General features: G+C 61.7%; 47 protein-coding genes, 2 tRNA genes and 3 rRNA genes (1 of these 52 running past the window's edge). 25 read left to right on the plus strand and 27 right to left on the minus strand.

From position 1 onward, the window contains the following. Positions 1-53, plus strand: partial view of a ribonucleotide-diphosphate reductase subunit beta gene (locus LOY26_RS20615; protein ID WP_033699886.1) — the end only. 1,198 nt of this gene lie to the left of the window's left edge; only the last 53 of its 1,251 coding nucleotides appear in the window; the start codon falls outside the window, past its left edge; the stop codon is at positions 51-53. Between the two features lie 206 nt (positions 54-259). On the opposite strand, the gene LOY26_RS20620 is transcribed toward LOY26_RS20615, so the two are convergent. Then, entirely contained in the window at positions 260-721 is a 462-nt protein-coding gene (locus tag LOY26_RS20620; RefSeq protein ID WP_033699887.1) for a GNAT family N-acetyltransferase, read from the minus strand. A gap of 101 nt (positions 722-822) precedes the next feature. On the opposite strand from LOY26_RS20620, the gene LOY26_RS20625 reads away from it, so the two are divergent. From LOY26_RS20625 to LOY26_RS20665, 9 genes are all read left to right on the plus strand, one after another. Beyond that, positions 823-2,301, plus strand: a complete 1,479-nt coding sequence (locus LOY26_RS20625) for a PLP-dependent aminotransferase family protein (protein WP_258714047.1) — start codon at positions 823-825, stop codon at positions 2,299-2,301. A gap of 395 nt (positions 2,302-2,696) precedes the next feature. After that, complete coding sequence (locus LOY26_RS20630) at positions 2,697-3,935, plus strand: OprD family porin (RefSeq protein WP_258714048.1); 1,239 nt, start codon at positions 2,697-2,699, stop codon at positions 3,933-3,935. Positions 3,936-4,191: 256 nt separating this feature from the next. Continuing rightward, positions 4,192-4,998, plus strand: a complete 807-nt coding sequence (locus LOY26_RS20635; protein WP_033699892.1) for an NAD(P)-dependent oxidoreductase — start codon at positions 4,192-4,194, stop codon at positions 4,996-4,998. A 25-nt stretch (positions 4,999-5,023) separates the two neighbouring features. Continuing rightward, positions 5,024-5,902, plus strand: coding sequence for a glucurono-1,5-lactonase (locus LOY26_RS20640; RefSeq protein WP_258714049.1), 879 nt, complete (start codon positions 5,024-5,026; stop codon positions 5,900-5,902). Positions 5,903-5,967: 65 nt separating this feature from the next. Further along, positions 5,968-6,939 (plus strand): TRAP transporter substrate-binding protein, encoded by a 972-nt coding sequence (locus tag LOY26_RS20645; protein ID WP_033699894.1) that lies wholly within the window; start codon positions 5,968-5,970, stop codon positions 6,937-6,939. A gap of 65 nt (positions 6,940-7,004) precedes the next feature. Beyond that, a complete protein-coding gene (locus LOY26_RS20650) occupies positions 7,005-7,532 on the plus strand; it encodes a TRAP transporter small permease (protein ID WP_186665689.1) in 528 nt (175 codons plus the stop codon). Beyond that, entirely contained in the window at positions 7,533-8,813 is a 1,281-nt protein-coding gene (locus LOY26_RS20655) for a TRAP transporter large permease (RefSeq protein WP_186658253.1), read from the plus strand. Positions 8,814-8,864: 51 nt separating this feature from the next. Further along, a complete protein-coding gene (locus LOY26_RS20660; RefSeq protein WP_186665687.1) occupies positions 8,865-9,788 on the plus strand; it encodes a DMT family transporter in 924 nt (307 codons plus the stop codon). A gap of 25 nt (positions 9,789-9,813) precedes the next feature. Beyond that, on the plus strand, positions 9,814-10,683 hold the full coding sequence (locus LOY26_RS20665; protein WP_258714050.1) for an aldose 1-epimerase: 870 nt from the start codon (positions 9,814-9,816) through the stop codon (positions 10,681-10,683). A 135-nt stretch (positions 10,684-10,818) separates the two neighbouring features. Here LOY26_RS20665 and LOY26_RS20670 read toward each other — a convergent pair whose 3' ends face one another. The 10 genes from LOY26_RS20670 to LOY26_RS20715 form a co-directional block, all read right to left on the minus strand. Next, positions 10,819-11,715 carry a LysR family transcriptional regulator gene (locus LOY26_RS20670; protein ID WP_033699904.1) on the minus strand — a complete coding sequence of 299 codons (897 nt, stop codon included), beginning with the start codon at positions 11,713-11,715 and terminating at the stop codon, positions 10,819-10,821. Between the two features lie 82 nt (positions 11,716-11,797). Further along, on the minus strand, positions 11,798-13,828 hold the full coding sequence (locus LOY26_RS20675) for a pyridoxamine 5'-phosphate oxidase family protein (protein ID WP_258714051.1): 2,031 nt from the start codon (positions 13,826-13,828) through the stop codon (positions 11,798-11,800). A 27-nt stretch (positions 13,829-13,855) separates the two neighbouring features. After that, entirely contained in the window at positions 13,856-14,485 is a 630-nt protein-coding gene (locus LOY26_RS20680) for a glutathione S-transferase family protein (RefSeq protein WP_186658231.1), read from the minus strand. 161 nt (positions 14,486-14,646) lie between these two features. Beyond that, entirely contained in the window at positions 14,647-15,189 is a 543-nt protein-coding gene (locus tag LOY26_RS20685) for a UPF0149 family protein (RefSeq protein ID WP_186658228.1), read from the minus strand. A gap of 178 nt (positions 15,190-15,367) precedes the next feature. Continuing rightward, positions 15,368-17,011: an acetolactate synthase large subunit gene (locus tag LOY26_RS20690; RefSeq protein ID WP_033699916.1), complete on the minus strand. Its 1,644-nt coding sequence runs from the start codon at positions 17,009-17,011 to the stop codon at positions 15,368-15,370. A 289-nt stretch (positions 17,012-17,300) separates the two neighbouring features. Then, positions 17,301-17,416: ribosomal RNA gene (gene rrf, locus LOY26_RS20695) — 5S ribosomal RNA — on the minus strand. Positions 17,417-17,549: 133 nt separating this feature from the next. After that, positions 17,550-20,441: ribosomal RNA gene (locus LOY26_RS20700) — 23S ribosomal RNA — on the minus strand. Positions 20,442-20,677: 236 nt separating this feature from the next. Further along, positions 20,678-20,753, minus strand: a tRNA-Ala gene (locus tag LOY26_RS20705). A 6-nt stretch (positions 20,754-20,759) separates the two neighbouring features. Further along, positions 20,760-20,836 (minus strand) — tRNA-Ile (locus tag LOY26_RS20710). 77 nt (positions 20,837-20,913) lie between these two features. After that, positions 20,914-22,450, minus strand: a 16S ribosomal RNA gene (locus LOY26_RS20715). The 16S, 23S and 5S rRNA genes sit together here with 2 tRNA genes alongside, the layout of an rRNA operon. Positions 22,451-22,905: 455 nt before the next feature. Between LOY26_RS20715 and LOY26_RS20720 the strand changes: the two genes are divergently transcribed. Then, the gene (locus LOY26_RS20720; protein ID WP_186656884.1) at positions 22,906-23,802 is read left to right on the plus strand and encodes a formate/nitrite transporter family protein; all 897 of its coding nucleotides are present in this window, start codon (positions 22,906-22,908) and stop codon (positions 23,800-23,802) included. 3 nt (positions 23,803-23,805) lie between these two features. Here LOY26_RS20720 and LOY26_RS20725 read toward each other — a convergent pair whose 3' ends face one another. Then, the gene (locus LOY26_RS20725) at positions 23,806-24,900 is read right to left on the minus strand and encodes an MBL fold metallo-hydrolase (protein WP_186663461.1); all 1,095 of its coding nucleotides are present in this window, start codon (positions 24,898-24,900) and stop codon (positions 23,806-23,808) included. Positions 24,901-25,030: 130 nt separating this feature from the next. On the opposite strand from LOY26_RS20725, the gene LOY26_RS20730 reads away from it, so the two are divergent. Both LOY26_RS20730 and LOY26_RS20735 read left to right on the plus strand, forming a co-directional pair. Beyond that, positions 25,031-26,104, plus strand: a complete 1,074-nt coding sequence (locus LOY26_RS20730) for a diguanylate cyclase (RefSeq protein WP_186663464.1) — start codon at positions 25,031-25,033, stop codon at positions 26,102-26,104. A 56-nt stretch (positions 26,105-26,160) separates the two neighbouring features. Then, on the plus strand, positions 26,161-28,749 hold the full coding sequence (locus tag LOY26_RS20735) for an EAL domain-containing protein (protein WP_258714052.1): 2,589 nt from the start codon (positions 26,161-26,163) through the stop codon (positions 28,747-28,749). A 44-nt stretch (positions 28,750-28,793) separates the two neighbouring features. On the opposite strand, the gene LOY26_RS20740 is transcribed toward LOY26_RS20735, so the two are convergent. Continuing rightward, positions 28,794-29,114, minus strand: a complete 321-nt coding sequence (locus LOY26_RS20740) for a DUF2025 family protein (protein ID WP_033702613.1) — start codon at positions 29,112-29,114, stop codon at positions 28,794-28,796. 183 nt (positions 29,115-29,297) lie between these two features. On the opposite strand from LOY26_RS20740, the gene LOY26_RS20745 reads away from it, so the two are divergent. Continuing rightward, positions 29,298-30,512 (plus strand): GAF domain-containing sensor histidine kinase, encoded by a 1,215-nt coding sequence (locus LOY26_RS20745; protein WP_033702614.1) that lies wholly within the window; start codon positions 29,298-29,300, stop codon positions 30,510-30,512. Between the two features lie 34 nt (positions 30,513-30,546). On the opposite strand, the gene LOY26_RS20750 is transcribed toward LOY26_RS20745, so the two are convergent. The 7 genes from LOY26_RS20750 to LOY26_RS20775 form a co-directional block, all read right to left on the minus strand. Further along, complete coding sequence (locus tag LOY26_RS20750; protein WP_186656876.1) at positions 30,547-31,416, minus strand: HlyD family secretion protein; 870 nt, start codon at positions 31,414-31,416, stop codon at positions 30,547-30,549. A 35-nt stretch (positions 31,417-31,451) separates the two neighbouring features. After that, entirely contained in the window at positions 31,452-31,658 is a 207-nt protein-coding gene (locus LOY26_RS20755; RefSeq protein WP_047583681.1) for a DUF1656 domain-containing protein, read from the minus strand. Next, positions 31,645-33,633: an FUSC family protein gene (locus tag LOY26_RS20760; RefSeq protein WP_258714053.1), complete on the minus strand. Its 1,989-nt coding sequence runs from the start codon at positions 33,631-33,633 to the stop codon at positions 31,645-31,647. Before LOY26_RS20760 ends, LOY26_RS20755 begins: the two co-directional genes overlap by 14 nt. Before the next feature lie 181 nt (positions 33,634-33,814). Next, the gene (gene ccoM, locus LOY26_RS26925; RefSeq protein WP_003254862.1) at positions 33,815-33,931 is read right to left on the minus strand and encodes a cytochrome c oxidase subunit CcoM; all 117 of its coding nucleotides are present in this window, start codon (positions 33,929-33,931) and stop codon (positions 33,815-33,817) included. Positions 33,932-34,066: 135 nt separating this feature from the next. Next, positions 34,067-34,228: a hypothetical protein gene (locus LOY26_RS20765; protein WP_077068735.1), complete on the minus strand. Its 162-nt coding sequence runs from the start codon at positions 34,226-34,228 to the stop codon at positions 34,067-34,069. A gap of 67 nt (positions 34,229-34,295) precedes the next feature. Further along, a complete protein-coding gene (locus LOY26_RS20770) occupies positions 34,296-34,625 on the minus strand; it encodes a hypothetical protein (RefSeq protein ID WP_033702619.1) in 330 nt (109 codons plus the stop codon). Between the two features lie 61 nt (positions 34,626-34,686). Further along, positions 34,687-35,382, minus strand: coding sequence for a M949_RS01915 family surface polysaccharide biosynthesis protein (locus tag LOY26_RS20775; RefSeq protein WP_033702620.1), 696 nt, complete (start codon positions 35,380-35,382; stop codon positions 34,687-34,689). Between the two features lie 151 nt (positions 35,383-35,533). Here LOY26_RS20775 and rapA point away from each other — a divergent pair, with 151 nt between their 5' ends. Together rapA and LOY26_RS20785 are read left to right on the plus strand one after the other, a co-directional pair. Beyond that, a complete protein-coding gene (gene rapA / locus LOY26_RS20780) occupies positions 35,534-38,380 on the plus strand; it encodes an RNA polymerase-associated protein RapA (protein WP_258714054.1) in 2,847 nt (948 codons plus the stop codon). A gap of 224 nt (positions 38,381-38,604) precedes the next feature. Next, entirely contained in the window at positions 38,605-40,869 is a 2,265-nt protein-coding gene (locus LOY26_RS20785) for a bifunctional diguanylate cyclase/phosphodiesterase (RefSeq protein WP_258714055.1), read from the plus strand. On the opposite strand, the gene LOY26_RS20790 is transcribed toward LOY26_RS20785, so the two are convergent. Together LOY26_RS20790 and LOY26_RS20795 are read right to left on the minus strand one after the other, a co-directional pair. Beyond that, a complete protein-coding gene (locus LOY26_RS20790; protein ID WP_077068736.1) occupies positions 40,769-41,656 on the minus strand; it encodes an NAD(P)-dependent oxidoreductase in 888 nt (295 codons plus the stop codon). The two genes, LOY26_RS20785 and LOY26_RS20790, sit on opposite strands and share 101 nt — an antisense overlap. A gap of 169 nt (positions 41,657-41,825) precedes the next feature. Continuing rightward, the gene (locus tag LOY26_RS20795; protein WP_033702624.1) at positions 41,826-42,131 is read right to left on the minus strand and encodes a DUF2288 domain-containing protein; all 306 of its coding nucleotides are present in this window, start codon (positions 42,129-42,131) and stop codon (positions 41,826-41,828) included. A 360-nt stretch (positions 42,132-42,491) separates the two neighbouring features. Here LOY26_RS20795 and LOY26_RS20800 point away from each other — a divergent pair, with 360 nt between their 5' ends. The 8 genes from LOY26_RS20800 to nhaA all read left to right on the plus strand — a co-directional run bounded on the left by LOY26_RS20800 (position 42,492) and on the right by nhaA (position 51,381). After that, positions 42,492-43,607 (plus strand): branched-chain amino acid ABC transporter substrate-binding protein, encoded by a 1,116-nt coding sequence (locus LOY26_RS20800; RefSeq protein WP_012313074.1) that lies wholly within the window; start codon positions 42,492-42,494, stop codon positions 43,605-43,607. A 185-nt stretch (positions 43,608-43,792) separates the two neighbouring features. Beyond that, positions 43,793-44,716, plus strand: coding sequence for a high-affinity branched-chain amino acid ABC transporter permease LivH (gene livH, locus LOY26_RS20805; protein WP_008097482.1), 924 nt, complete (start codon positions 43,793-43,795; stop codon positions 44,714-44,716). Then, positions 44,713-45,969 (plus strand): high-affinity branched-chain amino acid ABC transporter permease LivM, encoded by a 1,257-nt coding sequence (locus tag LOY26_RS20810; RefSeq protein WP_033702627.1) that lies wholly within the window; start codon positions 44,713-44,715, stop codon positions 45,967-45,969. Before livH ends, LOY26_RS20810 begins: the two co-directional genes overlap by 4 nt. Then, a complete protein-coding gene (gene livG, locus LOY26_RS20815; protein ID WP_033702628.1) occupies positions 45,966-46,733 on the plus strand; it encodes a high-affinity branched-chain amino acid ABC transporter ATP-binding protein LivG in 768 nt (255 codons plus the stop codon). The genes LOY26_RS20810 and livG overlap by 4 nt, the downstream gene beginning before the upstream one ends. Further along, a complete protein-coding gene (locus tag LOY26_RS20820) occupies positions 46,734-47,435 on the plus strand; it encodes an ABC transporter ATP-binding protein (RefSeq protein ID WP_033702629.1) in 702 nt (233 codons plus the stop codon). A gap of 136 nt (positions 47,436-47,571) precedes the next feature. Further along, positions 47,572-48,246, plus strand: a complete 675-nt coding sequence (locus LOY26_RS20825; protein WP_186663455.1) for a COG3650 family protein — start codon at positions 47,572-47,574, stop codon at positions 48,244-48,246. A gap of 103 nt (positions 48,247-48,349) precedes the next feature. Further along, positions 48,350-49,957 (plus strand): NAD(P)/FAD-dependent oxidoreductase, encoded by a 1,608-nt coding sequence (locus tag LOY26_RS20830; RefSeq protein WP_033702631.1) that lies wholly within the window; start codon positions 48,350-48,352, stop codon positions 49,955-49,957. Positions 49,958-50,205: 248 nt separating this feature from the next. Further along, a complete protein-coding gene (gene nhaA / locus LOY26_RS20835) occupies positions 50,206-51,381 on the plus strand; it encodes a Na+/H+ antiporter NhaA (RefSeq protein WP_186656864.1) in 1,176 nt (391 codons plus the stop codon). Positions 51,382-51,461: 80 nt separating this feature from the next. Here the strand turns inward: nhaA and LOY26_RS20840 are convergent, their stop codons facing one another. Continuing rightward, positions 51,462-51,926 carry a glycine zipper 2TM domain-containing protein gene (locus tag LOY26_RS20840; protein WP_033702633.1) on the minus strand — a complete coding sequence of 155 codons (465 nt, stop codon included), beginning with the start codon at positions 51,924-51,926 and terminating at the stop codon, positions 51,462-51,464. 150 nt (positions 51,927-52,076) lie between these two features. Here LOY26_RS20840 and LOY26_RS20845 point away from each other — a divergent pair, with 150 nt between their 5' ends. Next, positions 52,077-52,310 carry a hypothetical protein gene (locus LOY26_RS20845; protein WP_033702634.1) on the plus strand — a complete coding sequence of 78 codons (234 nt, stop codon included), beginning with the start codon at positions 52,077-52,079 and terminating at the stop codon, positions 52,308-52,310. A 38-nt stretch (positions 52,311-52,348) separates the two neighbouring features. Here LOY26_RS20845 and pdxH read toward each other — a convergent pair whose 3' ends face one another. The 4 genes from pdxH to LOY26_RS20865 form a co-directional block, all read right to left on the minus strand. Beyond that, positions 52,349-52,996 carry a pyridoxamine 5'-phosphate oxidase gene (gene pdxH, locus LOY26_RS20850; RefSeq protein ID WP_033702635.1) on the minus strand — a complete coding sequence of 216 codons (648 nt, stop codon included), beginning with the start codon at positions 52,994-52,996 and terminating at the stop codon, positions 52,349-52,351. Positions 52,997-53,015: 19 nt separating this feature from the next. Next, positions 53,016-54,005 carry an OmpA family protein gene (locus tag LOY26_RS20855; RefSeq protein WP_258714056.1) on the minus strand — a complete coding sequence of 330 codons (990 nt, stop codon included), beginning with the start codon at positions 54,003-54,005 and terminating at the stop codon, positions 53,016-53,018. Positions 54,006-54,103: 98 nt separating this feature from the next. Beyond that, positions 54,104-55,249, minus strand: coding sequence for a serine hydrolase domain-containing protein (locus LOY26_RS20860; RefSeq protein ID WP_186656859.1), 1,146 nt, complete (start codon positions 55,247-55,249; stop codon positions 54,104-54,106). A 120-nt stretch (positions 55,250-55,369) separates the two neighbouring features. Then, positions 55,370-57,607 (minus strand): beta-galactosidase, encoded by a 2,238-nt coding sequence (locus tag LOY26_RS20865; RefSeq protein ID WP_186656856.1) that lies wholly within the window; start codon positions 57,605-57,607, stop codon positions 55,370-55,372. Positions 57,608-57,671 lie beyond the last annotated feature (64 nt).

Raw genomic sequence — 57,671 nt, forward strand, 5'->3', positions numbered from 1 at the left:
TTGAGACGCGTGTGATCGAGTATCAGACTGGCGGGGCTTTGAGCTGGGATTGATTGTCCGGGCTGAGAAACAAGAAGGCTGCCAATTGGCAGCCTTTTTTTTGGGCTGTACGTTAGTGATCAATCAATCCCGTGCCTTGGTAACAGTACTGTGTGCTGCCGCCTTGGCGGGTAAATCATGTCTTCGGTGTGTACCCAGGGCATGCCCACTCCCACAGGATATGCGCCGGGCTGAACAAACCAGGTGGGTCAGCTCGCATTCAAGCCAGCGCCATCCGGTATTCGATCACCCCCGGCTTTTCAGCGATCCAGTCGTACAGCCGCTGTGCGGTCTGGTTGGTTTCCTGGGTATGCCAGTAGAGCCGGTCACAGCCCTTCTCCTGCGCCTGGCCCTGCACAAACTCGATCAACTGCTTGCCCACCTTCTTGCCCCGTGTGCTCGGGCAAACGAACAGGTCTTCCAGGTAGCAGAAGTCATTACGCCCCCAGGTCGAGCGATGGAACACATAATGGACGAAGCCGAGCACCCGCTCACCGTCCGTGGCCACGGCGCAGTGCACGGGCTCGGCCGGGTCGAAGAAACGGGCCCAGGTCAGTTCGGTCGTGGCCTTGCTCAGCTCTACTTTGTAGAACGCCTGATACTGCTCCCAATACGCGCTCCATTGCTGCAAATCGCTCTGCTTCAACTCGCGAACCGAAACCAATGTTTGTGCAACTGTCATGGTGAACCCCTCTCAATGTGGGAATGGTCGGAAAACAGGTGCATTTATAGCGATAGAATGGCCTGAATAGCCCCGCCACTTTTCGCAAGTGAAGCAGACCAATGTTCAAACATGCACAGTTGCAATCGGTGAAAGCCTGGATGAGTGACCCCGCCCATGGGGCGTTGTCGCTACACGTACGGATCCAGAGGGCGATTCGCCAATTGATCCTTGAGGGCGCATTGCCGGTCGGCAAGTCGCTGCCGGCTTCACGCCCGCTGGCGCTTTCCCTGGGCGTCTCGCGGGATACCGTCGAGGCGGCATACAGCCAGTTGCATGCAGAGGGCTTCATCGAGCGCCGGGTGGGCAGCGGAAGCTTCGTGTCACAACGCGCGCGGCACCTGCCGCGGCGCAAGCGCCAACGCGAGGTGCTCTGCGATGAGCCAGCTCACCTGAGCCGCAGAGCAATGGCCGTGCTGCACAGCGGGGGCGTGAACAACTTCCAGGGGCCGCGCCCGTTCGCACCGGGGGTTGCCGAGACCCGGCAGTTTCCCCTCACAACCTGGGAGAAGCTGGAGCGCCAGGTTTACAAGGAATATGGCACCCAGGCGCTGGAGCACAGTGCGCCACAAGGCATGCCTGCGCTGCGCAGCGCGATCGCTGACTACCTCAACCTCGAACGGGGGGCTCAGGCGACTGCCGATCGGGTGCTGATCCTCACCAGCTCGCAGCAGGCACTTGGCCTGTGCGCCCAAGTGCTCATGGATGCCGGCGATCAGGTGCTGGTCGAAGACCCGCTCTACCAAGGCACCCGCAAAGCCATCGCCGCCGCAGGCCTGGCAGGCGTGCCCGTGCCGGTGGATGAAAACGGCATGCGGGTAGAGGACATGGCGCGGCTGGCCGTCAATGCCAGGGCGGTTTTTCTTACGCCCTCCCACCAATACCCCACCGGCGCGACCTTGTCGCTGGACAGGCGCCTGCAGGCGATCGAATGGGCCCGGCAGCAGCGAGCCTGGATCATCGAAGACGACTACGACAGCGAGTTCCACTACGAAGGCCGGCCGACTGCCTGTGTGCAGGGCCTGGACGCGCATGACCGCACGCTCTACATCGGTACCTTCACCAAGTCGCTGTTTGCCGGCCTGCGTATCGGCTACCTGCTGTTGCCCCCCTCGCTCGTCGCCCCGATGACCAGCGCACGTACGCTGCAGGACGGGCATAACGCGTCCATTGCGCAACTGACCTTGGCAAGGTTCATGGAGGGCGGGCATTACACGGCTCACGTGCGGGCCATGCGGGCGTTGTATGCCGAGAGACGGGACGTGCTGGCTGAACTCGTGCACAAGCATCTGGGGGCGTTTCTAGCGCCGTGCATCCCGGCCGGCGGGCTGCAGATGCCCTGCCATTTCGTGCAGGGTTTGCCTGAAGAGGCGGTGGTCAAGGCGGCGCGCGCGGTAGGGATTGATCTGCTGGGGCTCGGCAGTTTGTATGCGACGCCGCGCAATGATACCGGCCTGTTGATGGGGTTCGCGGCGCAGACGCCAGCCGAGATGCGGGTAGCGGTGGAGGCGCTGGCGAAGGTGTTTGCGCGGGTGGAATAGGGGCTGGCTGCCGCCACCTTCGGGTGCCGTTTTGGGGGTTCACAGGCGCTGCAACACTCACAGGCATACACCCGCCAGCCTATTCGCGATCCCCGTCGAGAACCTGCACCATAACCAAAGTCATAGTACCTCCACAAAGCCATCGCACCACAAAGCGTTGACATCCCCCTCCCCACTTGCTAAAAATCGCCCAAGTTGTACGACAACGCATAACAAAAACAACAATCAGTGGAAAATCCCATGTCGACACACCTCGCGCACTACCCTCGCCGCTCGCCTGTCCCGTTTTCACCCCCTAGGCCCTGACCGGTCCGTTACCCACCCGCCCTCGCCGCAGGCCGCTTGCGCGTGCCCGGTGGACGGGCTGCCACACCCTTTTGTGGAGCACAACAATAATGAAAATCTGCCAAATCCTCCCCTTTGCCCTGCTGGGCGCCGGCATGCTCGGGAGCCTGCCGGGCACCAGCGTGGCGGCGGGCTTCATCGAAGACTCCAAGGCCACGCTCGGCCTGCGCAACTTCTACATCAACCGCAACTTCACCAACCCCAGCAACCCGCAAAGCAAGGCCGAGGAATGGACGCAGAGCTTCATCCTCGATGCCCGCTCGGGGTTCACCGAGGGGCCGGTGGGGTTCGGTGTGGATGTGCTGGGGCTGTGGTCGGTCAAGCTCGATGGCGGTGGCGGCACCTACGGCACCGCGCTGCTGCCGCGCCACGACGATGGGCAGCCGGCCGATGATTACGGGCGGCTGGCGGTGGCAGGCAAGGCGCGCATCTCAAAGACCGAGCTGAAGATCGGGGAATGGATGCCGGTGCTGCCGATTCTGCGTTCCGACGATGGCCGTTCGCTGCCGCAGACGTTCCGCGGGGGGCAGGTCACCTCCAACGAGATCGCCGGGCTGACGCTGTATGGCGGGCAGTTCCGTGGCAACAGCCCGCGCAACGACGCGAGCATGGAGGACATGAGCTACGGCGGTGGGCTTTCGGACCGCTTCAACTTCGTCGGCGGCGAATACAAGTTCAACCAGGACCGCACGCTGGTCGGGCTATGGAATGCAGTGCTCAAGGACGTCTACCAGCAGCAGTACCTGCAGTTGAGCCACAGCCAGCCAGTGGGTGACTGGACCCTGGGTGCCAACCTGGGCTACTTCCATGGCGATGAAGACGGCTCCGAACGTGCCGGGCAGCTGGACAACAAGACCTATTCGGGGATGTTCTCGGCCAAGTACGGCGGCAACACCTTCTGGGTCGGCCTGCAGAAGGTCGATGGCGATACCTGGATGCGGGTCAACGGCACCAGCGGCGGGACGCTGGCCAACGACAGCTACAACTCAAGCTTCGATAACGCCAACGAGCGGTCGTGGCAGGTGCGGCACGACTTCAACTTCGTCACCGTCGGGGTGCCTGGGCTGACATTGATGAACCGCTACATCAGCGGGCAGGATGTGCACACAGGGGCGGTTACCGATGGCAAGGAATGGGTGCGCGAGACGGAGCTGGCCTATGTGATCCAGAGCGGGGCGTTCAAGGACTTGAGTGTGAAGTGGCGTAACTCGAGTATTCGCCGGGATTACAGCAACAACGAGTTCGATGAGAACCGGTTGATCTTCAACTACCCCCTGTCGCTGTTGTAACCCAGGCGTCCCTGTAGCAACGGCCTTGTGTAGGAGCGGCCTTGCGTCGCGAAAGGCCCGCAAAGCGGGCCCAGCAATGGCGGGGCCGGTAGAGTTCCGGGGCCGCTGCGCAGCCCTTTCGCGACGCAAGGCCGCTCCTACAGTTGACCACCTAGCCAGGCGAAAGCCGCACACGCCTCATTGACAACAGCCAACGCCACTGCCAATAATCAACGAAGTCATACGACAACCTACAACAACTAACAATGAGCCGGCCATGACCACTACCCCCCTCAATCGCCTGCTGCTCACCGGAGCCGCAGGCGGCCTGGGCAAGGTCCTTCGCGAACGCCTGCAAGGTTACGCCGAGGTCCTGCGCCTTTCCGATATCAGCCCGATGGCGCCCGCCGCGGGCCCGCATGAAGAAGTCGTGACCTGCGACCTCGCCGACAAAGCCGCTGTGCATGCACTGGTCGAAGGCGTAGACGCCATCATCCACTTCGGCGGCGTGTCCACCGAGCATTCGTTCGAAGACATCCTAGGCCCCAACATCTGCGGCGTGTTCCACGTCTACGAGGCGGCGCGCAAGCATGGGGTCAAGCGCATCATCTTCGCCAGCTCCAACCACACTATCGGCTTCTACCGCCAGGACGAGCGCATCGACGCCCACGCCCCGCGCCGCCCCGACAGTTACTACGGGCTGTCCAAGTGCTATGGCGAGGATGTCGCCAGCTTCTACTTCGACCGCTATGGCATCGAGACCGTGAGCATCCGCATCGGCTCGTCGTTCCCGCAACCGCAGAACCCGCGCATGTTGTGCACCTGGCTCAGCTACGACGACCTGGTGCAACTGATCGAACGCGGGCTGTTCACGCCCGACGTCGGCCACACCGTCGTCTATGGCGCCTCCGACAACCGCACCGTGTGGTGGGACAACCGCCATGCCGCGCACCTGGGCTATGAGCCCAAAGACACCTCCGAGGTGTTCCGCGAAGCGGTTGAAGCGCAACCGGCGCCTGCCGCCGATGACCCGAGCATGGTCTATCAGGGCGGCGCCTTCGCCGTGGCCGGACCGTTCAACTGACCCCAGCGCGCCAGGAGACACGGCCATGAATTGCGAACTGATCGTCGACGCCCGCAACGGTACCGGCGAGAGCCCTGTGTGGCACCCCACCGAACAAGCCCTGTACTGGGTCGATATCCCCGCCCGCCAGCTACATCGCTGGCAGCCCGACGGTGCCCACCACACCTGGCAAGGTGACGAAATGCTGGCCTGCATCGCACGCACCGAACAGGGCTGGGTTGCAGGAATGGAAAGCGGCATCTTCGCGCTCGAAACCCAGGCCGATGGCAGCCTCGACAGCCGTTTGCTCAGTCGCGTCGAACATGCCATGGGCGGCATGCGCTTCAACGATGGCCGCTGCGACCGCCAAGGCCGTTTCTGGGCCGGCACCATGCTGATGGACATGCCCCAGGGCGCCCCGGTCGGGGCGCTGTACCGGCATGACGGCGAAGGGCAGTTGCACCTGCAGCAGGACGGCATGATCGTGCCCAATGGCCTGGCCTTCAGCCCCGATGGCACGCGCATGTACCTCTCGGACTCGCACCCCAACGTGCAGAAGATCTGGGTCTTCGACTACGACATCGACAGCGGCACGCCCCACAACAAACGCCTGTTCGTCGACATGCAGGCCTTCCCCGGCCGCCCAGACGGCGCCGCCATCGACCAGGATGGCTGCTACTGGATCTGCGGCAACGACGCCGGCCAGATCCACCGCTTCACCCCCGATGGCCGCCTCGACCGCTCACTGAACCTACCGGTGAAGAAACCCGCGATGTGCGCCTTTGGCGGCGCCAACCTGGACACCCTGTTCGTCACCTCGATCCGCCCTGCGGGCATCGACCTCTCCGACCAGCCGCTGGCCGGTGGGGTATTTGCCTTCGAACTCGGCGTCAAAGGCCTGGAGGAGCCCGCCTACCGAGGCTGAACAACCGCACTGCCAACAACGCTCGCACAAACGAAACCGGATAATAAAAACCACGGAGTTTCATCATGACCTTCAAACGCAAGCTGCTCCTTGCCGTACTCCCCTTCGCCTTCAGCCTGTCGATGCCGGCCTCCGCGCTGGACATCAAGTTCGCCGAAATCCACCCGGCCGGCTACCCGACCGTGGTCGCTGAACAGAACATGGGCAAGAAGCTCGAAGCCGCCAGCAATGGCGAAATCACCTTCAAGATGTTCGCCGGCGGGGTACTCGGCTCCGAGAAGGAAGTGATCGAGCAGGCGCAGATCGGTGCCGTGCAGATGACTCGGGTCAGCCTGGGTATCGTCGGCCCGGTGGTGCCGGATGTGAACGTGTTCAACATGCCGTTCGTGTTCCGCGACCATGAGCACATGCGCAAGATCATCGACGGCGACATCGGCCAAGAGATCCTCGACAAGATCACCAACTCCGAATTCAACCTGGTAGCCCTGGCCTGGATGGATGGCGGCTCGCGCAGCATCTACACGAAAAAACCGGTACGCAGCCTGGAAGACCTCAAGGGCATGAAGATCCGCGTGCAGGGCAACCCGTTGTTCATCGACATGATGAACGCCATGGGTGGCAACGGCATCGCCATGGACACCGGCGAGATCTTCAGCGCCCTGCAGACGGGCGTGATCGACGGCGCCGAAAACAACCCGCCGACCCTGCTCGAACACAACCACTTCCAGAGCGCCAAGTACTACACCCTTACCGGCCACCTGATTTTGCCGGAGCCGGTGGTGATGTCCAAGACCACCTGGAACAAACTCACCGCCGAACAGCAAACACTGGTGAAGAAGGTCGCGCGTGAGGCGCAGATGGAAGAACGTGCGCTGTGGGACGCCAAGTCCTCCGCCAGCGAAGAGAAGCTCAAGGCTGCAGGTGTCGAGTTCATCACCGTCGACAAGAAACCGTTCTTCGAGGCCACTGCTTCGGTGCGCGAGAAGTACGGCGCGCCGTACGCCGACCTGATGAAGCGTATCGACGCCGTCCAGTAATACCGCCCCTTCCAAGACGACCTCGGCAGTGCGGCGGCCGCCGCACTGCCGCTTTGGTGATGCCTATGAAATCGCTTTTCCTGAGCGTGAACGACACGCTGTACCGCAGTTGCATCTGGATCGCGGGCCTGTCGATCCTGGCCATGACGCTGATCATTCCGTGGGGCATCTTCGCCCGCTACGTGCTGGGCACCGGCTCCAGCTGGCCAGAGCCAGTCTCGATCCTGCTGATGGTGGTGTTCACTTTCGTCGGTGCCGCCGCCAGCTACCGCGCCGGGGCGCATATGGCGGTGGGGATGATCACCGACCGTTTGCCACCGCTGCAGCGCCAGCTGGTCGCGCTGCTGGTGCAACTGCTGATGATCGTGGTGTGCGTGTTCATGACCTACTACGGCACCAGGCTGTGCATCACCACCTGGAACCAGTCGCTGGCCTCGCTGCCCGGTGTGCGGGTGGGCATGACCTACGCGCCGATCCCGATCGGTGGCGTGCTGACGCTGGTGTTCGTGCTGGAAAAACTCCTGCTGGGCGATCAAAGCAACCGCAAGGTGGTGCGCTTTGACCTGGTCGAAGAAAACGAAGGAGCTGCGTAAATGGATGCGTTCATTCTGTTGGGCAGTTTCATCGCGCTGATCCTGATCGGCATGCCGGTGGCCTATGCGCTGGGCCTATCGGCATTGATCGGCGCCTGGTGGATCGACATCCCGCTGCAGGCGATGATGATCCAGGTCGCCAGTGGGGTTAACAAGTTTTCGCTGCTGGCGATTCCGTTCTTCGTGCTGGCCGGCGCGATCATGGCCGAAGGCGGCATGTCACGCCGGCTGGTGGCGTTCGCCGGGGTGCTGGTAGGCTTCGTGCGCGGCGGGCTGTCGCTGGTCAACATCATGGCCTCGACGTTCTTTGGCGCAATCTCTGGCTCTTCCGTAGCCGACACCGCGTCGGTAGGTTCGGTGCTGATCCCGGAAATGGAGCGCAAGGGCTACCCGCGTGAGTTCTCTACCGCAGTGACCGTCAGTGGCTCGGTGCAGGCGCTGCTGACCCCGCCCAGCCACAACTCGGTGCTGTACTCGCTGGCCGCCGGCGGCACGGTGTCGATCGCCTCGCTGTTCATGGCCGGGGTCATGCCCGGGCTGTTGCTGAGCGCAGTGATGATGGGGCTGTGCCTGATCTTCGCGAAGAAACGCAACTACCCCAAAGGCGAAGTGATCCCGCTTCGCCAGGCATTGAAGATCGCCGGTGAGGCGCTGTGGGGGTTGATGGCGATGGTCATCATCCTCGGCGGTATTCTGTCGGGCGTGTTCACCGCGACAGAGTCGGCAGCCGTGGCGGTGGTCTGGTCGTTCTTCGTGACCATGTTCATCTACCGCGACTACAAGTGGCGTGACCTGCCCAAGCTGATGCACCGCACGGTACGCACCATCTCGATCGTGATGATCTTGATCGGCTTTGCCGCAAGCTTTGGCTACGTGATGACGCTGATGCAGATCCCCTCGAAGATCACCACAGCGTTCCTGACCCTGTCGGACAACCGCTATGTGATCCTCATGTGCATCAACTTCATGCTGTTGCTGCTGGGCACGGTGATGGACATGGCGCCGCTGATCCTGATCCTCACCCCAATCCTGCTGCCGGTGATTACCGGCATCGGCGTGGACCCGGTGCACTTCGGCATGATCATGCTGGTGAACCTCGGCATCGGGCTGATCACACCACCGGTGGGTGCGGTGCTGTTCGTGGGGGCGGCCATCGGCAAGGTGAGCATCGAGGCCACGATAAAGGCGCTGCTGCCGTTCTACCTGGCGCTGTTCATGGTGTTGATGGCCGTGACCTACATCCCGGCCATCTCGCTGTGGCTGCCGAGCGTCGTGCTGTAAATGCCAATGGGGCTGCGCTGCAGCCCCGTTCTCTGCAAATGGATCCTGCACATGGCTGTTCCCTCTTCTGTCGCAACCCTCTTTCCGCGCAAGCTGGCAATTGCACTGCTGGCGCTGCTGGCGTGCGCGTTCGCCGCCAACCACATCGCCGCGCGCATCGCGTTCGATGACGGCACCGGCGTGCTGCTGGCGATCCTCTGCCGCTCAGGCATTACCTTCCTGGTCCTGGCTGGCCTGCTGTTGTGGCAGCGCCAGGCACTCGGCATGCCGGCGGGCACACGGCGCTGGCAATTGCTGCTCGGCCTGCTGATTGCCACGCAGAGCCTGTGCCTGTATTCGGCGGTGGCGCGCATTCCGGTGGCACTGGCGCTGCTGGTGGGCAATACCTTCCCGATGTTGCTGGCACTGCTCAGCTGGGCGCTGGGCGGTGCGCGCCCGACCGGCCGTACCGTGCTGTTCATGGGCCTGATCCTTTGTGGCCTGGTGCTGGCGCTGGATGTGCCGGCACGGCTGGCCGACAGTGGCGATGCCAACCCGCACTGGGCCCTGGGTGTCAGCCTGGCATTCTGCGCTGCATGTGTCTTCGCCTGCGCCTTGTGGATCACCGATCACAAACTGGCAGCCGTGCGCGGCCCGGTACGCAGCCTGCTGACCTTGCTGATCGTGTTCTCCAGCATGCTGGTCGCCGGCGTCAGCGGGGTGATGCCTTCGGGGTTGTCGATGCCTGCCAGCGCCAGCGGCTGGGCGGCCTTGGCCAGCCTGGTGGTGCTGTATGGCGTGGCCTTTACCCTGCTGTTTGTCTGTGTGCCACGGCTGAACATGGCGCAGAACGCGCCGGTGATGAATATCGAGCCGATCGCCACCTTGCTGCTGGGCTGGGCGTTGCTCGATCAACGCCTGAGCACCCTGCAGTTGATCGGCGGGGCCGTGGTGGTGTGCGGCATCGTGCTGCTGACCTACCGCCGGGCGAGCTGACCACACACTTTCGAAGGAGCCACTGATGGCTGTGACCGAACTGCACCTGCAAGACCACCTGACCCGATTGTGCCTAACGCCCGACCTGGGCGCCAGCCTGATCAACTGGCAGGTGAAGGCGACCGGGCAGGCGCTACTGCGCCACTCCGACCCCGCCGCGCTGGCCAGCGGTACGCCGCGGCAGCTGGCCTGCTACCCGTTGGCGCCGTGGTCCAACCGGATTGCCGAAGGGGGCTTCGCACGGCCCGAGGGCTGGCTGGCCTTGCCGCCCAACACCGCCCACGACCCTTACCCGATTCATGGCAGCGCCTGGCAGCAGGCCTGGCATGTGGACCACCACAGCGAGCGCCGCGCCCGGCTGTCGCTCGACAGTACGCTGCCATTTGCCTACCGGGCGACGCTGGATGTACACCTGCATGAGGGTTGCCTGAACCTTGACTTGCATGTGACCCACCTGGACGAAGCTGCCACCTGGTACGGACTGGGGCTGCACCCTTACTTCCCCCGCTACCCCGACACCCGGCTACAGGCAGCGGCGCAGCATGTGTGGCTGGCGGAAGACGGCCGGCTGCCGTCACACCTGGCAGAGGTGCCTGCAGACTGGTGCTTCGAGGCGCCGGGCGCGTTGCCAGCGACGGGTGTCGATCATGCGTTTGGGGGTTGGCCTGGCAGTTGCGTGATCGAACAGCCCAGCGCGGGCTATTCGCTGGCCTGCACGGCCAGTGGCTGTGAGCACTTTTTGTTGTTCTGCCCACCGGGCAAGGCGTTCTTCTGCTTTGAACCGGTCAGCCACCCGATCAATGCGCACCACCTGCCCGGGCGACCAGGCTTGCGCTTGCTGCAACAGGGTGAAGAAATGAGCCTGGGCTTCAGGATGCAATACCAGGCCTTGTAACCGGTTTGCCTGCAGCGGGCTGTAACCAATCTGCGTCACCAGGATGCCGAACACCAAGGTGAACACCATGCTCTGCTAGCCCGTGGCCAAGGCAGCACCGGCACTTCCGGCAGAGAAATGGCTAGTTGTACGACCTCAATCCAATCCTTGAGCCCGCAGTTCATGGGCCAGCATGTCGATGAATGCCCTCACCTTGGCCGATCCGTATTTGCTCTCACGGTGCAACACATGAATCGGCCAGGGCGCCTCCTCGTACTCGGCAAGAATCACCTGCAATTGCCCACTCGCCACCTCGTCCGCCACCTGGTAAGACAACAACCGTGCAATCCCCAACCCACCGCTGGCTGCGGCAATCGCCCCGTCATTGCTGGTCACCGTCAGCCGGGGCTTCATGCGCACCAAGGTCGGTTCATCGGTGACGCCGAAGCGCCAACCCGCCCGGGGTGAAAGGTTGGTGGTGCCGATTACCGCATGGTCCGGCAAATCCGAGGGGTGCTGCGGTACGCCGTGGCGCGCCAGGTAGTCGGGCGAGGCGCAGAGCATGCGCCGCACCCTGCCCACCCGCAGTGCCTTCAGCCCCGAGTCTGGTAGCGGGCCGATGCGCACGGCCACGTCCATGCCCTCCTCGACCATGTTGACGATGCGGTCGAGAAAGTAGGCAGATACATCCACTTCGGGGTACTGCTGCAAGTACCGTACGATGCACGGCATGACGAACTTCTTGCCGAACAGGATCGGCGCGGTGACGGCCAGGTCGCCCTTGGGCGTGGCGTTGATGCCAGCGGCCGCCTCGTTGGCTTCGAGGATGCTGGCAAGTATGTGGCGGGTGTCTTCCAAGTAGCGGCCTCCCGCCTCGGTCAGGCGCACGCTGCGTGTGGTGCGCAGCAGCAGCTTGACACCCAACTGCTCTTCCAGTGCACTGACGGCACGCGTCACCGCCGCAGGCGAGATGTCCAGCCGGCGGGCGGCGGCGGCGAAGCTTTCCAGCTCGCCGACCGCGACGAATACCTTCATCAGGTGGATGTGGTCCATGCCAGCTCCTGGGCGTCGGGGGTTGGGGGATTATCGGGTATCAGCAGGTTTTGTGCTGCTGCAAGAGCCCTTGCAGACCGCATCAAAGTTCCAGCACCAGGGCCTGCCCGCCCTCCCCCACGTTGGCAGGTACTGCACAGCAGATCAACACTGTGCCCTCATCAGGCATTTCCGCTGGTGGGTTGGTGTAATGCACCTGGCCGCTCACTACCCGGGTCTTGCAGGTGCCACACGAACCGCCCCGGCAACTGAAGTCCGGCGACAGCCCGCGCGCTTCGGCAAGTTCGAGCAAGGTCCCGCTGCCCGGTGCCCAGCGCGCCTCCTTGGCCGAGCTGGCAAAGTACACCGGCACGGGTGCGCTGGCAGCCGGCGGCTGATGCAGCACAGGCTGGTCGTCATCGGTGTGCCGCCTGAGCGTCGAGGGCCCGAAGGCTTCGGCATGGATGCGGGCGTCGGGCACGTTCACGGTACGCAGCCCTTCGTACAGGTCCTGGGTAAAACGGGCGGGGCCGCACAGGTAGAAGTCATAGTCATCCAGCGTCAGCGTGGCCTTCACCTGCTCGATGCCCAACCGGCCAGCATGTTCGTAGTCGCGGCCCAGCACAGCCTCTGCTTCAGGCTGGCTGAGGCAGCGGTACAGGCCCAACAGCGCGCCAGCCTGCCGCTGCAGGCTGGCCAGCTCTTGCTGGAACGGTAAATCCGCCAGGCTGCGGGCACCGTGAAACAGGTGAATACGCCGTGCCTGACGCTTGGCCAATTGCTCGCGCAACATGGCGATGAGTGGGGTGATGCCCACGCCCGCGCCGATCAGTACGATCGGCCGCTCGCTTTGCTCATTCAGGGTAAAACTGCCCATGGGCAGCCGCACGTCAAGCAGATCCCCCACGGCGATGCGTTCATGCAGATAGCGCGAGGCCGGGCCCTGAGCCTTGACGCTGATGCGCAGGTAGCCGTCCGACGGCGCGCTGGAGACGCTGTAAGTGCGAACCAGCGGGGCGTCACTGCCCAGCGCGATACGCACAGGGATATGCTGCCCCGGCGCAAACTGCACGGGTGCATCTGCCGCCAGGTAGAAGGAGCGTATATCTCGGCTCTCCTGCTCCAGGCGCACCACGCGCCACGCCAGCCACTGGCGCTGGCGCTCGCGCTGCTGCAGGCGCGCGTCGGCCTCTGCCCAGGTACCGGTCATCAGACTGGTCGGCGCGTATTCCTGGAACGCCCAGCGCAACGACACCGCTGCCGGGCGCCACACCACCTGCTCGACCTCCAGGGTCCACAGCCGCTCGGCCCCCTCGAAGGCGGTGATGGCAGGGCTGTCCAGTATCACCTCGGCACGCCCGGACAACTGCAGTACATTGCCCGTGGCAAAGTCGATGAACAGCAAGCCAGCCATGGGGTTGACCAGCAAGTTGCCCAGCGTGTTGAAGTGCAGGTTGCCAGCGTAGTCGGGAATGCTCAGGCGGTTGCCTTCGACCTTGACGAACCCTGGCCGGCCGCCGCGGTGGGACACGTCCACCGAACGCTGGCCGTCTTCGTGGTCCACGTAGCTTGCGACGAAGAAGGTATCGGCCAGCTCGATCATGGCAACGGCGCGGGTATCGAGTGCTGTCGCATCGAAGCGACCTTGTGCGGGCTCATCGATACGGGTGTAGTCGCGCCGTTGAATGTACTGCGGGCAGTTGCCGAACGACTGCTCCACGGTTACTTGCAGCTGGCCGTTGGTTGCCTGGCTGATCATGCCGTTGATGCGGTTGCGCCGGCGGGTATGCAGTTCGATGCCCAGCAACCCGATCGCCTGCCCGCCCGCCAGGCCTTGTGTGGCAGGGTCATCTGCGTTGATGTCCGCATCGATCATCAGCTGCCGCGGGTGGGGCGAGCTGACGAAGCCTTCCGGGCCTTCGAGCAGCGTCGCCCAAGGTTTGCCATAGGCATCCACGCTGCCCGCCACCATGAACGGCAGTTGCTGATAGAACGCGCGATGCTGATCGGGCATGTGGTCGCGGATTACCTTCTGCCCGAACACCTCCATGCGCTCCGACACACCGACCTTTTCCTGCAGGGTCTTCTCACCGCTGTGCCAAGGTGACGAGCGATGGCCTGGTAGCTGATGCATGGTGGCATTCCTCGGAAGGGTTGGGGCTTAAACGGTGGCTTGCAGGCCCGCCGCAGTGCGTGGCATCGGCACGAAACCTGGCAACGCCTCGACCCGCGCCAGCCAACTGCGCACGTTGGCGTAAGGCTCCAGCGAGACATTGCCTTCCGGTGCGTGGGCGATATAGGAATAGTTGGCGACGTCGGCGATGGTGGGCGTGCTGCCAGCCAGGAAGGGGGACTTGGCCAGTTCGGCGTCAATCACCTTGAGCAGGGTATGGGCACGACCGATGACTTCATCGGTGTTGAACGAAGCACCGAACACGGTGACCAGGCGAGCGGCGGCCGGGCCGAACGCCAAGGGCCCTGCTGCAACCGATAACCAGTGTTGCACGCGGGCTGCGGCTGCGGGTTCCTCGGGCAACCAGGTGCCGTTGTCGTACTGCTTGGCCAGGTACACCAGGATGGCATTCGAGTCGGCGACGACCGTGCCGTTGTCATCGATGACGGGGACTTGGCCGAACGGGTTGAGGGCAAGGAACTCGGGCTGCTTATGCGCACCCTTGGCCAGGTCGACGAAGACCAGCTCGGTGGGCAGGTTCAGCAGCGAGAGCATCAGCTCAATGCGGTGGGCGTGGCCGGACTTGGGGAAGTTGTAGAGTTTGATTGGGCTCGACATGGGCTTGGCTCCTGGACAGCACCGGAATGGGCTGATGGAGGCCATGTTGAACTGATTCGACAGGCAACAGAATTAGCGCGGGAGGGAAACGATAATTTCGATCAGCGAAACAATCGGGGTAGAAGCGACATCAGGCCGCTTCTACAGGGGATGCGGTCGCTTCAATGACGCTGACGATGGAAACGGTACAACGCGCGTGCCGCGTCGATTACATGGGGGACACAGGCTTGAATGTCGTCCTCGCTCATTTGGTCGAGCAACTCGAAATTGTCTTCCAGGCCGTGCAGCGAGATCGCTTTGAGCAGGGGATCCTGCTCCGCAGGCAACTCGCTCCAGCCTGCGACCTGGGTGCCGCGCATGTAACCGAAGCACCACTCCTCCATGATGATCACTCCGTCTTCACCTTCTTCGAATACCGGCTCGAAGTGATCGACGTTGTCAGCGAGCTCTTCCGCCACCTGGCTGGCATAACGCAACATCAGCGCCGTGTAGGCCTCTTCGTGCGCAGGCTTCTTGAAATTTGGCACCTTGCCACCTGCAACGGCAGGTAACCATTGTTCGGGGTGGACAGTGACCGGCGAGCTGGCAAGGGCGGTGAAAAAGCCATTGAGCTCGGCCAGGTTGATCACCGAATAATCGTTGCCGTAAGTGATCAGCAGGTCTTCAAGGCGGTGGAGTTCTTTTTCGCTGAGGGCGCGGAGCATGTGGGGATCCTAGGGTGAAGATTTGGCCTGCACCCTAGCATATGAGGAAATGGATCGAAGTATTTGTTGCCTGCCGCAAAGCATTCGCGGGCAAGCCCGCGCTCACATGGAATACACCGCCCTTGGGCAAGTTGTAATCCTGTGAGCGTGAGCTTGCCCGCGAACAGGCGGTCAAGCTTTATACCGCCAGCGCGCGCTCACGCAGCTCGCTGTTGAGGATGCGGTCGTTCTCGCTGTAGTCGACCGGGCAGTCGATCACGTGCACACCTGGGGTCTTGATGCAGTGCTCGAGCAGCGGCAGCAAGCCTTCGGCGCTATCCACGCGGTGGCCATTGGCACCGTAGGCTTCGGCGTATTTGACGAAGTCCGGGTTGCCGTAGTCCAGGCCGAAATCGGTGAAGCCCATGTTCGCCTGCTTCCAGCGGATCATGCCGTAGCCGTCGTCACGCAGAATCACCACGGTAACGTGCATGCCCAGACGGACTGCAGTTTCCAGCTCCTGGCTGTTCATCATGAAGCCGCCGTCGCCGCAGACCGAGATCACCGGGCGGTCCGGGTACACCAGGTGCGCCGCCATGGCCGACGGCAGGCCAGCGCCCATGGTCGCCAGGGCGTTGTCGAGCAGCACGGTGTTGGGCTTGTGCGCCTTGTAGTTGCGGGCGAACCAGATTTTGTAGATGCCGTTGTCCAAAGCCACGATGCCTTCGGAAGGCAGTACGCGACGGATGTCGGCCACCAGGCGCTGCGGGTAGATCGGGAAGCGGTCGTCGTCGCCGCCTTCGGCGATTTGGGCTTCGTTGGCTTCACGGATGGCCATCAGGCGGGTGAAGTCCCAGTGCGAGGTATCGCCCAGGCCTTCGGCGATCTGCCAGACGGCGTTGGCGATGTCGCCGATCACTTCAACCTGTGGGAAGTACACGGCATCGACTTCGGCGGAGCGGAAGCTGATGTGAATGACTTCAGTGCCGCCACGGACCATGAAGAACGGCGGCTTTTCGATCACATCGTGGCCGATGTTGATGATCAGGTCGGCGGCTTCGATCGCACGGTGCACGAAGTCACCGGACGACAGCGCGGCGTTACCCAGGAAGCGCGGGCTGCGCTCGTCGACCACGCCCTTGCCCAGCTGAGTGGTGACGAATGGGATACCGGTCTTGTCGATCAATTGCTTGAGGACCTTGGCGGTCATCTTGCGGTTGGCACCGGCGCCGATCACCAGGATCGGGCTGCGCGCGGTGCGCAGTTTCTCGATGGCGGCTTCGATGGCCACATGTTCGGCCAGCGGACGACGGTGCAGGCTGCGCGGGATCGGCATGGCATCGGTCTGCTCGGCAGCGATGTCTTCCGGCAGCTCCAGGTGCACGGCACCGGGCTTTTCCTCTTCGGCCAGGCGGAACGCTTCACGCATGCGCGAAGGGATGTTGTCGGCCGAGGCGAACTGGTGGGTGTACTTGGTGATGGGGTCCATCATGCCGCACACGTCGATGATCTGGAAGCGGCCCTGTTTGGACTTCTTGATCGGCTTCTGGCCGGTAATCATCATCATCGGCATGCCGCCGAGGTAGGCGTAGGCACTGGCGGTGACCAGGTTGGTCGCGCCGGGGCCGAGGGTCGACAGGCTGACGCCGGTCTTGCCGGTCAGGCGGCCATAGGTAGCGGCCATGAAGCCCGCGGATTGCTCGTGACGGGTCAGTACCAGCTTGATCTTCGACTTGCGCAGGGATTCCAGCAGGTCGAGGTTCTCCTCACCGGGAATGCCGAACACATACTCGACACCTTCGTTTTCCAGGCATTGCACAACGACATCGGCGGCCTTGGCCATCTTGCTCTCTACCTCAAGTGATAGGACGGTGAAAGTCCATAAATGCGCAGCACGGCACGCTGGCATCGCTCTATCCGGGCGCGAGGTTGCCCCGAACCTAAGTCTTGACGCAGGCTAGGCAGGGCAAAGTCACGTGTACGAACAGGATTAATTGTCGCACCCTTGAGCGCAGTTGAAGAGGTACAGGACGGACAAAACATCTTTGCCGGGGGACAGGGCTATAGCTATAAAAACGCCAGAAAGACAAAACCCCTACCTGCTTGCGCAGATAGGGGTTTTGCGAAATGAATCTTGACGATGACCTACTCTCACATGGGGAGACCCCACACTACCATCGGCGATGCATCGTTTCACTACTGAGTTCGGGATGGGATCAGGTGGTTCCAATGCTCTATGGTCGTCAAGAAATTCTGTTGCCAGAACGTCCAGATGGACAGCCCAGCGAATTCGGATATGTGATGTTGTGATGCACATTCGAACTTTCGGTTCGTGTGTCTTCACCACCGCAATCTGCATGAGCAAATTGCTTGGGTGTTATATGGTCAAGCCTCACGGGCAATTAGTATTGGTTAGCTCAACGCCTCACAGCGCTTACACACCCAACCTATCAACGTCGTAGTCTTCGACGGCCCTTTAGGGGATTCTAGATCCCAGTGAGATCTCATCTTGAGGCAAGTTTCCCGCTTAGATGCTTTCAGCGGTTATCTCTTCCGAACATAGCTACCCGGCAATGCCACTGGCGTGACAACCGGAACACCAGAGGTTCGTCCACTCCGGTCCTCTCGTACTAGGAGCAGCCCCTCTCAAATCTCAAACGTCCACGGCAGATAGGGACCGAACTGTCTCACGACGTTCTAAACCCAGCTCGCGTACCACTTTAAATGGCGAACAGCCATACCCTTGGGACCGGCTTCAGCCCCAGGATGTGATGAGCCGACATCGAGGTGCCAAACACCGCCGTCGATATGAACTCTTGGGCGGTATCAGCCTGTTATCCCCGGAGTACCTTTTATCCGTTGAGCGATGGCCCTTCCATACAGAACCACCGGATCACTAAGACCTACTTTCGTACCTGCTCGACGTGTTTGTCTCGCAGTCAAGCGCGCTTTTGCCTTTATACTCTACGACCGATTTCCGACCGGTCTGAGCGCACCTTCGTACTCCTCCGTTACTCTTTGGGAGGAGACCGCCCCAGTCAAACTACCCACCATACACTGTCCTCGATCCGGATAACGGACCTGAGTTAGAACCTCAAAGTTGCCAGGGTGGTATTTCAAGGATGGCTCCATGAGAACTGGCGTCCCCACTTCAAAGCCTCCCACCTATCCTACACAAGCAAATTCAAAGTCCAGTGCAAAGCTATAGTAAAGGTTCACGGGGTCTTTCCGTCTAGCCGCGGATACACTGCATCTTCACAGCGATTTCAATTTCACTGAGTCTCGGGTGGAGACAGCGCCGCCATCGTTACGCCATTCGTGCAGGTCGGAACTTACCCGACAAGGAATTTCGCTACCTTAGGACCGTTATAGTTACGGCCGCCGTTTACCGGGGCTTCGATCAAGAGCTTCGCTTGCGCTAACCCCATCAATTAACCTTCCGGCACCGGGCAGGCGTCACACCCTATACGTCCACTTTCGTGTTTGCAGAGTGCTGTGTTTTTAATAAACAGTCGCAGCGGCCTGGTATCTTCGACCGGCATGGGCTTACGGAGCAAGTCCTTAACCCTCGCCGGCGCACCTTCTCCCGAAGTTACGGTGCCATTTTGCCTAGTTCCTTCACCCGAGTTCTCTCAAGCGCCTTGGTATTCTCTACCTAACCACCTGTGTCGGTTTGGGGTACGGTTCCCAGTTATCTGAAGCTTAGGAGCTTTTCTTGGAAGCATGGCATCAACCACTTCGTCGCCTAAAGGCAACTCGTCATCAGCTCTCGGCCTTGAAATCCCGGATTTGCCTAAGATTTCAGCCTACCACCTTAAACTTGGACAACCAACGCCAAGCTGGCCTAGCCTTCTCCGTCCCTCCATCGCAATAACTGCAAGTACAGGAATATTAACCTGTTTTCCATCGACTACGCTTTTCAGCCTCGCCTTAGGGACCGACTAACCCTGCGTCGATTAACGTTGCGCAGGAAACCTTGGTCTTTCGGCGTGGGAGTTTTTCACTCCCATTGTCGTTACTCATGTCAGCATTCGCACTTCTGATACCTCCAGCAAGCTTCTCAACTCACCTTCACAGGCTTACAGAACGCTCCTCTACCGCATCATCATAAGATGATACCCGTAGCTTCGGTGCATGGTTTGAGCCCCGTTACATCTTCCGCGCAGGCCGACTCGACTAGTGAGCTATTACGCTTTCTTTAAAGGGTGGCTGCTTCTAAGCCAACCTCCTAGCTGTCTAAGCCTTCCCACATCGTTTCCCACTTAACCATGACTTTGGGACCTTAGCTGACGGTCTGGGTTGTTTCCCTTTTCACGACGGACGTTAGCACCCGCCGTGTGTCTCCCATGCTCGGCACTTGTAGGTATTCGGAGTTTGCATCGGTTTGGTAAGTCGGGATGACCCCCTAGCCGAAACAGTGCTCTACCCCCTACAGTGATACATGAGGCGCTACCTAAATAGCTTTCGAGGAGAACCAGCTATCTCCGAGCTTGATTAGCCTTTCACTCCGATCCACAGGTCATCCGCTAACTTTTCAACGGTAGTCGGTTCGGTCCTCCAGTCAGTGTTACCTAACCTTCAACCTGCCCATGGATAGATCGCCCGGTTTCGGGTCTATACCCAGCGACTAAACGCCCTATTAAGACTCGCTTTCGCTACGCCTCCCCTATTCGGTTAAGCTCGCCACTGAATATAAGTCGCTGACCCATTATACAAAAGGTACGCAGTCACCTAACAAGTAGGCTCCCACTGCTTGTACGCATACGGTTTCAGGATCTATTTCACTCCCCTCTCCGGGGTTCTTTTCGCCTTTCCCTCACGGTACTAGTTCACTATCGGTCAGTCAGTAGTATTTAGCCTTGGAGGATGGTCCCCCCATATTCAGACAAAGTTTCTCGTGCTCCGTCCTACTCGATTTCATTGATAAGAGATTTTCGTGTACGGGGCTATCACCCACTATGGCCGCACTTTCCAGAGCGTTCCACTAATCTCAAACCAACTTAAGGGCTGGTCCCCGTTCGCTCGCCACTACTAAGGGAATCTCGGTTGATTTCTTTTCCTCAGGGTACTTAGATGTTTCAGTTCCCCTGGTTCGCCTCTTGCACCTATGTATTCAGTACAAGATACTCAGCTTATGCTGAGTGGGTTCCCCCATTCAGAGATCTCTGGATCACAGTCTGTTTGCCGACTCCCCAAAGCTTATCGCAGGCTACCACGTCTTTCATCGCCTCTGACTGCCAAGGCATCCACCGTATGCGCTTCTTCACTTGACCATATAACCCCAAGCAATCTGGTTATACTGTGAAGACGACATTCGCCGAAAATTCGCATGCTGCTCAGTTAAGAGCACATCACAAATTTTACCTTAGCCTGATCCACTACCAGTGAAAGTAGTGTTCAGTCTATTTCTATCACATATCCGAATTTTTAAAGAACGATCTGACAAAAGCCAGAAATCAACATTCGACACGAATGCTCATTTCTGAGTTTGATCAAGGTACTGCAAGAGTGGTGGAGCCAAGCGGGATCGAACCGCTGACCTCCTGCGTGCAAGGCAGGCGCTCTCCCAGCTGAGCTATGGCCCCGCATATTGGTAGGTCTGGGCAGATTTGAACTGCCGACCTCACCCTTATCAGGGGTGCGCTCTAACCAACTGAGCTACAGACCTATATAGGGTCTTGATCGTCTTCACATATGAATCAAGCAATTCGTGTGGGAGCTCATCAGCAGGCTGATGTCGTCGATTAAGGAGGTGATCCAGCCGCAGGTTCCCCTACGGCTACCTTGTTACGACTTCACCCCAGTCATGAATCACACCGTGGTAACCGTCCTCCCGAAGGTTAGACTAGCTACTTCTGGTGCAACCCACTCCCATGGTGTGACGGGCGGTGTGTACAAGGCCCGGGAACGTATTCACCGCGACATTCTGATTCGCGATTACTAGCGATTCCGACTTCACGCAGTCGAGTTGCAGACTGCGATCCGGACTACGATCGGTTTTGTGAGATTAGCTCCACCTCGCGGCTTGGCAACCCTCTGTACCGACCATTGTAGCACGTGTGTAGCCCAGGCCGTAAGGGCCATGATGACTTGACGTCATCCCCACCTTCCTCCGGTTTGTCACCGGCAGTCTCCTTAGAGTGCCCACCATAACGTGCTGGTAACTAAGGACAAGGGTTGCGCTCGTTACGGGACTTAACCCAACATCTCACGACACGAGCTGACGACAGCCATGCAGCACCTGTGTCAGAGTTCCCGAAGGCACCAATCCATCTCTGGAAAGTTCTCTGCATGTCAAGGCCTGGTAAGGTTCTTCGCGTTGCTTCGAATTAAACCACATGCTCCACCGCTTGTGCGGGCCCCCGTCAATTCATTTGAGTTTTAACCTTGCGGCCGTACTCCCCAGGCGGTCAACTTAATGCGTTAGCTGCGCCACTAAAATCTCAAGGATTCCAACGGCTAGTTGACATCGTTTACGGCGTGGACTACCAGGGTATCTAATCCTGTTTGCTCCCCACGCTTTCGCACCTCAGTGTCAGTATCAGTCCAGGTGGTCGCCTTCGCCACTGGTGTTCCTTCCTATATCTACGCATTTCACCGCTACACAGGAAATTCCACCACCCTCTACCGTACTCTAGCTTGCCAGTTTTGGATGCAGTTCCCAGGTTGAGCCCGGGGCTTTCACATTCAACTTAACAAACCACCTACGCGCGCTTTACGCCCAGTAATTCCGATTAACGCTTGCACCCTCTGTATTACCGCGGCTGCTGGCACAGAGTTAGCCGGTGCTTATTCTGTCGGTAACGTCAAAACAGCAAGGTATTCGCTTACTGCCCTTCCTCCCAACTTAAAGTGCTTTACAATCCGAAGACCTTCTTCACACACGCGGCATGGCTGGATCAGGCTTTCGCCCATTGTCCAATATTCCCCACTGCTGCCTCCCGTAGGAGTCTGGACCGTGTCTCAGTTCCAGTGTGACTGATCATCCTCTCAGACCAGTTACGGATCGTCGCCTTGGTGAGCCATTACCCCACCAACTAGCTAATCCGACCTAGGCTCATCTGATAGCGCAAGGCCCGAAGGTCCCCTGCTTTCTCCCGTAGGACGTATGCGGTATTAGCGTTCCTTTCGAAACGTTGTCCCCCACTACCAGGCAGATTCCTAGGCATTACTCACCCGTCCGCCGCTGAATCGAAGAGCAAGCTCTTCTCATCCGCTCGACTTGCATGTGTTAGGCCTGCCGCCAGCGTTCAATCTGAGCCATGATCAAACTCTTCAGTTCAATACTGCTTGGGTTTTTAAGAAACCCTAAACTTGGCTCAGCAATCTCAAATGACTATGTGATTTCTCGCATGGTCACTTGTGATGCTGATAATCTTTGTGACTATCAGTCCGTACTCACAAGCACCCACACGAATTGCTTGATTCAATTTGTTAAAGAGCGGTTGGTTAAGAGCTTTTCGTCTCAACCGAGGCGCGCATTCTACGCTTTCCTCATTTGCTGTCAAGCGTTTATTTTGAAGTTTTTTACTGCTGCTTTCTTTCGAAAGCGTTTAACTTCAACAACTTACCGCTTGCCCCGAAGCGTTCATCGCTGCGAGGAGGCGAATAATACGCGCTTTGAAATCAGAGTCAACACCCTGAGCTGAAAAAACTTTCCAATCGCGGTTTACCCCGCCCGCAACTAATTAAGGCGCAACCGATCTGTAGATAAACACACCACGGAGCGTGGCAATCATGAGCGATGCGCAAAGCGAGAAAACGCCTGGCCTGTCGGCGGATGAAGAGCAGGAAGTAAGCCATAACCAGCCGCCACGGGCAGCGGTGCTGCACGAAATCATTCGCGCCCAAGGCGACCAGGAACTGGAACGCACCCTCGCAGCACTGTGGTGGTCGGCGTTGGCTGCAGGGTTGTCCATGGGGCTTTCGCTCATGGCCATGGGGTTGTTCTATGCCCGCCTGCCGGAAGGCGACAGCGCCCAGGTAATCGCAAGCATCGGCTACAGTGCGGGCTTCCTTGCGGTAATCCTCGCCCGCCAGCAACTGTTCACCGAGAACACGCTGACCGCGGTGCTGCCGGTGATGACCACGCCCACGCTGGCCAACCTCGGCCGCCTGCTGCGCCTATGGAGCGTAGTACTGCTCGGCAACCTGGCGGGCACCTTGCTGGTGGCCTGGGTCATGCTGGAGCTGCCGATCTTCGACAGCAAGACCGACGTGGCCTTCCTCGAGGTCGGCCGCAAGGTAATGAAGAACGACATCAGCCAGATGTTCGCCAAAGGCATCGTCTCGGGCTGGATGATCGCAACCATGGTCTGGATGATTCCGTCGATGGAGCACGCCAAGATCTGGATCATCCTGATGATCACGTACTTCATGGCCTTGGGTGACTTCACCCATATCGTCGTCGGCTCGGTCGAGGTGTCCTACCTGGTCTGGGCCGGTGAAGAGACCTGGCGCAGCTTCTTGATGGAGTTCGCCCTGCCGACCTTGGCCGGCAACATCATTGGTGGCAGCTTCATCTTTGCGCTGATCAGCCATGCGCAGGTACGCAGTGACAGCGGCAAGCCGCCTTCGCGGCTGCTGGACGACCAGGCGCCGCCCTCCCCGCGTCGGCAAGAGGCGGGGAAATGACCCTTAGCGCACCGCCACTGCACGCTCGGCCGTCCGCCTGCGCTCTTGCGCAGGCCTTGGTTGCCACCAATTCTGCCCGGCATGGGGCGAGTCCAGGCTGACCCGCTCGCCCATTTGCGGCGTGCTTAGCCGCACCTGCGCTTGCGCACTCAGCGCCAGAATGCGCTCGAACGGCTCCTGCCAGCCATGGATGGACAAGTCGAACGTGCCGTTGTGAATCGGCAGCAACCAGCGCCCGCGCAGGTCCAGGTGTGCCTGCAGGCTCTGTTCTGGCTGCATGTGCACGTTCGGCCACGCGACGTTATAGGCCCCGGTTTCGATCAGGGTCAGGTCGAAAGGCCCGAAGCGCTCGCCAACTTGCCTGAAGCCATCGAAGTACCCGGTATCACCGCTGAAGAACACCTTCAGCTGTTCATCAATGATCACCCACGACGCCCACAAGGTCTGATTGCTGTCGAACAGACCACGCCCAGAAAAATGCTGCGCCGGGGTCGCGACGAAACGCACGCCGTCGACCTCGGTCTCCTGCCACCAATCCAACTGACGTACCTTGTCAGGCTCAACGCCCCATTCGATCAACCGGTCACCCACGCCAAGCGGGGCCAGGAAAAGCCCGGTACGCGGAGCAAGCCGACGAATCGCCTGCTCGTCCAGGTGGTCGAAGTGATCATGGGACAGAATTACCGCAGCCAACGGCGGCAACTCGTCCAGCCCAAGTGGTGGGGCATGAAAACGTTGCGGCCCTGCCCATTGCACCGGGGAGGCGCGCTTGGCGAATACCGGGTCGGTGATGAAGAAGCGACCCCGCAGCTTGAGCAATATCGTGGAATGGCCCAAGCGCCAGAGGCTGTGATCAGGTGCGTCGAGCACCTGCTGCCGGGTCATGGGCTGCACGGCGATGGGGTTGGCAGGGCGGGTTTCGGGGGGTTTGCGCAAGAACAGGTACTTGAGGCCAATGCGCAGCTTCTTCATCACGCCGTCCTGCGGCAGGCGTGCCTGGTTGTGGAACCGTCCGTCCCAGTGTGGCGCCGGCTCACCGGCAGCGTTAGCGGTGGGGACCATGAGCAGCAGCACTCCGAGCAACAGGAAAGCCTTCATATTACCCCACAGTGATCGCATCAACCGTGAATTGGCTTGTAAGGTCATTTTTCATAGATGAAACACTGTTCAACAATATTCACGCGAGTTATGCGATAAACGGCGCCTTGGCAGAAGAATGATAACCATGATGGACAAACGCAGCGGCAAGGGACTTACTTTCGTCAAGCGCATCTACCTGCCGCGCATCATCGGTATGGGCATCGGTCTGTTCAGTGTAATGGCAGCGGTGGCGCCGCTGTCGCCGCCCATGTGGGCCTGGCTGCTGTTACTGTTCAATGGCCTTTTCTGGCCACATGCCGCCTACCTCTGGGCAATCCGCTCGGCAACGCCTTACCAGGCAGAGCAACGCAACTTGCTGCTGGACTCGCTGATGGGCGGCTTCTGGACTGCCACCATGCAGTTCAACCCACTGCCCAGCGTCACCGTTCTGTCGATGATGACCATGAACAACGTCGCCGCAGGTGGCAAGCGCCTGCTCGTACGCGGTGTACTGGCACAGCTCGCCGGTATGCTCGGGGCCACGCTGGTGTTCGGCCCCGGTCTACAACTCAATGCCACACCACTGCAGGTTTACGCGTGCCTGCCAATGTTGACGCTCTACCCCTTGGCCCTTGGCTGGGTCTGCTACCAACTGGCAATCAAGCTGGCCGAGCACAAACGCCGCCTCAGTGCGCTGAGCCTTACCGACAGCTTGACCGGCTTGCTCAACCACGGGGCCTGGAAAGACCTGTTGCAGGTCAGGTTCCAGACCTGCCAGCAACAACAGCAGCATGCGGTGATCGCCCTCATCGACATCGACCACTTCAAGACCATCAACGACACCTTTGGCCACGTGGTCGGCGATTGCGTACTACGCCAGATGAGCGAAGAGCTCAAACGCAACCTGCGTGATGTCGACCAGGCCGGGCGCTATGGCGGCGACGAATTCTGCGTGATCCTGCCAGACACTCACGAGGCGCAGGCCTGCCAGGCCATGGAGCGCTTGCGCGAGCGGGTGGCGAACTATCGCAATCCGCAGCTGCCGCATTTGCGCATCAGCCTCAGCATTGGCTTGTCCGCGTTTCATGCAGACCTTGAATCGCCCGAGCACTGGCTCGAACAGGCTGACAAGGCGTTATACACCGCCAAGCACGCTGGTCGTGACCAGGTCAATTTCGCGCAAAGCGAGGCCGCCGGGCTCAGGCTGGCCTATCCTGACTGAACCTCCTTCCTGATTGCCCTGCGGGAGGCTGCAGTTCTTGAAGGAGTCGCTCGCGCATGGCCAGGAACGCCGACCTTCCACCCACCCTTGCCACCCCACATTTCCAAGTCCGCCGCTTGATTGCAGGCTTTTGCGCGGTTTTCGCCTTGGCCTGCCTGGTCACGTTGGGCGCTTTGCTCAATATTGCTGCCACCCTCGATCGCCAGGAGCAGCAACGCAGCGCCTTCCATGCCACCCAGGCCCTCGAACAACGGCTGCTCGCCTCACGCCAGTTTCTGTCCAGCTATGCCGTGTGGGATGCGGCCTTCGAGCACCTGGCCGGCAAGGCCGACTGGCAATGGGCCTATGAGCAGAAGAACGTCGGCGAATCGCTGTACAGCGCCAATGGCTATGAAGGTATATTCGTGGTGGACGACCAGCGCACCACCTACGCCCTGTTCAAAGGCAAGCCCAGCGTGGCGCAAGCCAGTACCTATATAGAAGCGCCCCTGCAACCGATCATCAGCCAAGCGCGGGCGGCTGCCAGCGCTCGCGAACAAATTACCCGGTTCGTGCTGTTCAACGGCTGGCCTGCAGTGCTCAGCGCGGCCGCCGTACGCCCCGACAAAGACGTGTCGGCCAGCGAAGTGAGCCAGGCGCCCGTCATGCTGTTCGTCGACCAGTTGACCGAGGACAAGCTCGCACGCCTGGGCACCGGTGCGGGCCTGGCGGGTATGCATATCGAGAAACACGGCACAGGTGAGCATGGCCATCAGCGCATCGAGCTGGGCGATACCGGCTACCACCTGGCCTGGACCAGCCCGCTGCCGGGGCAGCAACTGCTGTGGGCGATGTTGCCTGCGCTGCTCTGCGCCTTGTTGATCCTGGGCCTGGTGATGCTCTACCTGTTCCGCCATGCCCTGCGCAGCTCCCGCGCCATCGACCTCAGCCTCAAGCGCCTGCAACAGAGCAACCAGGCCCTGGAGGCCAGCGAGCAGCGTTTTCGCGCCGTGGCCGAAGCCGCTTCCGACTGGATCTGGGAAACCGACCGGCAACAACGCCTGACCTATCTTTCCCAACGTTTCGTCAGCGTCACCGGCTACCCGGTTGACGACTGGCTGGGCCAGCCGGTCAACCAGCTGCTGGCCTGCGATACCACGCCGCTGTCGCCTTGGCTCGACGCATTGGCCGCCACCGACCCCCAGCAGTTGGCAAACCTGCGCTGCACCTACCGTGACCACAACGGGCAGAACCGCTACTGCCGCATCTCGGCGCGAGCGATCTGGTACGACGGCAAGCCTACCGGCTTTCGCGGTACCGCCAGCGACATCACGGACGAGGTCGACGCCCATGCGCGCATCCAGCACCTCTCGCTGCACGACCCACTGACCGGGCTGGCCAACCGCAACAAACTCGCCCGGCATCTCGAACAGGTACTGCTGCGCGGCAGCGACTCGCCGCCACTCACTTTACTGCTGCTGGACCTGGACAACTTCAAGCCGATCAACGATTCCCTCGGCCACGCCGCCGGTGACGCCGTGCTGCAAGAGGTGGCGACACGCCTGCGCGACACCACCCGCGATGTCGACCTGGTCGCACGCCTGGGGGGTGACGAGTTCATCCTGGTTCTGACTGGCATGGAGAACCGCAGCGAGGTCGATCGCTTCTGCGCACGCCTGATCAGCCTGTTGCAGCAACCTATCGTGTTTGACAACCAGCCTCTGCACATTGGCGCCAGCATCGGCGTCGCGCAAAGCCGCACCCTGGGCTTCGATGCCGGCGAGCTGATCCGCTGCGCCGACATCGCGCTGTACCAGGCCAAGGCAGATGGCAAGAGCACCTGGCGCTATTTCGCCGCCGAAATGAACCAGCAGATCCAGTACCGCCGCCAACTGGAAAACGATTTGCGCCGTGCCCTGCAGAACCAGGAGTTCGAGCTGCACTACCAACCGCGTTATCGCCTGGGCGACCTGCGCATCGTCGCGGTCGAAGCCCTGCTGCGCTGGCAGCACCCGCACGAAGGGCTGCTGGGGCCAGACACCTTCATCCCGCTGGCCGAGCAGAGCGACATCATTGTTGCGCTGGGCCGTTGGGTGCTGCGCGAAGCCTGCCGCACGGCCCACGACTGGCCGGCAGACCTGGTGATTTCGGTGAACCTGTCGCCCGCCCAGTTCTTGCGCAGCGATGTGGTGGCCGATGTGCGCGACATCCTGCTGGAAACCGCGCTACCCGCTCAGCGCCTGGAGCTGGAGATCACCGAGAACGTGATGCTCAACGACATCGAAGGCGCACTCAGCACCATGCTGTCACTCAAGGAGCTTGGCGTGCGCCTGAACATGGACGACTTTGGCACCGGTTACTCGTCGCTGGGCTATCTGCGCACCTACCCGTTCGACAGCATAAAGATCGACAAACGCTTCATCGCCGGCCTGAACAACACCAGTGGCAATGATCGCGCTGTGGTCCAGGCGATCATCAACCTGGGCGAAGCCATGGGGCTGACGGTGACCGCCGAGGGCGTGGAGAGTGAACAACAGCTCAGGACGCTGGAGAAGGATCGCTGCCATGAAGTGCAGGGTTACTTCCTGAGCCGACCTTTGACGAAAGAAAGCCTTGAGGCGCTGCTGCGACAGGCACCCGAAGGCTCGGCACACCATCTGTTGTAGGAACAACCTATTCGCGGTGCACGGATGTTCCTACACAGGGGCCATCAGCGTTTATTGCGTTCGGCCACAATCTCCGGCAAATCGCTGCGCCGCAAGTAGGTACGCAAGGGCTCGCCGATGTTCAGGCGGTCGTCCACATGCTGCTCCAGCAACAGTGCCAGGCGCGACCGGCACAAGGCCATGCGCGGCCCTTGCTCGGGTCGCCAGACGAATTCGTTGCAGGGGGTGATACTGTCGTCGGCCACGTCCATGCCGAACGCGTCCTCGGAAAAACGCACGATATGAACGCCGCGCTTGCCATGAAAGCCGACGAAACCGTTGAGCTGCTCTGCGGCGTTGCAGATGTCCTGGGAAGTGATGGCCATGACGTAACCTCGCAATGAAAGGAAGTGACGCACGCCGGGCTGCAAACGGTCGCCTCTGCCGGGCGACTCGCAAAGGCCAGCCTAACGCAAGTGGTAGAGCATTCGCCAAGGTTTTTCATCATCCTGCCAAAGGCCCGCTAGAATGGTCCTGAACCCCCTTCGTCGCCAACACTGGGACTGTTAATGACCGACGCCATCCATGCCGACATTGCCACGATCGGCCGCATTAATGCTGTGCCCGCCATCCTCCAGGTGATCTGCGAAACAACGGGCATGCGCTTCGCCGCCGTGGCCCGGGTAACCGATAGCAACTGGACGGCATGTGCCGTGCTCGACACCCTGGGTTTTGGCCTGACCGCGGGCGGTGAACTCGATGTCGCCACCACGCTGTGCCACGAAATCCGCAGCACGCACCAGACCATCGTGATCGACAAGGCCAGCGAAGACGAGCAGTACTGCCGGCACCACACGCCTCAGCTCTATCGCTTCGAAAGCTACATTTCAGTGCCGGTGTTCCGGACCGATGGCCGCTTCTTCGGCACCATCTGCGCCCTCGACCCTTTACCCGCAGCGCTTAAAGGCAGTGCCATCCAGCCGATGATGGAATCCTTCGCCCGGCTGCTGGCCATCCAGATCGAAAGCGAGGAAGGCGCCCAGCGCACCGAACAGGCCCTGCGCAAGGAGCGGGCCATGGCCGAAGTGCGCGAACAGTTCATTGCCGTGCTCGGCCATGACCTGCGCAACCCGCTGTTCGCCATCACCGCCGGTGCCGAGCTGCTCACCCAGCGCCTGCAGGACGACCAGCAGCGCACTATCGCCCAGCACATCCTCACTTGCGGCCGGCGTGCCTCGCAGCTGGTGCGCGATGTGCTGGACTTTGCCCGCGGCCGCCTCGGTGCCGGCATCCCCTTGAACCTGCAGGCTTGCCCTGACCTTGCCGAAGGCCTGCGGCATGTCGCCTCGGAACTGCAACAGGTGCATCCGCAGCGGCGGATCGTGCTGGACATCGGCGACATCGGCGGGCTGTACTGTGATCGCGAACGGGTCACCCAACTGCTCTCGAACCTGATCGCCAATGCCCTGACCCACGGCGACCCGCAAGGGCCGGTAGCGGTCAAGGCGGCCCTCCAGGCCGGTGAGTTCGTGCTGAGCGTGCACAACCACGGCGCCCCCATCGCCGTGCAGACCCTGGCGCAATTGTTCCAACCCTTCTCCCGCCCGCTGTCACAGGTACCGCAGCAAGGCCTTGGGCTCGGGCTGTACATCGCCAACCAGATCGCGCTGGCACATGGTGGGCGCATGGAGGTGCTCTCCAACGAACACAACGGTACCTTGTTCAGCTTCCGTCTGCCGCTGGGTCAACCTGGGGCGCCAGCAGCACCGCCAGCCAGTACATGAAGGCCTGCACCCGCCGTGGCACGTGCCAGGGCGATCACTGTTGACCCCGATCTTCATGCACTTGCACGCTGGCGGTCATGCCAGCACTGAGGTTCACCCCTTGCGGGATCTGGTCGAGGCGGATCCGTACCGGTATCCGCTGCGCCAACCGCACCCAGTTGAAGGTCGGTTCGACTTCCGGCAGCAGCTGGCTGTCGGGGTTGCTGTTGCGGTCGGTAATACCGCGGCTGATGCTCTGCACATGCCCTTGCATCGCCTCGCCCGCCCCCATCAGCCACACCTTCACCCGGTCACCCACACGGATGCGCGGTAGCTTGGTTTCTTCGAAGTAAGCCTGGATATAGAAAGTCGAGTCATCCACCAGGGCCATGACCGACTCACCGGTGTTCACGTAGTTGCCCTGGGCCAAGCGCAGGTTGGTGATGTGCCCGCTGCGCGGCGCGCGCACTTCACTGCGCGCCAGGTTGATTTTGGCCACCTGCAATTGCGCTTGGGCCTCATGCAGTTCGCCACGGGCGATGGCGGCATTGATCTGGGCGTTTTCCCGCAGCTCGGCACTGATCGCCTCCGGCCCCAAGGCAGTACGCCGCGCCGCTTCGCGCTCGCGCAGGCGCAGTTGCTGCGCGCGGGTCTCGGTCACGGCGCTGGCCTGGTCGAATGCTGCCTGAAAGCGCTCGCTGTCGATGCTCATGAGCAGATCACCCGCGTTCACCTGCTGGTTGTCATGCACCTTCAGCTCGCGCACCCAGCCGGACACGTCCGGCGCGATCACCACCACGTCGGCGCGCACACGCGCATCGCGGGTCCAGGGGGTGAGCATGTAGTACTGCCACAGCTGGTAGCCTGCCAACAGGGCCAGGGCCACCACACACAGTGTCACCAAGGTACGTACGACGGTACGCATCGAATCACTCCTTACTTGAACCCTGACAAAAACCCTTATGCAGCGCCCAGCACGCGCACTACCAGGTACAACACGCACACAAACAATGCCGCGTCGAACAGTGCTTCATGCCAGATCCAGCGGCCCAACGGCGTGGCCTGTACCAACAAGCGCAGCAGCCCGGTGCACACCAGCGCCAGCAGTACATAAACCAGAAACGGGCTCAACAGCACGCCGCCCAGCGCCCATTCACGCAACCCCATGCACGTCCTCCTGCCAGCGGCACCACTTGCCCCAGCTCTTCTGCAACTGCAGTACCGCGCCTTCGGCCAGGCGCAGCGGATCGCTCGCAGGCAGCCGGCGCAACGCTTCGATGAATTGCGCGCTGGCGTTGTCCAGTCGCTGCCCGCGCCCAGGCGCAGGCCCTTTGGCCAGCACGGCCTCTACCTGTTGCAGGTACTCGCGTTCGGCCCGGCCCAACGGCGCCTGGGCGACCGCCAGGCACATGCGCAGGTGCACCAGTTCGTCGCCGATGTCCAGGCCATGCAGGCCATCGTCCCAGCGCTTGCGCTCGCTTTCAGGCAACTCGCTGGCATGCCGCGCCAGCTGCATGAGGCGGTCGGCCATACGCCCGCCAAACCAGCTGTCGGCGCCACGCAGGTCGCGCCGGGTCAGGCGCACCAGGTCGTGCTGGGTCGCTGCCCGCAGGCGCCGGCCAAGCCACGCCGGGTGGCGAAACACCAGCAAACGGAACGCCATGACCGCCGCAGACACACCCACCAGCATGGCCAACGCACTGTTGAGCATGCTGGCCACGCCAAATTGCATGGCATTGAGCGGCGACACCAGGACAATGAAGTGCAGGCAATAGGAGGTGGCGGTAGCGCCGGTACGCGGGTGGGCCATGCCCAGCGCGCCCAGAAACAGCGGCACGCCCATGCCCAGGCAGAGCATGGCGAAGCTGCTCCATTGGGGCAGCAGAATTTGCCCGACCAAGAATGCCGCCGGGATCGCCAAAAAGATGCCACGCAAGAAACTGAGGCCGATCTGGGCGCCGTTTTCGCGGCTGGCGAACAGGCTGCAGACCACACAGGTCAATACCAGCCCCCCCGGCGCCGATGGCCAGGCTGTTGCCAGCCAGAAACCACTCATCACCAGAAACGCCAACGCGCTGCGTGAACCGAACAACAGGGCCAGCGACCAATCGCGGTGCGCGGCCAGGCCCTGGGGCACATCCTTGGGCGCCCTGCCCGCTTCGACGTCGTCCAGCGCCTGGGTCGCGGCCATGGCGTAATCCAGCAACAGCGCCATGCGTGCCAGGCAGTAATGTTCTGCAGAGCTGATCTGCTCGTCATGGGCGGCATCCCAGATGCGCTGACGCAACAGCAACAGGCTCGGTTGATCGGGGTTGCCCAACTGCGCGCGCAACGCTTCCAACCAGGGCGCCAAGTGCCGAGTTTCCTGCTCATCAAGCTGGCGCCACTGCCGGCGCACCGCGCGGGAGATACGCAGCAGTACCATCAGCTTCTGGCTCAGGCCACGGATGGCGCGGGCGCGCTGGCGCCCGCGGTTGCCTTCGAACCAGGCATGTTCGCGCTGGCTGTCGATGGCAACGATACGCCCCAGGCTTTCCAGCAACCCTTTGCGCGCGTCATCTTCGCCGCCGAGCATGGCGCTGGCTGCCTGCAGGCCATTGTGCCAAGCCTGCCGGGCCTGCCCGCTCAATTGCTGTTCCACGCGCATGGGCCAGATGAGGGCGCTGGTGGCAGTGGCGCAAAAAATCCCCAGGCAGATCTCGGTGCAGCGGGCCACAGCCTGATCGAACACCTGCAACGGGTGGTCGATCGCCGGCAAGGCGATGATCGCTGCGGTGTAGCCGGCCAGCACGAAGGCGTAAGCCCAGGCACTGCGCAGCTGGGTCGAAGCCGCCGTGCACAGGGCCAGCCACAGCGCCAGGGTGATCAAAAACAGGCCTGGGGTCTGGGCGAACAGGCCGATGAACAGCACCGACATGAAGGTGCCGACCAAGGTGCCGGCCAGACGTGCAAGGCCCTTTTGCACCACCATGCCCGACAGCGGCTGGGCCACGATAAAGGCGGTCATCAGTGCCCATGAAGGCTGCTCCAGCCCCCAACGCATCGCCAGCCATAGCGCCAGGCCACCGCCAAGTACGGTCTTGATGGCGAACTTCAGGGCGAGGCTGCTGGGTGCGAACAGGGCCTGGAGAGTGATGGGCACGAGGCGGACCTTGCGGGGATGGTCAGGTAAACGATAGACAATGAAGAGAAGGATAATGCGCAAACGATTAATTAGCTAGCTAATCATCTTTTAAGGGCTGTGCTGCGTGGCATTTTCCAGGCAAAAAAAATGGGCGACCGAAGTCGCCCTAAATGCCTTGCGTGCTCGTGAACCCAGAAGGTCAGCGCGGCTTGCGCTTGTTCGAGTCCTTCCAGATGAAAATGCCCAGACCGGCAAAGAACGCGACCATCAACCCGACCGTTACCACACCTGCGATAACCACGTTGTCGAAGAACATGTCGGCCTCCCTCTTCGTTTGCCGTTGTCCGATGGATGCAAGGTAACGAATGTGGGGGCACAGAAAATTGATCGGGGTCAATGGTGCCCGAGACCGGGCACGCGAGGCGGGCGCAGGTTTGACCTGCGTCAAGTTTCAGCGCTTCTTGGGCTTGCCCTTGGGTTTCTTTTTCTTGGCTGCGCTCAAGGGCATGGCCTGCTCGAAGGCCTGGCGCACTTCGTTGAGGCGCTTTTCCTTGAGGTCGTGGACGCGCTTGGCACGTTCGGCATCGAAATCGATGAGGTTGTCTTGGCTCATGGGTGGGCTCGACGATCAACGGAGGCTTGCATGATGAAGCCAGGCGCGGACGCTGACCAGCCCCGCGTCAGACTTCGATGTCGACCAGCAGCCCCTGACGCGGGCGCTCGCCCATCAGCGGTGCCACCGGTACGGTATTGTCGGCGTTGACCTCATCGCCGGGTAGCGCGCTGTAACGCTCGCCGTCGTTTTTTTGTCGACGCTGCTGTTGCCGTCGTTGTTCATCACGCAGCAGCAAGGCCTGCTCTTGCGGGTCGCGCTGCTGCTTGAGGTCGATCGCGCTTTCACCGGACGAAGGCTGCGTGGGAACCACCGGCTTGATGTCGGGGGTTGGCTTGACCGGGTCCTGTTGCGAGGTTACCGGTGCTGCACTGAGCGGAATGATCGGCGGCAACATGGAAAGTCTCCTATTACCCCTGTATCGGCGGCTGGTCACCTACCTTGAATACAGACAACGCTTACTCGGTTTCGTCGTCAGGGTCGTCGTCACTCGGCGGGCTGGCCTCACTCCAGGGCCGCTTGTAGACCTGTTGCCAGACCGCGTCCATGTGGTCGCGCAGTACCTGCGGCGCGGCCTTGAGCGAGGCGCTGTCCTCGCGTTCTCCGCCTATCGGGTCTTCGCCGGCGGGCGTGATCAGCGACTCCCCGGTAATGGTGTAGCTGGCCTGCCCTTCGCGCATCTCGATGGCGATATCGTGCGGGTCGATCCCCCCGCCGCAGAAGGCATGGCTAGCTACCGTCAGTTCGGCGACCCCGTCCTTGTTCAGGTCACTGACATCGCTGACATCGGTATAGAAGTCGACATCCAGGTCCAAGCCTGGGCAGGTGGTTTCCTGTTCGACCTGCCAGCGTGCCTTGAACGCATCGCGTTCTGCCGTGCGCCCATACAGCGTGGCCTTGAGCACCACCTTGTCGACTTCCTGCTGGTTTTCGGCGTCGGTGGCCTGGCCATCGGTGCGGCTGAGCACCAACAGGCCTTCACCCTCGCGGTCACGAAAATGCACGCTCTTGATCGGCGTCTGCACGCCCAGCGCCTCAAGCTGCTCGGGCGCAATGGCCGGCAAGGTCTCGAAGTTTTTTTGCTCGCACGCAGCCAGCAGCACGAGGCTGCCCACGGCCAGGGAAGCGTTCAACCAGCGGTGCTTGGCGGACATGTCGGTGCGCAGCCCTCGTCGGCAAGACGGTGTTGGTCGATGAAACGGCTAGACTGTTGGTCTTTGGCACCCATCGGTGCACTTCAACACTTTGGTCTGACCGGCCGATCCGTTAACATAGCCGGCTTTTCATCGCGGGAGTTCAGGCAGTATGGCGCAGCAGTATCAACCGGGGCAACGCTGGATCAGCGACAGCGAAGCAGAGCTCGGCCTGGGTACCATCCTGGCGCAGGATGGCCGCCTGTTGACCGTGCTCTACCCGGCCACTGGCGACACCCGCCAGTATTCCCTGCGCAATGCGCCGCTGACCCGCGTGCGCTTCTCGCCAGGTGACCTGATCACCCACTTCGACGGCTGGAAGCTGACCGTGCGCGAGGTCGACGATGTCGACGGCCTGCTGGTCTACCATGGCCTGGACGCGCAAAACCAGCCGCGCACCCTGCCAGAAACCCAGCTGTCGAACTTCATTCAGTTCCGCCTGGCCAGCGACCGCCTGTTCGCCGGCCAGATCGACCCGCTGTCGTGGTTCAGCCTGCGTTACAACACCCTGCATCACACCAGCAAACAGATGCAATCGTCGCTCTGGGGCCTGGGTGGCTGCCGTGCGCAACCGATCGCTCACCAGTTGCACATCGCCCGCGAAGTCGCAGACCGCAGCGCGCCACGGGTTCTGCTGGCGGACGAAGTCGGCCTGGGCAAGACCATCGAGGCCGGCTTGGTCATCCATCGCCAGCTGCTGTCCGGGCGTGCCAGCCGCGTACTGATCCTGGTCCCGGAAAACCTCCAGCACCAATGGCTGGTGGAAATGCGCCGGCGCTTCAACCTGCAAGTGGCGCTGTTCGACGCCGAACGCTTCATCGAGAGCGACGCCAGCAACCCGTTCGAAGACGCCCAGCTCGCGTTGGTCGCCCTGGAATGGCTGGTCGACGACGAGAAGGCCCAGGATGCGCTGTTTGCTGCGGGCTGGGACCTGATGGTGGTCGATGAAGCCCATCACCTGGTCTGGCATGAAGACCAGGTCAGCGCGGAGTACGGCTTGGTCGAGCAACTGGCACAGGTCATCCCTGGCGTGTTGCTGCTCACCGCCACCCCCGAACAACTTGGCCAGGACAGCCACTTCGCCCGGCTGCGTCTGCTCGACCCCAACCGCTTCCATGACCTGGCGGCCTTCCGCGCCGAGAGCGAGCACTATCGCCCGGTGGCCGAGGCCGTGCAGGAGCTGCTGGATGAAGGCCGTCTTTCGCCCAAGGCCCACGCCACCATCCATGGCTTCCTCGGCGCCGAAGGCGAAGCCTTGCTGGCGGCGGTCAACGATGGTGATACCCAGGCCAGCGCGCGCCTGATCCGCGAGTTGCTCGACCGCCACGGCACTGGCCGCGTGCTGTTCCGTAACACCCGTGCTGCGGTCCAGGGTTTCCCCGAGCGCCAGCTGCATGCCTACCCGGTGGCAATGCCCGAGCAGTACCGCGACCTGCCGCCTGGCGAAAAGGCCGAGCTCTACCCGGAAGTCGCCTTCCAGGCACACGGCGATACCACTGACGACGAGCGCTGGTGGCGTTTCGACCCTCGGGTCGACTGGCTGATCGATACCCTCAAGATGCTCAAGCGCACCAAGGTGCTGGTCATCTGCGCCCATGCCGAAACCGCCATGGACCTGGAAGACGCTCTGCGCGTGCGCTCCGGCATCCCCGCTTCGGTCTTCCATGAAGGCATGAGCATTCTGGAGCGTGACCGCGCCGCCGCCTATTTCGCGGACGAGGAATTCGGCGCCCAGGTGCTGATCTGTTCCGAGATCGGCAGTGAAGGCCGCAACTTCCAGTTCTCTCATCACCTGGTAATGTTCGACCTGCCGGCCCACCCTGACCTGCTCGAACAGCGTATCGGCCGTCTCGACCGGATCGGCCAGAAGCACACCATCCAGCTGCACGTGCCCTACCTGCAGGACAGCCCGCAACAGCGCCTGTTCCAGTGGTACCACGAAGCGCTCAACGCCTTCCTCAACACCTGCCCGACCGGCAATGCCCTGCAGCATCAGTTCGGCCCGCGCCTGCTGCCGCTTCTTGAAAGCGGTGACAGCAAAGCCTGGGATGCCCTGATGGCCGATGCCCGCAACGAGCGCGAGCGCCTGGAGGCCGAGCTGCACAGCGGCCGCGACCGGCTGCTGGAGCTCAACTCGGGCGGGGCCGGCGAAGGCCAGGCACTGGTGGAGGCGATTCTCGAACAGGACGACCAGTTCGCCCTGCCGATCTACATGGAGACCCTGTTCGACGCGTTCGGCATCGACAGCGAAGACCATTCGGAAAACGCCCTGGTCCTCAAGCCGAGTGAGAAGATGCTCGACGCCAGTTTCCCGCTGGGTGACGACGAAGGCGTGACCATCACCTACGACCGTACCCAGGCATTGTCCCGCGAAGACATGCAGTTCCTGACCTGGGAGCACCCGATGGTTCAGGGTGGCATGGACCTGGTGCTGTCCGGCTCGATGGGCAATACCGCTGTCGCGCTGATCAAGAACAAGGCCCTCAAGCCTGGCACCGTGCTGCTCGAACTGCTGTTCGTCAGCGAGGTGGTGGCGCCACGCAGCCTGCAACTTGGTCGCTACCTGCCCCCGGCAGCCCTGCGATGCCTGCTCGACACCAATGGCAACGACCTGGCGTCGCGCGTGGCCTTCGAAACGCTCAACGACCAGCTCGAAAGCGTTCCGCGCGCCAGCGCCAACAAGTTCATCCAGGCCCAGCGGGATGTACTGGCCCAGCGCATCAGTGGCGGTGAGGCCAAGATCATGCCGACCCACGTCGAGCGTGTGGCCGAAGCCCAGCGCCGCCTGGCTGCCGAAGCGGACGAAGAACTGGCCCGCCTGACCGCGCTCAAGGCGGTCAACCCGAGCGTACGCGACAGCGAAATCGACGCTTTGCGCAAGCAGCGTGAAGAAGGCCTGGCGATGCTGGACAAAGCTGCCTTGCGCTTGGAAGCCATTCGCGTGCTGGTGGCTGGCTGACTATACGAGCGACAAGTTGGGCTGCTTGGCAGCCCATCGCAACACAAGGCTGCTCCTGCAACGGGAGCGGCCATATGCCTTGCTGCGATTGGCCTCATAACCAAATCATAGAAATCAAATTGCCATTATTCAGGAAGGGCTAACTACCTCTTCCTATACTGCCTCTGGACAGTCTGCCAAGGGTTGTACCGCAGACGAGTGAAAACTCGACCAAGAGGCACGCAATGGAATGGCTGGGTCTGCAACTGTTCGCCGATCTTCCGGCAACCGGACGAATCGTCATCGATTGTCGCCATGAACCCTTCCTGGTACTGCTCGCCTATACCGTGGCCTGCGCGGGGTGCTTTGCGACCCTGTACATGGCCGAGCGCCAGTCCCATAGCGAACAGGCCACGGCGCAACGCCAATGGCGCATGCTCGGCGCCTGCTGCCTCGCCGGCGGTATCTGGGCCATGCACTTCATCAGCATGCTGGCCTTTCAGGCCCCGCTCGAAGTTCACTACGATGTGTCGCTGACCGTGCTGTCGCTGCTCATTGCCCTGATCGTCGCCTGGGTGGGCATGAACAGCATCAACCGTAGGCACATGCGCCCGTATCATTATCTGAAGCGTGCAGTACTCATCGCAGCCGGCATCATCTTCATGCATTTTGTCGGCATGGCCGCCCTCGAGACCGGCGCTCAACAGTACTACCAGACCGGGCTGCTACTGACCTCCATGGCCATCGCCCTGCTCACCAGCCTCGCAGCGCTGCTGCTGGCGCGGCGCTTTCGCAACGGTAGCGGCACCTTGCACCAGGCCCTGAAGTACGGCGCTAGCCTGCTGATGGCCGGCGGCATCGTCGCGACCCACTTCACGGCCATGTCGGCCATGACCTTGGTCATCCCCGCCGACACTGCGCTGCGTCTGCCGTCAGCCGACAACAGCCTGCAACTGGGGCTGACCATTGCATTCATCACGCTGCTGATCAGTGGTGCCAGCATCAGTGCGGCCTTGGCCGACAAGAAGCTGCAAAGCAAGGAGCACGACCTGCGCCGGGTCAGCATGTTGCTCAACCAACTGGACCAGGCGCGAGCCTCGCTGCAACAGGCCGCGCACTACGACGCCCTGACCAATCTGATCAACCGCCGCGGCTTCAATCAAGTGTTCGCCGAGCGCCTCGCCGAACAGAACGCCGATGACAACCGCCTGGCGGTGATGTTTCTCGACATCGACCATTTCAAACGCATCAATGACAGCCTTGGCCATGCTGCCGGCGACGAACTGCTCAAAGTGATCGCCAACCACATCAAGGCAGCCACCCGCAGCCAGGACCTGGTGGCGCGCTTTGGTGGCGACGAGTTCTGCGTGGTCACCAGCCTCAACAACCGTGATGAAGCACGCCACCTGGCGCAGCGCATCATGCAGCGAATGAAGGACCCCATCGACCTGGGTGGCCGGCGCATGGTCATGACCACCAGTATCGGTATCAGCATTTTCCCCGACGATGGCAACACCGCCGAAGAGTTGCTCAAGCACGCCGACCTTGCCCTGTACCAGTCCAAGGGCAACGGGCGCAACAGCCTGACCTTCTTCAACGACAGCCTTAAAACCCGGGCCACGCTTGCCCTGCAGCTGGAAGAGGAACTGCGCATCGCGCTGCTGGAAGAACGCGGGCTGTGCGTGCATTACCAACCGATCTTCGACCTGCACAATGGCCAGGTGGCCAAGCTCGAAGCCCTGGTGCGCTGGCAGCACCCACAACACGGCCTGCTCGGGCCCGACCGTTTCATCGGCATCGCCGAAGCCAATGGTTTGATCATCGACCTCGACCTGTGGGTGCTGCGCCACGCCTGTGCCGACCTGGCGCAACTGCACCGCCACGGTTATGGCGACCTCAAGGTCACGGTGAACTGCTCGGCAGTCACGCTCAGTCACGATGAACTGGCCAGCGAGGTGGAGAAAGCGTTGTTTCACTCAGCCCTGGCGCCCCGCCACCTGGAGCTGGAAATTACCGAAAACGCATTGATGGGGGACATCCAGCGCACTGTCAGCCTGCTCAAGCGCGTGTGCGCCCAGGGCGTGGCCCTGTCGATCGATGACTTCGGTACCGGTTACTCGTCGCTGGCCTACCTCAAACGCTTGCCGCTGGACATCCTGAAGATCGACAGAACCTTCCTGCAGGATGTGCCAGGCAGCCAGAAAGACCGCGAGATCGTCCAGGCCATCATCGTCATGGCCCACACCCTGCACCTGCAGGTGGTCAGCGAGGGCGTCGAAACCGTCGAACAGCTGGAATTCCTCGAAACCCACGGCTGCGACTACCTGCAGGGCTACTTGCTCAGCCGCCCGGTGCCGCTGGGCGAATTGCGGCCGATCCTGGAGCGGCTGCAACGGCGCAATGGCCTGCTCAGCCCTTACTGCGATACAGCGCTACCAGGGTCGCCGGATCTTTTTGCAGATAGCCCTGGCTACCGTGCAGGCGCATCAATTGCGCGGCGAGGCCACTGAGCGGTGTCGCCGAGCCCTGCTCGCGAGAGAATTTGACTGCGCTGTCGAGGTCTTTGAGTAACGTCCGCACATGCCACTTGATCGGCTCGAAGCGGCTCTCGGCCATTTGCGGGGCAAGGATCTGCAGCGGTTTCGAATCGGCAAAGCCGCCCGCCAAGGCCTCGGCGATCAGTGTCGCGTCCACGCCTGACTGCTCGGCCAATGCCACCACTTCGGCGATCACCAGGGCATTGCAGGCCACGATCATCTGGTTGCAGGCCTTGGTCACCTGGCCGGCGCCAACGGCGCCCATGTGCGTCACTCGCTGGCCAAGGGCCTGCAGTACGGGGAGTGCACGCTGCAGGTCGGCGGCCTCGCCACCGACCATGATGGCCAAGGTGCCGGCCTCGGCGCCCGGCGTGCCACCGGACACCGGGGCATCCAGCCAAGCCATGCCAGACAAGGCCGCGAGCGCAGCGGCCATCTCCCGGGTGGCGGTCGGTTCGAGGCTCGAAAAATCGATCAGTAACTGGCCACTGCGCCCACCCTGCGCGATGCCTTGCTCACCGAACACCACTTCGCGCACCACCGCCGTATCGGCCAGGCACAGCAGCACCATGTCGCTGTCGCGGCACAACTCGGCCGGGGTTGCCGCCAGTCGCGCGCCAGCTGCTACCAGCTCGGCGCATTTGTCGGGGCTGCGGTTCCACACCGTCAGCGGGTAACCGGCAGCCAGCAGGCGCCGACACATGGGCAAGCCCATCAGGCCGATTCCGGCGAAGGCTAGCGAAGGTAGTTGTGAGCTCATGAACGACTCCTGGCACATTTTGTTATTTTCAAGGCGCGCAGCGGCCCCATTACGCATCCCGTAAACTGTTACCGCCACGCCGAATTGTTACTTACCTCCACCCATCTGATCGCCCCCAAGCACCAGATTGAGGCGGCTGCGCATTTTCACGCACCAAAAACGATCGCGTTCACTCAGCGCGCTTCACCTGAATCACGATAAACGGTGAAACCACCACCGCCCAGATCTCTGGATCGCGGTTTTGCAGGTCCAGCGCCTGCTCGGCAGTCACCGGGCCAACAGCGCCATCACTACGCCACTTGGCGAAGATCTCGCCGCGATTCTCGGCCATCGCTTCGGCAACGGCGATCAGGTCCAGGCTGGGGTCGACCCAAATCAGGTCACCCTTTGCCCAGAAGCGCTCCAGCGCTTTCCACTCGATGATTGCCGTCTCGCCAATCAATTTGGCATAGAGGGTGCTTGTTTGATCAGTCATGGGTTGCTACCCGCAAAAATCGGCCAATAAAAAAGGCCGCTATTTTTGCAGAAAAACCCGGTTTCAAATACGTAATTTGGTCGATCGGCCCCGAACTTGTGGGGTTGGGCCGCAGGTACAGGCAAATTGATGGCGCTTTTCTGTATCTTTGTGTCGATCAAGCGACAACCCAGGAACCAGGTACTTTTTGACCGCTTTTCAAGCGCTCGAACAGCGCTCTACACTGTACCGGTACAGTTCCGGGACATGTTCCGGGGGAAGGTGGGCATGCAGTATGGCGTGGCCATACCGCAATTCCCGCCCGGTCTGTAGCCCTGGCCGCCAGGACTATAAGAATTACAACAGAATGAGTGGAGCACTATGATCAAGATTTCCAAGCTGTTCGCCGCAATGGTTCTGGCAGGGGTAGCCAGCCATTCGTTTGCCGCCGATACCATCAAGATCGGGATCGCGGGGCCTAAGACCGGCCCTGTCACCCAGTACGGCGACATGCAGTTCATCGGCGCCAAGCAAGCCATCAAAGACATCAACGCCAAGGGCGGCGTCGATGGCAAGATGCTCGAAGCCAAGGAATACGACGACGCCTGCGACCCTAAACAGGCCGTGGCAGTCGCCAACAAAGTGGTCAACGACGGCGTCAAGTTCGTCATCGGCCACCTGTGCTCCAGCTCTACCCAGCCTGCGTCCGACATCTACGAAGACGAAGGCGTGATCATGATCACCCCGGCCGCCACCAGCCCGGAAATCACCGCCCGTGGCTACAAGCTGATCTTCCGCACCATCGGCCTGGACAGCGCCCAAGGCCCTGCGGCCGGCAACTACATCGCCGACCACGTCAAGCCGAAGGTCGTTGCAGTGCTGCACGACAAGCAGCAGTACGGTGAAGGCATCGCCACCGCCGTCAAGCAGACCCTGGAAGGCAAAGGCACCAAGGTTGCCGTCTTCGAAGGCCTGAACGCCGGTGACAAGGACTTCTCCTCGATCATCCAGAAGCTCAAGCAAAACAACGTCGACTTCGTCTACTACGGCGGCTACCACCCAGAGCTGGGCCTGATCCTGCGCCAGGCTCAGGAAAAAGGCCTGAAAGCCAAGTTCATGGGCCCAGAAGGTGTAGGCAACGACTCGATCTCGCAGATCGCCCAGAACGCCTCCGAAGGCCTGCTGGTCACCCTGCCGAAGTCGTTCGACGCCGACCCTGAGAACAAGGCCATCGTCGATGCCATCAAGGCTGACGGCAAGGACCCGAGCGGTCCGTTCGTGTTCCCGGCTTACTCCGCCGTGGAGTTGATCGCCAAAGGCATCGAGGCCGCCAAGTCCGAAGACACCGACAAGGTGGCAGCCGCCATCCACGCCGGCTCCTTCAAGACCCCTACCGGCACGCTGTCGTACGACGAAAAAGGCGACCTCAAAGACTTCAAGTTCGTGGTCTACGAATGGCACTTCGGCAAGCCGAAGACCGAAGTCTCCCCTCAGTAACTGCGTGACTAAATAGCTGACCGTAAAAGCCCACTGTGCGAGCAGTGGGCTTTGTTTTACGAGGTTCATGGCCGTGATTCCCGCGATCCGGGAGCCGGCCACCTGAAAATCTTAAAACCGTCACTCGCGGTTTCCTGGCCTACCCCCGCCAGCGAAATGCAAATCAGGTTTTTAGGAGCGCTGTAATGCCTGAGATCTACCATTTCTTCCAACAACTGGTTAATGGATTGACCATCGGCAGCACCTATGCCTTGATCGCCATCGGCTACACGATGGTGTACGGCATCATTGGCATGATCAACTTCGCCCACGGCGAGGTGTACATGATCGGTTCCTACGTGGCCTTCATCGCCCTGGCGGGCCTGGCCATGATGGGTATCCATTCGCTGCCGATCCTGATGACCGTCGCCTTCGTCGCGACGATCTTCGTCACCAGTGCCTATGGCTACAGCATCGAACGGGTTGCCTACCGCCCCCTGCGCAACAGCAACCGTCTGATCCCGCTGATTTCCGCCATCGGCATGTCGATTTTCCTGCAGAACACGGTCTTGCTCTCGCAGGATTCCAAGGACAAATCCATCCCCAACCTGATCCCCGGGAGCTTCTCCTTCGGGCCGGGCGGCGCTGAAGAGGTACTGATCAGCTACATGCAGATCCTGGTGTTCGTCGTCACCCTGGTGGCCATGACCCTGCTCACCCTGTTCATCTCCCGTTCCCGTCTGGGCCGCGCCTGCCGCGCCTGCGCCGAGGACATCAAGATGGCCAACCTGCTGGGCATCAACACCAACAACATCATCGCCCTCACCTTCGTCATCGGTGCCGCACTGGCAGCGGTAGCGGCCGTGCTGCTGAGCATGCAGTACGGGGTGATCAACCCCAACGCCGGCTTCCTGGTGGGCCTCAAAGCCTTCACCGCAGCGGTGCTGGGTGGCATCGGCAGCATTCCGGGCGCCATGCTCGGTGGGCTGGTGCTGGGTGTGGCCGAGGCCTTCGGCGCCGATATCTTCGGCGACCAGTACAAGGACGTAGTGGCATTCGGTCTCTTGGTGCTTGTCCTGCTGTTCCGGCCGACCGGCATCCTGGGCCGCCCGGAGGTTGAAAAAGTATGAACAAAAATCTCAAACAGGCGTTCTTCAGCGCCTTGCTGGTATGGGCCGTGGCCTTCCCGGTACTGGGCCTAAAACTGAGCATCGACGGCATCAGCCTGGTGGTGCACAGCCAGGGCTCGTTCACCATCAGCATCATCGCCGTGTGCTCGGTGCTGATGTTCCTGCGCGTGCTGTTCGACAAGCAGTGGAGCTCGGTCATGAGCCGCCGCTCGGACCGCAAGCTGATCTCGCCGGCCGTGAGCAACTACCTGACCCTGCCCAAGACTCAGCGCTGGATCATCATCGGGCTGATCCTGGTCGCGCTGGTGTGGCCGTTCTTCGGTTCGCGCGGTGCGGTCGACATTGCCACGCTGATCCTGATCTACGTGTTGCTGGGCCTGGGCCTGAACATCGTGGTCGGCCTGGCAGGCCTGCTCGACCTGGGTTATGTGGGCTTCTATGCCGTGGGCGCGTACAGCTACGCAATGCTCTCGCACTACCTGGGCTGGAGCTTCTGGGTCTGCCTGCCGATCGCCGGCCTGATGGCCGCCACCTTCGGCTTCCTGCTCGGCTTTCCGGTGCTGCGCCTGCGCGGTGACTACCTGGCGATCGTGACCCTCGGCTTCGGCGAGATCATCCGCCTGTTCCTGCGTAACCTCACCGACTGGACCGGCGGCCCCAACGGCATCAGCAACATCCCCAAGCCCGAGCTTTTCGGCCTGACCTTCGAACGCCGTGCGGCCGAGGGGATGCAGACCTTCCATGAGTTCTTCGGGTTGGCGTACAACTCGATCAACAAGGTCATCTTCCTCTACCTGGTGGCCCTGCTGCTGGCCCTGCTGGCGCTGTTCGTCATCAACCGCCTGCTGCGCATGCCCATCGGCCGTGCCTGGGAAGCCTTGCGTGAAGACGAGATCGCCTGCCGCGCACTGGGCCTGAACCCCACTGTGATCAAGCTCTCGGCATTCACCCTGGGTGCCTGCTTCGCCGGTTTCGCCGGCAGCTTCTTCGCTGCCCGGCAAGGCCTGGTGACACCGGAGTCGTTCACCTTCATCGAGTCGGCGATCATCCTCGCCATCGTCGTGCTCGGTGGCATGGGTTCACAACTGGGCGTGATTCTCGCGGCCATCGTGATGATCCTGCTGCCCGAGCTGATGCGTGAGTTCAGCGAATACCGGATGCTGATGTTCGGTGCGCTGATGGTGTTGATGATGATCTGGCGTCCGCAAGGCCTGCTGCCTATGCAACGTCCACACATGGAGCTGCGTCGATGAGCCGCGAAATTCTGCAAGTCAGCGGCCTGAGCATGCGCTTCGGCGGCTTGTTGGCGGTCAATGGCGTGGCCCTGACCGTCAAGGAAAAACAGGTGGTGGCGCTGATCGGCCCGAACGGCGCAGGCAAGACCACGGTGTTCAACTGCCTCACCGGGTTCTACAAACCCAGCGGTGGCACCATCCTGCTCGATGGCCAGCCGATCCAGGGCCTGGCCGGCCACCAGATCGCCCGCAAGGGCGTGGTGCGGACCTTCCAGAACGTGCGCCTGTTCAAGGAAATGACCGCGCTGGAGAACCTGCTGATCGCCCAGCACCGGCACTTGAACACCAACTTCTTCGCCGGCCTGTTCAAGACCCCGAGCTTCCGCCGCAGCGAGAAGGAGGCCATGGAGCGCGCGCAGTACTGGCTGGAGAAGGTCAACCTGACCGAGTTTGCCAACCGTACCGCCGGCACCCTCGCCTACGGCCAGCAACGCCGCCTGGAAATCGCCCGCTGCATGATGACCCAGCCACGGATCATCATGCTCGACGAACCAGCAGCAGGCCTTAACCCGAAAGAGACCGAAGACCTCAAGGCACTGATCGCCTATCTGCGCGAGTCACACAACGTCACCGTGCTGCTGATCGAACACGACATGAAGCTGGTGATGAGCATTTCCGACCATATCGTGGTGATCAACCAGGGCACCCCCCTGGCAGATGGCACGCCGGAGCAGATTCGCGACAATCCTGAAGTGATCAAGGCTTACCTGGGGGAGGCGTAAATGCTGAAGTTCGAGAACGTTTCCACCTTCTACGGCAAGATCCAGGCGCTACACAGCGTCAACGTGGAGATCAACCAGGGCGAGATCGTCACCTTGATCGGTGCCAACGGCGCGGGCAAATCAACACTGCTGATGACCTTGTGCGGCTCGCCGCAGGCCCATAGCGGCAGCATCAAGTACCTGGGCGAAGAGCTGGTCGGCCAGACCTCTTCGCACATCATGCGCAAGAGTATCGCCGTGGTCCCGGAAGGGCGCCGTGTGTTCGCCCGCCTGACGGTGGAAGAAAACCTCGCCATGGGCGGTTTCTTCACCGACAAGGGCGACTACCAGGAGCAGCTGGACAAAGTCCTGCAGCTGTTCCCGCGCCTGAAGGAGCGTTACATCCAGCGTGGCGGCACCATGTCCGGTGGCGAGCAGCAGATGCTCGCCATTGGCCGGGCGCTGATGAGCAAACCCAAGCTGCTGCTGCTCGACGAGCCATCGCTGGGCCTGGCACCCATCATCATCCAACAGATCTTCGACATCATCGAACAGTTGCGCCGTGACGGCGTGACCGTGTTCCTGGTGGAACAGAACGCCAACCAGGCGCTGAAGATCGCCGACCGTGCCTATGTCCTGGAGAACGGGCGGGTGGTGATGCAAGGAACGGGTGAGTCACTGCTGAGTGACCCCAAGGTGCGTGACGCGTACCTGGGGGGTTGATGAACAAAGGGCCTTCGGGCCCTTTTTTCTGCCTGTTGGGTTCATGTGGCCTGAGTCGGATACCGACAATGCTTGTGATCCCCGTGCACCCTGCGTAACGTGGCCTGCTTTCAGGAACATCGCCGGAGCCCGCCCCATGCGCCTCACCCCTACCCTGCTGCTCACCGCCCTGCTGCCCCTGTTCGCCGGTTGCCAACTGATGGCTGACACCCCAAGCGACCCAAACATCGGCACCACGCGCATGCAGGGCGAACTGAGCGCCGCCGGTGGCCAGTTGCTGTTCAAGCCCTGCAATGAAAGCCGCCGTTTCGTGATCAACGACGTCGCTGGCACCGGGGTCCTGCAGGAAGCCGCCAACCTCGCCAAGGATGCCGGCGACAAGCTGTTCGCCGATGTGCGCGGGCGCCTTACCGGCAGCAAGCAGGCCACCAACGACGGCCAGCTCGAAGTGCGCCGGCTGTACCGCCTGGAGCCCTCGCCCCGCGCCTGCGAAGACCCCAACTTCAAGCAACTGACCCTGCGCGCCAATGGCCACGAACCTGACTGGGACATCAAGGCCAGCGGCAAGGGCATGGTCGTCAGCCGGGTTGGCCAAGCGCCGCTGCCCCTGCCGTTTCTGGAAGAGGAAGTGCCAGGTGGTGGCCTGACCCTGACCAGCGAGGCCAACGGCCAGCACGTGGAGCTTTGGGTCGCACCGCAACGCTGCGTGGACGTCGCCACCGGGGCGGTGCGCCACCTGCGCGCCGAGCTGCGCATCGACGGCAAGACCCTGCAAGGCTGCGGTTACTACGGCGGTGCGCGCGACAACTGATCACCGGGCGCTTTTATCCTGCCAGTCGGGGCGGCGAACAGCTTATACTTGGCGGTTTGTGTAAAGCCGCCGGCCGCCCATGGCCGGGATACTGGACCCTGCCATGCTACGAATCACCGAACTGAAGCTGCCCCTGGACCATCCCGACGAAGCCCTGCGCGAAGCCATCGTCCAGCGCCTGGGCATCAACGATGAGCAATTGCTCAGCTTCAACCTGTTCAAGCGCAGCTACGACGCACGCAAGAAAAACAGCGAACTGCTGTTCATCTACACCATCGACCTCGAAGCCAGCAACGAGGCCGAGCTGCTTCGCAAGTTCGAAGACGATCGCAACATCGGCGTAGCCCCCGACGTCACCTACAAGTACGTGGGCCACGCCCCCGCCGAGCTCGCACAGCGCCCGATCGTGGTCGGCTTTGGCCCTTGCGGCATCTTTGCCGGATTGCTGCTGGCGCAGATGGGCTTCAAGCCGATCATCCTCGAACGCGGCAAGGAAGTACGCCAGCGCACCAAGGACACCTGGGGCCTGTGGCGCAAGAGCGTGCTCAACCCCGAATCCAACGTGCAGTTCGGCGAAGGCGGCGCCGGGACCTTCTCCGACGGCAAACTGTACAGCCAGATCAAGGACCCGCTGCACCACGGCCGCAAGGTGCTGGAAGAGTTCGTCAAGGCCGGCGCGCCGGATGAGATCCTCTACATCAACAAACCGCACATCGGCACCTTCCGCCTGACCGGCATGGTCGAGCAGATGCGCCAGGACATCATCGCCCTGGGCGGTGAAGTGCGTTTCGAGCAGAAAGTCACCGACCTGCTGACCGATAACGGCCAGCTGACCGGCGTGGTGCTGGCAAGCGGCGAGCAGCTGCAGTCACGCCATGTGGTTCTGGCCCTGGGGCACAGTGCCCGCGACACCTTCCGCATGCTGCATGCCAAGGGCGTATTCATGGAGGCCAAGCCGTTCTCGGTCGGTTTCCGTATCGAACACCCGCAAACGCTGATCGACAAGGCCCGTCTGGGCAAGTATGCCGGCCACCCGAAACTGGGCGCTGCCGACTACAAACTGGTGTATCACGCCAAGAACGGCCGTTCGGTCTACAGTTTCTGCATGTGCCCAGGCGGCACCGTGGTCGCCGCCACCAGCGAGCCTGGCCGCGTCGTGACCAACGGCATGAGCCAGTATTCGCGTAACGAACGCAATGCCAACTCCGGCATCGTCGTCGGCATCGACCCCGAGCGCGACTACCCGGGCGGCCCGCTGGCCGGCATCGAGCTGCAGGAACGCCTGGAGGCGCACGCCTATGTCCTGGGTGGCAGCAACTACCAGGCCCCGGCGCAGTTGGTCGGTGACTTCGTAGCCGGCAGGCCGTCCACTGCCCTGGGCAGTGTCGAGCCTTCGTACAAGCCAGGCGTGACCCTGGGTGACCTGGCGCCCAGCTTGCCGGATTTCGCCATCGAGGCGATCCGCGAAGCGTTGCCGGCATTCGATCGGCAGATCAAGGGCTACAACCTGCATGACGCGGTATTGACCGGTATCGAGACGCGTACCTCTTCGCCGCTGCGCATTACCCGTGGCGAGGACTACCAGAGCCTGAACATGAGGGGGTTGTTCCCGGCGGGTGAAGGCGCAGGCTACGCGGGCGGTATCCTGTCGGCAGGCGTCGATGGCATTCGCATTGCCGAGGCGGTAGCGCGGGACATGCTCGGGCTGTAAGGCAGCAAGTTTCATGCGCCCCTGCGCGGGCAAGCCTGCGCAGGGAGCATGACCATCGCCAGAAAAGTCTGCGCGAATAATCAGATTTCCCCTACCTCACCATTCCTCAGCTGCGTCTAGGCTTCCCACAGCCAAGGCGGCAATACGATATAACAAAAACGAATATAGTTTTTGTTCTAAAGCATATCGCCACAAGCTAGGGTGTACGCCCGTTCCGTAATCAACCTCTCATGGAGAGCCCATAGCCCGTGCGTAGCCTCTTCACCCGATTCTTTCAGCTCGAAGCCGCCAGCGGCCTGCTGCTGATCGCTGCGGCCATCCTTGCTCTGGTCATCAACAACTCACCTTTGTCCTACCTGTACAACGGCCTGCTGGACGTCCCGGTCGCCGTCAAGGTTGGCGCACTGGAGATCGCCAAGCCTTTGTTGCTGTGGATCAACGACGGCCTCATGGCGCTGTTCTTCCTGCTCATCGGCCTGGAGGTCAAGCGCGAGGTGGTCGACGGCCAGCTGTCGAAGCCCTCGCAGGTCATCCTGCCCGCTACCGCCGCAGTGGGTGGCATGGTGGTACCGGCACTGGTCTACTGGTTCATCAACCGCGACAACCCTGCAGCCGTCGCCGGCTGGGCCATCCCCACCGCCACCGATATCGCCTTTGCCCTTGGCGTGCTGGCATTGCTGGGCAAGCGTGTCCCGGCGTCGCTCAAGCTGTTCCTGATGACCCTCGCGATCATCGATGACCTGGGTGCAATCATTGTCATTGCCCTGTTCTACTCGGGTACCTTGTCCAGCGTGTCACTTATGCTGGCAGCGGCCTGCCTGGTAGCGCTGATAGCCATGAACCGGCTTGGCGTAATCAAGCTCGGGCCTTACCTGATCGTCGGCCTGGTGCTTTGGGTATGCGTGCTCAAGAGCGGTGTCCACGCCACGTTGGCGGGCGTCGCCCTGGCGCTGTGCATTCCACTGCGCACACGCAATGCGGAAAGCTCGCCGCTGCTGTCGCTGGAACACGCCCTGCACCCTTGGGTGGCCTATGCCATTCTGCCGCTGTTCGCGTTCGCCAACGCCGGTGTCTCGTTGGCCGGCATGACGTTAGAAAGCTTCACCCACCCGGTACCGCTGGGTATCGCTGTCGGCTTGCTGGCGGGCAAGACCGTGGGGGTGTTCGGCCTGACCTGGCTTGCGATCAAGCTTCGCCTGGCGGCGTTGCCTACGGGTGCAAGCTGGGGGCAGTTGCTGGGGGTGGCGATACTCTGCGGCATCGGCTTCACCATGAGCCTGTTCGTAGGTTCCCTGGCCTTCGTGCCAGGCAGCAGTGACTATGCGGGCATGGACCGTATGGGCATTCTCACCGGCTCGTTCATCGCTGCGGTCGTCGGCTATGCCGTTACCGCCATGGCCAGCCGCGCCCCCCGCACGCACTAAAGTAGAAGCGGCATAAAAAAACCCCGACTGGCGTGGCCAGATCGGGGTTTTGCGTTTTTGCGCTACAGCCGGTGCAAGGCTCAGTGCGAGACGCGGCTGGTACCGTCGACGGTCATGATGCGAACACGTTCGCCAACCCGGAAAATCTCGTTTTCCTGAACGGCCTGCACATAGGCACGCATGCTGCCATCGTCTTCACGCACGGTGATTTCCACACCCTGGGTACGGGTGATGCCTTCTTCGGCGGCAGAACCTGCCAGGCCACCGGCAACCGCACCAATCACTGCCGCGACGATGCTGCCACGGCCACCCCCGACTGCACTGCCGGCAACGCCGCCGACAATCGCACCCGCGCCACCGCCGATCGGGGTCTTGGTGCCTTCGATCTTGACCGGGCGCAAGGATTCGATGGTCCCCATGCGTACGGTCTGCACGCGACGGGCCTCATCACGGGAGTAGCTATCGCCGGTCAGGCTCGAGGCACAGCCCCCCAGCAACAGCGACATGGTGGTGAAGGTCGCCACCAGCAAAGCGGATTTACGCATGGGTAAAGTCTCCATAAGTCATCGGTGTTCATTAGACGCTGCACATTGACGGCTGTCACGGCACAGACGTAATAAAATTGTTTTCATTCAGCCTGGGTACAGCCTACCTGGACTGTATCGTGGGCCTTTCAAGTGAGACCAAGGATAGCCATGGATTACTTCATCGTCGTGGTCACGACTGTCGCAGGGCTGTACTTCCATGGGTGGCTGTATGTGCGGATGCGCCGCTGGATGGACCGCGACCTGGCGCTGTCGCTGGCCGGGGAGGATGTGCGCAAGCGTGAGTACATGCTGCGGCGGCTGGAGCAGGCGCGGGTGCAGAAGGTCAGGCGCAAGGCGCTGGCGGAGTGGTTGGCGCGTGAGGCGGCGGCTTATCAGGGGTAGCGTTGCAATCTTGGGGCTGCTGCGCAGCCCCAAGGATTTCAAGGCGCCAACCGCTCCCGCAGCCATTGCCCATCGACCAGACGATAGTTCATCCGGTCATGCAAGCGGCTGGTACGCCCCTGCCAGAACTCGACCCGCTCAGGCAACAGGCGATACCCGCCCCAATGCTCCGGGCAGTGCGGCTGAGTGTCGGAGAACCGTGCTTCGGTCGCCTTCACCAACGCTTCCAACGTTTCACGGCCACTGATGACCTGGCTCTGAGGCGAGGCCCAGGCTCCCAGGCGGCTGCCCAGAGGGCGCACCTGGTAGTAGTCGTCCGACTCCTTGGCCGTGACCTTTTCAACCCGCCCTTCGATGCGCACCTGGCGCTCCAACGCTGGCCAGAAGAACGTCATGGCGGCGAAAGGGTTAGCCTGCAACTGCTGGCCCTTGGCGCTTTCGTAGTTGGTAAAGAAGGTAAAGCCACGCTCATCGAGCCCCTTGAGCAGCAGTACGCGGCAATGGGGGCGACCCTCGCCATCGACCGTGGCTAGGGTCAAGGCGTTGGCTTCGACCGGGGGTTGCTCGGTTTTCACCGCATCGGCGAACCACTGGTGGAACAAAGCGAACGGCTCACCCGGGGCCTGGGCTTCAGCCAGGCCATCACGGGTGTAGTCGCGGCGCATATCGGCCAGGGATTGGGTCATGGCTGCGTTTCCTTGACGATCAGTTGGTCTTCGCAGGGCTGTTGGCGGCTACTTTTTTGTCAACGGTCGCCTTCTTGGCGGCGGGCTTGACCGGTGCGGCCTTCTTCTTGGCAGCAGTCTTGGCAGGTGCCTTGGCCTTGGCGACAGGCTTTTTCGCGGCAGGTTTGGTAGCGCCCTTGGCGGCGGGCTTGCTGGTGGCAGCCTTGGCGGCAGGCGCCTTGGCATCCTGAACAGCAACCATCGAAGCTGGGGTAGGTGCCGGCGTGGCCTGTTGGTACTTGGCCAACAGCGCGACCATGGTGTTCTGCGGCGTCAGCAGCATTTCCACACGGCGGTTCAGGGCACGGCCTTCGGCGCTGTCGTTGGCGGCACGCGGCATGACCGAACCCATACCCTTGAGGATCAGGCGATCACGCTGCAGGCCACTGAGGCGGAAGATCGCCGACACCGAAGCGGCGCGCTCCAGGCTGAGCTTCTGGTTGACAGCCGCAGCACCGCTGCTGTCGGCATGGCCCAATACCAGCACCGCGGTCTTGGCATCGCCCTCGACGCTCTTGGCTACACGGGTGATCGGCCCCAGGGTCATCGGCAGCAGCATGTTCGGGCGGTCAGGGTTGTACGAACTGTCCACCGGGATGGTCACCGCCAGGACATTGTCACGGCGCTCCAGCTCCAGTTTGCTGTCCTTGATGGCTTCACGCAGCTTGGGCTCGTATTCGTCCAGCCAGGCTTGGGTAGCCTTCTGGTCGATCTTCGGTACGACCGGCCCTTTGGCCTGCTTGTCGTCACCGCCGAATGGCCACCACCAGCGGCTAGCGCTTTCCGACTTGGCATCGGCCTTGGCCACTTTCTCGGTGACGGCTTCCTTCACTTCCTGCTCGGCAACCTGGTCCGAACCAAAAGGCCACCAGCTGGAGCCACTGCCCTTCGCGGCGTCCGGGGAGTGACTGGCGCAGCCGGTAACGGCGGTCAGGCACAGGGCGAGTGCTAAGGTTTTATGTGAAGACATCAGCGATACACCATGAAATAGAAAGAAATTTTGCCTACGCATTCAGGCGTTGGCATTGAGGATAGTCAAAGGGGTTGGCCAATACCCGCATTACCCGATCAAAGGCAACTGGCAAGCACGCGTACCAGTTTCTGCGCTCTTGGGTCCATCAGCACATAGGGGCCCAGGGTATTGACCACAAAGCCAAAGGCCACATCGTGCTCCGGGTCGGCGAAACCTACCGAGCCGCCCGCGCCAGGGTGCCCGAAGGCGCGGGCACCGAGGCCAAAGGTGGCATTGGCCACCTCGGGCTGGTCGAGCATGCAGCCCAGGCCGAAACGGGTCTGGGTCAGCAGCGTGCGGTCCTGGCCGATACTGTGCTCGCGCGTCAGTTCGTCGAGCAGCTCGGATTCAAGCAGGCTGCCATCGAGCAGGCCGGCATAGAACCCGGCCAGGCTACGGGCATTGCCGTGGCCGTTTGCCGCCGGCTGCTGCATGCGCCGCCACTCGGGCTTGTTGGTGCTGGTGAGAATCGCCGGCGGGTTGGTAAAGGCGCGGGTGGACAGCGCCTCAGGCTCGCGCATGGTCACCTGCAGCAAGCGCTGGGCAGCGGCATCGCCGGGGTTGCCCTTGCCGCGCGCAATATGCGCCACGCGATGGAATTCTTCGTCGGCCAGGCCGACATGAAAGTCCAGCCCCAGCGGCCGCGCCGTACGGGCCACGATCGAGTCGCCTGGGCCACGACCATCAGCGCGGCGGATCAGCTCACCGACCAGCCAGCCGTACGTGATGGCGGCATAACCGTGTTCGACCCCAGGCGTCCACCAAGGGGTTTCGGCGGCCAAGGCATCGACCATCGCCTGCCAGTCATACAATGCCTCGGCAGGCAGCAGTTCACGGATGGCCGGCAGGCCCGCACGATGGCTGAGTAACTGGCGCAGGGTGATGGACTGCTTGCCGGCCTGGGCGAATTCGGGCCAGTAACGGGCCACCGGAGCGTCCAGTGCCAGCTTGCCCTCGCCCACCAACTGCAAGGCGGTGACCGCAGTGAAGGTTTTGGTGCAGGAGAACAGGTTGGCGATAGTGTCGCTGTGCCAGGCCTGCTGCCCGTCCTTGTCGGCGGTGCCCGCCCACAGGTCGATCACGGTCTCGCCGCCCACCTGGATGCACAGCGCCGCACCACGCTCCTGGGGATCATCGAACAACTCGGCGAAGGCTTCACGCACCGCCTCGAACTTCAGCTCATAGTGACCCTGGATCTGCACCCGCTGTTCTCCGTACGACCGTCTGAAAATGGCGTGCATTGTTTCAGTAGTTGGCGGTTTTGCAAACTGGCTTAGGCTCGATGGTCGCCAGCAAAGGGGCCGTTTGACGGCCCCGATGGCTCAGGGGAGCGGCTTGGCCAGTTGCGTGCGCAACTGACCAATGGCCTGCTGGTTGCTTTTGCGTACGGCCTCGACGAACCCCGGATACGGCACATCGGTGATCGCCACCAGCCCCAGGTGGCCGTTTTCGCCATCGAGCAACCGCCCACTGGCCGGTTGGTCCAGGTACTGGAACCAGTGCGCGCCGACGATCATCGGCTGCGCCAACGCGGCCTTGAGGAAGTTGCCATAGGCAGGCCCTCGGTCCTCTTCACGCGCCACCTCCAGCGGCCCCGGCCAGAATGGCCCGCGGTCGCGGGAACCGAACTGGAACTCGGACACCAGCACCGGCTTGTCCAGCTCGGCCAGGCGAGCGAAGTCGTAACCGTCCTCGGGTTTGAGGGTATAGAAGTTGAAGCTCAGCACATCGCAGAACTCGGCGCAGGCCTTGACCGCCTCCGGTGTACTGAGCGCAAAACGGCCGCCAAGCAACAGGTGGTTGGGCGCATGCCACTTCAGCGAGTCGGCGATGGTCTTGAAGTAGGTCTCGGCGAACACCTGCTGGAAGTGCTGGTAGTCCCGCTCGATCTCCGGGTGCTCGGGGTTGGGCAAAGGCGCCTCGAACCCTGGGTCTTCCATCAGCTCCCAGGCGGACAGTTCGATCCCCCAGGCCTTGGACAGCCCCTCCTGGTTGCGGTACTTGTCACGCAGCTGCTTGAGGAAGGCGCGCTTGGCGGGCACATCGGTGGTCAGGCGCAAGGTGCCATAGGCCAGCCCGTAGCGCGCCTTGGGGTCATTGCCCGGTGCGGCCCAGGCCAGTTCGTTGTCGGCGAAGTAGCCGATCAGCCAGGGGTCATCGCGGTGGTCCCGGGCGGCGATGGCGACGGCACGTTCTGTAGCCATGGCAAAGCGAGGGTCGAAGGGGTCGGGCATGCTGCCCCACCAGTCCATGCCGGTGCTGATGCTGGCATAGTCACCAACGATTGACAGCGGCAAGGTATAGGGCATGCGCTTGGCCTGGCCCAGGCCAGGGTCGCTCCAGTTACCCAGGGTATTGAAACCCCAGGCTTGCAGGCGGTCGAGCGCGTGCGCCTGCCAGCGCGTGGCATCCAGCACCTGCGGTGGGCAATCGGCTGCCGGTTGGCCCTCGACGCTGGGAAGGCAAGGCTTGCCATAGGTGCGCTGGATATTGGCGGCATAAAAGTCGAACCAGCGCCCCTGCTTGAAGTTACGCCCTTGCGAAGAGGCATTGCCATCGTCGTTGTTACCCTTGCCATAGAACGCCGCCAGCGGATCGCCCTCGGCCGGCAGCGCCTTGAACATGCCGTCCCGGCCTTCGACGTAGGTGCGCCCGCCATCAGCGGCCACGGCATTGACGCCCAGCGAGTAGAACGGGTTGCCCTCTGGCGTGACCAAGTACCAGCGGCCATCACGCTTCTCGGTACGGAAAAAACCCTTGGCCTCGAACGCCGGCCCGCCCAGCAACCCGCCATAGCTGTCCAGTTGCTGCTTGCCGTGCCCTGCCAACCAGCCCTTGAGTTGCTGCTGCTCACGGCCTTCGGCAGCCCTGAGCTGCTCGTCGCTGGCAATCTTCTCTGGCCATTGGCCGCGTGTGGACTGGCCGTAAGCGTCGATCAATTCATGGTAGGCGGCCTGGTAGGCCTGGTCGTCATCCTGAATACCCACTTTCTCGATCAGCAGGTTCTGCGCCACCTTGGGATTGGGGATCGTCAGGCTGACAGACGCCACTTGTTTGAGGTCGACCGCACCCGCGCTGCTGGTCAGCAGCAGGCGTTGGCCTGCGTACGCCCATGGCATCGGCGGCCCGGCGCGCATGCCCTGGCTCAACGGCGAGCTGGCCTTGAGCGGTACCATCACCGTCTGGGCGGGGCCTGCAGGCAGGTCGATGCGGCTGGTCAGCGTGCGGCCATCACTGCCCAACACGGTAACGTCCACGGTCAGCGCCCAGTCCATTGCGCTTTGCAGGCGCAAGGTCAGGAACTGCCCGGCTGACCAGTCCCACACACCGCTCTGCGGGCTCAGGCGCAAGGTCGGGCGCTCGGCCGGGTTGAACACCACGCGCCGCAACACCTCACCCCCGGCCGTCTGCTCTGCGTTGTACTGCGGCATGCCAGCATCCTCGGTCACCACATTGACCACCGAGGCCGGGCGCACGAAGCTGAACAGCGTCTGCTGCCCGGCCAATAATGGCGAGCTGAACAACAGGGCGAATACGACAGGCAGGGTACGGCGGACCATAAGGCTGGGGCTCTCCTTCAGGGCCCTCATGAGCCCAAGACTGAGTGATGGACAACAAGCCGGT

This window comes from Pseudomonas sp. B21-047, from assembly GCF_024748775.1.
GTDB classification, from domain to species: Bacteria; Pseudomonadota; Gammaproteobacteria; order Pseudomonadales; family Pseudomonadaceae; genus Aquipseudomonas; species Aquipseudomonas capeferrum.

What these genes read in the sequence shown, in the direction of transcription:
- LOY26_RS20620 (WP_033699887.1), bottom strand. Translation starts at nt 721, where the DNA reads ATGACAGTTGCACAAACATTGGTTTCGGTTCGCGAGTTGAAGCAGAGC.
- LOY26_RS20625 (WP_258714047.1), top strand. Translation starts at nt 823, where the DNA reads ATGTTCAAACATGCACAGTTGCAATCGGTGAAAGCCTGGATGAGTGAC.
- LOY26_RS20630 (WP_258714048.1), top strand. Translation starts at nt 2,697, where the DNA reads ATGAAAATCTGCCAAATCCTCCCCTTTGCCCTGCTGGGCGCCGGCATG.
- LOY26_RS20635 (WP_033699892.1), top strand. Translation starts at nt 4,192, where the DNA reads ATGACCACTACCCCCCTCAATCGCCTGCTGCTCACCGGAGCCGCAGGC.
- LOY26_RS20640 (WP_258714049.1), top strand. Translation starts at nt 5,024, where the DNA reads ATGAATTGCGAACTGATCGTCGACGCCCGCAACGGTACCGGCGAGAGC.
- LOY26_RS20645 (WP_033699894.1), top strand. Translation starts at nt 5,968, where the DNA reads ATGACCTTCAAACGCAAGCTGCTCCTTGCCGTACTCCCCTTCGCCTTC.
- LOY26_RS20650 (WP_186665689.1), top strand. Translation starts at nt 7,005, where the DNA reads ATGAAATCGCTTTTCCTGAGCGTGAACGACACGCTGTACCGCAGTTGC.
- LOY26_RS20655 (WP_186658253.1), top strand. Translation starts at nt 7,533, where the DNA reads ATGGATGCGTTCATTCTGTTGGGCAGTTTCATCGCGCTGATCCTGATC.
- LOY26_RS20660 (WP_186665687.1), top strand. Translation starts at nt 8,865, where the DNA reads ATGGCTGTTCCCTCTTCTGTCGCAACCCTCTTTCCGCGCAAGCTGGCA.
- LOY26_RS20665 (WP_258714050.1), top strand. Translation starts at nt 9,814, where the DNA reads ATGGCTGTGACCGAACTGCACCTGCAAGACCACCTGACCCGATTGTGC.
- LOY26_RS20670 (WP_033699904.1), bottom strand. Translation starts at nt 11,715, where the DNA reads ATGGACCACATCCACCTGATGAAGGTATTCGTCGCGGTCGGCGAGCTG.
- LOY26_RS20675 (WP_258714051.1), bottom strand. Translation starts at nt 13,828, where the DNA reads ATGCATCAGCTACCAGGCCATCGCTCGTCACCTTGGCACAGCGGTGAG.
- LOY26_RS20680 (WP_186658231.1), bottom strand. Translation starts at nt 14,485, where the DNA reads ATGTCGAGCCCAATCAAACTCTACAACTTCCCCAAGTCCGGCCACGCC.
- LOY26_RS20685 (WP_186658228.1), bottom strand. Translation starts at nt 15,189, where the DNA reads ATGCTCCGCGCCCTCAGCGAAAAAGAACTCCACCGCCTTGAAGACCTG.
- LOY26_RS20690 (WP_033699916.1), bottom strand. Translation starts at nt 17,011, where the DNA reads ATGGCCAAGGCCGCCGATGTCGTTGTGCAATGCCTGGAAAACGAAGGT.
- LOY26_RS20720 (WP_186656884.1), top strand. Translation starts at nt 22,906, where the DNA reads ATGAGCGATGCGCAAAGCGAGAAAACGCCTGGCCTGTCGGCGGATGAA.
- LOY26_RS20725 (WP_186663461.1), bottom strand. Translation starts at nt 24,900, where the DNA reads ATGAAGGCTTTCCTGTTGCTCGGAGTGCTGCTGCTCATGGTCCCCACC.
- LOY26_RS20730 (WP_186663464.1), top strand. Translation starts at nt 25,031, where the DNA reads ATGGACAAACGCAGCGGCAAGGGACTTACTTTCGTCAAGCGCATCTAC.
- LOY26_RS20735 (WP_258714052.1), top strand. Translation starts at nt 26,161, where the DNA reads ATGGCCAGGAACGCCGACCTTCCACCCACCCTTGCCACCCCACATTTC.
- LOY26_RS20740 (WP_033702613.1), bottom strand. Translation starts at nt 29,114, where the DNA reads ATGGCCATCACTTCCCAGGACATCTGCAACGCCGCAGAGCAGCTCAAC.
- LOY26_RS20745 (WP_033702614.1), top strand. Translation starts at nt 29,298, where the DNA reads ATGACCGACGCCATCCATGCCGACATTGCCACGATCGGCCGCATTAAT.
- LOY26_RS20750 (WP_186656876.1), bottom strand. Translation starts at nt 31,416, where the DNA reads ATGCGTACCGTCGTACGTACCTTGGTGACACTGTGTGTGGTGGCCCTG.
- LOY26_RS20755 (WP_047583681.1), bottom strand. Translation starts at nt 31,658, where the DNA reads ATGGGGTTGCGTGAATGGGCGCTGGGCGGCGTGCTGTTGAGCCCGTTT.
- ccoM (WP_003254862.1), bottom strand. Translation starts at nt 33,931, where the DNA reads ATGTTCTTCGACAACGTGGTTATCGCAGGTGTGGTAACGGTCGGGTTG.
- LOY26_RS20765 (WP_077068735.1), bottom strand. Translation starts at nt 34,228, where the DNA reads ATGAGCCAAGACAACCTCATCGATTTCGATGCCGAACGTGCCAAGCGC.
- LOY26_RS20770 (WP_033702619.1), bottom strand. Translation starts at nt 34,625, where the DNA reads ATGTTGCCGCCGATCATTCCGCTCAGTGCAGCACCGGTAACCTCGCAA.
- LOY26_RS20775 (WP_033702620.1), bottom strand. Translation starts at nt 35,382, where the DNA reads ATGTCCGCCAAGCACCGCTGGTTGAACGCTTCCCTGGCCGTGGGCAGC.
- rapA (WP_258714054.1), top strand. Translation starts at nt 35,534, where the DNA reads ATGGCGCAGCAGTATCAACCGGGGCAACGCTGGATCAGCGACAGCGAA.
- LOY26_RS20785 (WP_258714055.1), top strand. Translation starts at nt 38,605, where the DNA reads ATGGAATGGCTGGGTCTGCAACTGTTCGCCGATCTTCCGGCAACCGGA.
- LOY26_RS20790 (WP_077068736.1), bottom strand. Translation starts at nt 41,656, where the DNA reads ATGAGCTCACAACTACCTTCGCTAGCCTTCGCCGGAATCGGCCTGATG.
- LOY26_RS20795 (WP_033702624.1), bottom strand. Translation starts at nt 42,131, where the DNA reads ATGACTGATCAAACAAGCACCCTCTATGCCAAATTGATTGGCGAGACG.
- LOY26_RS20800 (WP_012313074.1), top strand. Translation starts at nt 42,492, where the DNA reads ATGATCAAGATTTCCAAGCTGTTCGCCGCAATGGTTCTGGCAGGGGTA.
- livH (WP_008097482.1), top strand. Translation starts at nt 43,793, where the DNA reads ATGCCTGAGATCTACCATTTCTTCCAACAACTGGTTAATGGATTGACC.
- LOY26_RS20810 (WP_033702627.1), top strand. Translation starts at nt 44,713, where the DNA reads ATGAACAAAAATCTCAAACAGGCGTTCTTCAGCGCCTTGCTGGTATGG.
- livG (WP_033702628.1), top strand. Translation starts at nt 45,966, where the DNA reads ATGAGCCGCGAAATTCTGCAAGTCAGCGGCCTGAGCATGCGCTTCGGC.
- LOY26_RS20820 (WP_033702629.1), top strand. Translation starts at nt 46,734, where the DNA reads ATGCTGAAGTTCGAGAACGTTTCCACCTTCTACGGCAAGATCCAGGCG.
- LOY26_RS20825 (WP_186663455.1), top strand. Translation starts at nt 47,572, where the DNA reads ATGCGCCTCACCCCTACCCTGCTGCTCACCGCCCTGCTGCCCCTGTTC.
- LOY26_RS20830 (WP_033702631.1), top strand. Translation starts at nt 48,350, where the DNA reads ATGCTACGAATCACCGAACTGAAGCTGCCCCTGGACCATCCCGACGAA.
- LOY26_RS20840 (WP_033702633.1), bottom strand. Translation starts at nt 51,926, where the DNA reads ATGCGTAAATCCGCTTTGCTGGTGGCGACCTTCACCACCATGTCGCTG.
- LOY26_RS20845 (WP_033702634.1), top strand. Translation starts at nt 52,077, where the DNA reads ATGGATTACTTCATCGTCGTGGTCACGACTGTCGCAGGGCTGTACTTC.
- pdxH (WP_033702635.1), bottom strand. Translation starts at nt 52,996, where the DNA reads ATGACCCAATCCCTGGCCGATATGCGCCGCGACTACACCCGTGATGGC.
- LOY26_RS20855 (WP_258714056.1), bottom strand. Translation starts at nt 54,005, where the DNA reads ATGTCTTCACATAAAACCTTAGCACTCGCCCTGTGCCTGACCGCCGTT.
- LOY26_RS20865 (WP_186656856.1), bottom strand. Translation starts at nt 57,607, where the DNA reads ATGGTCCGCCGTACCCTGCCTGTCGTATTCGCCCTGTTGTTCAGCTCG.